The sequence below is a fragment of the Streptococcus sp. CL5.50 genome, from assembly GCF_049738015.1.
Lineage (GTDB): Bacteria > Bacillota > Bacilli > Lactobacillales > Streptococcaceae > Streptococcus > Streptococcus mitis_CA.
Map to the genome: position 1 here is coordinate 1 of NZ_JBKOTR010000005.1, position 56,995 is coordinate 56,995.

Here is a 56,995-nt window from a genome sequence, read left to right on the forward strand (position 1 = left end):
TGCTTCTCTCAAGTGACAACTATATCAGTATATCACAGTGGCTTTCGCTTGTCAACACTTTTTTGAAACTTTTTTAATCTTTTTTCATCAAGTGCCTCAACCACAACATACCATAGTCCGTACGGGATTCGAACCCGTGTTACCGCCGTGAAAAGGCGGTGTCTTAACCCCTTGACCAACGGACCAGAGCTGTTATTTTCAACTCTTACTATTATACAGGCTTTTCTAACTTTGTCAACTACTTTTTTAAACTTTTTTAATTAATTTTACAACTGCTTCCGTTCGAGCGGTGTGTGGGAACATATCGACCGACTGAATATAATGGATATCGTAGACTTCTACTAACCTTACCAAATCACGAGCCAAGGTCGAAACATTGCAAGAAATATAGACCATTTTTTCTGGTACATAGGTAAGAATTGTATCTAATAACTTGTCATCCAGACCTGTACGTGGTGGATCTACGATCAGAGCATCTGCTCGGTAGCCTTCCTTATACCAGCGAGGAATAATCTTTTCCGCTGTTCCTGCTTCGTAATGTGTGTTGTCAAATCCCATTCTTTTAGCATTTCGCTTAGCATCTTCAATGGCTTCTGGAATAATATCCATACCTCTGAGTGTTTTTACTTTCTTTGCAAAGGCAAATCCAATCGTTCCAACTCCACAATAAGCGTCAATCAAATGGTCTTCTTTAGTAACTTCCAAGGCTTTTATCGCTTCGTTATAAAGAACTTCTGTTTGTTCAGGATTTAGTTGATAGAAAGCTCGAGGAGATAGTGAAAATTCATAATCGAGAACACCTTCTTGAACACTCTCTTGTCCCCATATAATCTCTGTCTTTTCACCATATATCTCACTGGTTTTAGCTGTATTTGTATTCACAGCTACTGTCACAACTTCTGGAAAATCTTTAACTAAGTCTCTTACTAGTTGGGTTAAATTAAGCTGACGGTTTGTAACAATAATAATCTGAACCTGTCCAGTCTTTCTTGCTCGTCGGGCCATAATAGTCCTAACACCTAGAACTTTTCTCTCATCGGTGATTGGAATCTGGTGATAAGTAAGCAATTCTGCTAGACGATTAGCAATCACTTGGGTTTCCTTGTCTTGTACCAGGCAGTCTTTCAACTCTACTAAATAGTGAGAGTTTTGTGCATATAAGCCCGCCTTGACCTGATTCTTAAATTTTCGAGTCTGAAATTGTAACTTAGCACGGTAGTACTTTGGTTCCTGCATTCCAATAGTTGGACGGATTTCATAGTTTTCATATCCTGCAGGAGCAAATTTTTTCAGCGCTTGATGAAGTACGTCCGTCTTGAACTCTAGCTGTTTATCATAATGCAGGTGCATGATTTGGCAGCCTCCGCACTCATTGTAAATAGTACATGCTGGCACAACACGGAATTTAGATTTCTTGTTGACCTTCAGTAATTTTGCCTCAACAAAGTTACGTTTGATAGAAGTAATCTGACAATAGATATCTTCTCCTTTGAGAGCACCAGGCACAAAGACTAATGTTTTTTGATAAAAGCCGATTCCCTCACCATTAATTCCCATGCGCTTGATTCTTAATGGTATTTTTTGTTTCACTTTCAGATTCATACCCCTATCTTATCACATTTTGAGTTATAATAGAACTATGAAAATCACAAAACTTGAAAAGAAAAAAAGACTCTATCTGATGGAGCTTGATAATGACGACAAATGCTACATTACTGAAGATACAATTGTTCGTTTTATGTTATCAAGAGATAAGGTGATAAGCCAAGAAGAATTGAAAGAGATTCAGGACTTTGCCCAATTTTCTTACGGTAAGAATCTAGCTCTCTACCACCTATCCTATAAAGCGCGCACTGAAAAAGAAGTCAGAGAATATCTGAAAAAATACGATATTGATGAAAACATAGTTTCTCAAGTCATTATTAATCTTAAAAAAGACAAGTGGATTAATGATGCTCAGTACGCTTATGCTATCATCAATGCCAATCAACTTTCAGGAGACAAGGGGCCTTATGTACTGACTCAGAAACTAACACAAAAAGGGATTTCAAAATCTACTATAGAAGAGAACTTGAAAGAATTTGATTTTTCTGAAGTTGCTCAACGTGTAGCTAATAAACTATTGAAAAAATATGAGGGAAAACTTCCAGCTCGTGCCTTGCAAGATAAGATTATCCAGAACTTGACCAACAAGGGTTTCTCTTACTCTGATGCTAAAAGTGCCTTTGACCAGTTGGATAGTCAAGTTGACCAAGAAACGACTCAGGAACTCATCTTCAAGGAACTTGATAAGCAATATGCTAAGTATGCTCGAAAGTATGAAGGATACGAACTTAAACAGCGTTTAACTCAAGTTTTAGCTCGAAAAGGCTACGATTTTTCGGATATAGCAAGCGCTCTCAGAGAATATCTTTAATATTTTCATGTAAAATTCACAGATTTTAGGTAATTTTATGGTACAATAGTAAACGATAAACTTATAAATTGTAGAAAGTTGGTTAGTTATGAAGCTTCCAAAAGAAGGCGACTTTATTACAATTCAAAGTTATAAGCATGATGGGAGTCTCCACCGAACTTGGCGGGACACCATGGTACTAAAAACAACAGAAAACGCCATTATTGGTGTCAACGATCATACACTGGTTACCGAAAGTGATGGTCGTCGTTGGGTCACTCGAGAACCGGCTATTGTTTACTTTCACAAGAAATATTGGTTTAATATCATTGCCATGATTCGCGATAATGGAATTTCCTACTATTGCAATATGGCTAGCCCCTACTATCTGGATGAAGAAGCACTGAAGTATATTGATTACGATTTGGATGTTAAAATTTTTACAGATGGGGAAAAACGTCTCTTGGACGTTGAGGAGTATGAGCGTCACAAACGCAAAATGAATTATTCTGATGACTTGGACTATATTTTAAAAGAACATGTCAAAATTCTTGTTGATTGGATTAACAATGGACGAGGTCCTTTCTCAGAAGCCTATGTAAACATTTGGTACAAGCGCTATGTAGAACTAAAGAATCGGTAAAGTTGTCAAACTAGGGTGAAGGCCCTGGTTTTTTTATTTTAAAAACCCAGCTTTACAGCTGGGCTTATCCTTATATATCTAATTTCGTAACTGTAAATTTGATGTGAGAATAGTCTTTTTCAACATCCTTATCCAGCAAGAAAGCTGCAGCATCTTTCTTAACCTGAACCAGGTCAATATTCTGAGCTTGGGCTGCATAGACGCATCCACAATAACATTGACGATATATATCATACTCTTCACACATCTCCACTGAACGTTTGTAGCCTTGATTTTTCTTGAAATCACTTGGAAGATAGTGGGTGGTATAAATCTTTTGCACATCGATTCCGATGCTGTTGATGGTTTGAGAATTCTTATGAGGACTGATGGTTAAAGCCGAACCAAAGTAGTCAAAGCCCAAGTCCATAGCCACTTGCGCTGTTTTATCCAGGCGGTAGTCAAAGCAAACCTTACAACGGTCGCCACCTTCAGGCTCTTCTTCCAAACCTCGAACCAGTTTACGATATTCGTTAGGTTCATAAGGAGCTTCTAGGTATTGAACGTTATTGCCAGTTCGCTCATTGAAATCACTGACAAATTTCTTGGTGACGTAAGCTCGCTTGTGGTATTCTGCCTTGGGATGGATATTAGAATTGGCAAAATAGATAGTCACATCTGCATACTTGGTCAAATATTCTAGGGTATAGGTACTGCAAGGGGCACAGCAAACATGCATGAGAATGGTTGGCCGTTGCTCATTTTTCTCCCATACTTGTACCATCTTCTGCATGACACGGTCATAATTAATCTTCTGATTGGGGTTCATCTTGCTCAGAATTTCTTCTACATCAATCATGTTCTTCTCCTTTTTCTAGTCTTATTTTATCATATAAGTTAGGAGAGCTCAAATCAATTTAGAAGTGAATAGCATAAAAAGGAGGAATAGCCATTCCCTCCTTTTGTGTTTTTTATAAGTTGTTTTCTATAGAAAGCTTACATCATGCCACCCATCATGCTTGGATCCATGGCTGGAGCTGGGGCTACTGGTTCTGGTTTATTGGCTACGACTGCTTCTGTTGTCAAAATCAAGCTGGCTACAGATGCTGCATTTTGTAGGGCTGAACGGCTCACTTTAACTGGGTCGATAATCCCTTGATCAATCATGTTGACCCACTCGCCAGTTGCTGCGTTGAAACCTGTACCAAGCTCGGCATTTTTCAAACGATCGATAACGATTGAACCTTCGAATCCTGCATTGTGAGCGATCTGACGAACAGGTTCTTCCAATGCACGGAGAACAATATTGCGGCCTGTTGCTTCGTCTCCTGTTAATTCCAAATCAGCCACAGCTGGAATCACATTGACAAGGGCTGTTCCACCACCTGCAACGATTCCTTCTTCAACAGCTGCACGAGTAGCGTTGAGGGCATCTTCAATGCGGAGTTTCATTTCTTTCAACTCAGTTTCAGTTGCAGCTCCGACCTTGATGACTGCAACACCACCTGACAATTTTGCCAAGCGTTCTTGCAATTTTTCACGGTCAAATTCAGAAGTTGTAGTTTCGATTTGAGACTTGATAACCGCAACACGGTGAGAAATCGCTTCAGGATTTCCCGCACCTTCTACGATAACAGTGCTATCTTTGTCCACAGTCACTCTCGCTGCTTGACCAAGTGCTTCAATTGTAGCATCTTTCAACTCAAGACCTAGATCTTCTGTAATAACTGTTCCACCTGTTAAGATGGCGATATCTTCAAGCATGGCTTTGCGGCGGTCACCAAAACCAGGTGCCTTGACCGCTACCACGTTGAAGGTTCCACGAATCTTGTTCAAAACAAGAGTTGGAAGAGCTTCACCATCTACATCATCCGCAATAATCAAGAGTGGACGATTGCTTTGGAGAATGCTTTCTAGAAGTGGTAAGATTTCTTGGATATTTGAAATCTTCTTATCAGTAATCAAAATGTATGGATTTTCAAGGTCAGCTACCATTTTTTCGCTATCTGTCACCATGTACTGTGAAAGATAACCACGGTCGAACTGCATTCCTTCTACGACTTCAAGCTCTGTTTCCATACCACGTGACTCTTCGATAGTGATGACTCCGTCTTTGCCAACTTTTTCCATAGCTTCAGAAATGTATTCACCGACTTTTTCAGAACGAGAAGATACGGCAGCAACCTGAGCGATAGCTTCTTTGTTGGCAACAGGAATAGCATTGTTTTTCAAGGCTTCAACTGCTGCAGCAACTGCTGTTTCAATCCCACGACGGATACCGATTGGATTTGCACCTGCTGTGACGTTTTTGATTCCTTCACGGACGATTGCTTGGGTCAAAACAGTTGCAGTTGTAGTCCCATCACCTGCAATATCATTGGTTTTTGAAGCTACTTCTGATACCAATTTGGCACCCATATTTTCAAAATGGTCTTCCAATTCGATTTCTTTGGCAATAGTTACACCGTCATTGGTGATGAGTGGTGAACCGAATGATTTTTCAAGAACAACATTGCGGCCTTTTGGTCCCAAGGTTACTTTAACAGTGTCTGCAAGGATATCGACACCACGGACCATAGCTGAACGGGCATCTGATGAAAATTTAATTTCTTTTGACATACTTACTTTCTCCTTCTATTCTTCAATGATTGCCAAGATGTTAGCTTCGCCAACGATGATGTACTTTTCATCGCCATCTTTGACATCAAGACCTGCGTGAGCTTCAACTAAGACACGGTCTCCAGCTTTAACACTTGGAGCAACCAAGTCACCGTTCAAGGTACGAACACCTTGTCCAGTAGCCACTACTGTAGCTGTTTTCGTTTCTTCTTGGGCTGATTTTGCGAGGACAAAGCCTCCAACAGTTTGTTCTTTTTCTTCAATTTTCAAGACCACACGGTCTCCTAATGGTTTCAACATCTGATTTCCTCCATAATGAGATAGATATTATTAGCACTCTTTATACCTAAGTGCTAAATCATAGTTCTATTGTATCACTTGGTCAGAAATAGTCAAGAAAAAAGTCTGACTTTCTCAAGATAAAAAGCCTGAGACAAACTCAGACTTTTCGATGTTTAAAATGGCAATTCTTCCTCTTCCAAAACCAAATCTGCCAAATCCTTCCCTGCGTTATTTTCTCGCATAGCACGTTGGGCACGACTTTCCAAGAGTTGGAATCCTGTGACAAGGACTTCGGTCACGTAGTTCATCTGACCGTTTTTCTCAAAACGACGGGTACGTAATTCTCCATCCACAGAAATAAGACTACCTTTGGTTGCGTAGCTTGCCAAAGTTTCTGCTAGTCTACCCCATAAAACCATATTAACAAAATCAGCTTCGCGTTCACCGTTTTGGTCTTTGTAACGACGGTTCACAGCGATCGTTGCGCGCGCTACTGACTTGTCATTATTGGTTTTGTGCAATTCTGGTGTAGACGTTAAACGTCCAATCATGATAACTTTATTATACATATTTTCTTCCTCCTACTTATCTATTCGTAGGAAATCAAAAAAAGTTACAGAAATTTGTAACTTTTCGAGAAAATTTTTTAGTTTTTATGAACCATGAAACCTGTCGCCTGTTGATTGGCCATAATGGTCATATCTGTAATCTGAACACGACGAGGTTGACTGGTCACATAGACTACTGTGTCGGCGATGTCCGGTGCCTGCAAGGCTTCGATCCCCTGATAAACCGTCGCAGCCCGCTCTTTGTCACCATGAAAACGCACTGTAGAAAAATCTGTTTCGACAATTCCAGGCTGAATGGTCGTCACCTTGATATCCGTTGCAATGGTATCAATTCGCAGACCATCTGAAAAGGTCTTAACTGCTGCCTTGGTAGCTGAATAAACTGCTGCACCTGCATAGGCGTAGATTCCTGCGGTTGACCCCATGTTGATGATATGTCCTTGATTGGCTTTTACCATTGTTGGCAAGAAACAGCGAGTGACTGCCATCAAACCTTTGACATTGGTATCCAACATAGTTAACATATCCAACTCTTCATAGTCTTGATAAGGTGCTAAACCTAGAGCCAGTCCGGCATTGTTGACCAGAATTTCAATCTGACCTATCGTTTCTAGAATATCAGAGCATACAGTCTTTACCATGGTCATATCCGTGACATCTAGGGGAAAAGTCCAAACTGTTTGATTTGGAAAAGTTTCTGCAAACTCCGACTTGAGGGTTTCTAGTCTGTCTATCCGTCGTCCAGTTAGAACGACATTCTCACCCTGCTCTAGATAAGCACGCGCAATCGCTTCACCAATTCCTGATGTCGCTCCTGTAATCACTACATTTTTTGCCATCTTATTTCCTTCTAGCTGGTCTATCAGATACTGACAAGTTCCTAAGCAGTCCAGTGTTTAGCTGGATCAAATGGAGTTCCGACAACTTGGTCTTCTGATAATTCAATCACACCACGTTTTTGCGGAGCATTTGGCAAGGCAAGTTCACGAGGGCTGCACATCATTCCAAAACTCTTTTCACCACGAAGTTCGCCTGGGAAAATGAGATTGCCTTTTGGCATCATGGCACCAGGTAAAGCGACAATGGTTTTCAATCCGACACGCGCATTAGGAGCCCCTGCAACGATTTGTACAGTCTTATCACTTGCGACTGCAACTTGGCAGATGTTGAGGTGATCACTATCTGGATGAGCTACCATCTCGACAATTTCACCAACAACAAACTTAGGCTCTTTGTCATTGATAATTTCTTCTGTAAAACTTTCCGCCTGCAATTCTTGGTTCAAACGAACGACTTGCTCATCTGATAAAAAGACTTGACCGCGCTCTGTAATTTCAAACAAACTTGAAACTTCGAAAATATTCCAAGCCACTGTTTCCCCATTATCTTTGAGAAAAACACGAGCTACCTTTCCTTTGCGCTCCACATCCAGTTTGGCATCTCCGCTGTTTTTCACGATGACCATAAGGACATCGCCGACATGTTCTTTATTATATGTAAAAATCATTGTTTCCTTTTTCTCCTATTTCAGTCCTGCTAAAAAATCGTTAATTTGTTGCTTACTTTTACGGTCTCGATTGACAAAACGACCGATTTCCTTGTCCTTTTCTAGAACAACAAGGCTAGGAATTCCGTAAACATCCCAGAGTTTAGCTAGATCCATATACTGATCTCGATCCACTCGAATAAAGGTGAACTCTGGATTGGTCTCCTCAATTTCTGGCAAGGCAGGATAAATATAACGGCAATCGCCACACCAATCCGCCACAAAAAGAAAGACTTTCTTGCCATCTTTTTCTACTAAAGATGCTAATTCTTCTAAACTTGCTGGTTGTATCATAAGACTTCCTCCTCATAGACTAAATCTTCATTTTCATAGACAAAGGTATAATGACGGCCATCCTCAAAAATGACGCCACCAACCAAGCTCTCTAGACTGCTTTCATAGACTTGAACATAGAGGGTCGCAATTTCCCCCATGTCTGAAAAATGGTCTCGTACAATCGCTGTCAACTCTTCCTGAGTCTCCATGAGCTTATGGTCATCTGCAACTTTTTTCGTAGCAAGGACAAGGCTCCCAATACCAAGCAGGGTCAGACCCGCCATCCACATTTTTTTAGCTTTCATACCATTCATTTTAACACAAAAAAGGCTTTAGGACAAATGAGGAAGCAGCAGAAAAGCAAGTAAAAAGCCCCTTCCTTTAAGGAAAAGGACTTCTTATACTTATTGCCAGGCACCTGAGTTGCCAACGTAGTAACCATCAGGCGTGTAGGTATTGCGAAGCATCTTACCTGATGAAGCTAGATAATACCACTTACCATTGTCTTTGACCCAATCATTCGCAATCATGGCACCAGAAGAACTTACATAATACCATTCTCCCTTGTCATAAACCCAAGTGCTGGCTTTCATGGCTCCTGAAGTTGATAAATAGTACCACTTGCCTTGATCGTAAAGCCAATCACTCGCAATCATGGCTCCTGATGATTTAAAGGCATACCAGTTGCTACCTTGATAAAGCCAAGTTTGATTGAACATGACTCCTTTATCATTCATAAAGTACCAAGTTCCCTTGTCTTTAACCCAAGCATTCTGTACTAATTGACCTTGTTTTTGATAGTACCAGTTTTGGTTTGATTTTAGCCAGCTTTCTGCTTTTACAATCGGATAAAGTTCTTTGAAAGATTCTCCATCATATTTATGACTGATAGTTTTTAGTTTTTCAAGTTTCAACTCGCCATTGTCATAGTCCGCCCAAGCAAAGACTTTTTGACCATTGACAGTCTCTGGTAAGGTAGCTGTGTAAGTCTTGGTTTGATAATCCCATTTAGCATCGAGGTAAGTGTATTGATCATTTGATTCTTCAATACGGTAGTAGCCTCTCTTTCCACCTTCATGATGTACATCGTCAACCACTTTAGTGGACCAGGTCTTCACTTCGTTTCCGCTCTTGGCCTCGACCTTGATATCTCCTCTATAGCCATATGGAACATAGAAATTAAGGTAACGCCCTTCTTCCCCGATCATAGACTTGTGCTTTTCTTGACCTAGAAAATTGACTGTCTGATCTTGACCATCGAGACTAACCGTCCACTCGATTTTCTCATTTTTTGGCAAATCCAAGACTTTGATATCCACTTCATGACCATTGTTAAACCGAAGAATCTTGCCATCTTGGTACTGTACTCCACACTTAACAACCCATTCTTCTTTAAGCTCAAATGCCTGCCCTGAATGTGGAAAAGCCAGTAAAGCTAGACCAGCTAGAGACAAACCAAATAATGTGATTTTTTTCATTGTAGTTCCTCCTTAGTTGTTGTTATGTTAATTATATCACTATGTTTTTATTTTGCAACTCATATCCTAAATATGCAAGCAAAAAACCTCTGAGATTCTTCTCAAAGGTTCTGATTTTGCTAATTGCTGTTCTCAACTGCTGCAGTGACAAAGGCTGTGTAGAGTTCTTCTGGGCGGTTTGGACGACTTGACAGTTCAGGGTGATACTGACAAGCTACAAAGAATTTATTTTCAGGAATTTCCACGATTTCGACCAAACGATTATCTGGAGAAACTCCTGAGAAGACAAAACCTGCTGCCTCAAACTGCTCACGGAAGGCGTTGTTAAACTCATAACGGTGACGGTGACGGCGTTGCACCACTTCTTGATTGTGATAAGCAGCCGCAGCCTTAGAGCCACGTTTCAACTTAGATGGATAAAGTCCCAAACGAAGGGTTCCACCCATATCCTCAACATCAATCTGATCACGCATGATATCAATGATAGGGTATTTTGTTTCTGGTGCAAGCTCTGCAGAATTGGCACCTTCGAGTCCTAAAACGTGACGAGCAAACTCAATACAAGTCAGCTGCATTCCCAAGCAGACACCTAACATTGGAACATCATTTTCACGCGCATAGCGGATGGCTTGGATTTTCCCTTCAGTACCACGTTGACCAAAACCACCTGGCACGATGATTCCGTCCGCATCAGATAAGAGCTCTGCCACATTCTCTGCTGTCACATCATTAGCATTGACCCAATTAATTTTAACTTCTGCATCGTTGGCATAACCAGAGTGTTTCAAGGCTTCGACCACTGAGATGTAGGCATCTTGCAACTCCACATACTTACCGACAAGTGAAATCTTGACTTGTTTCCTGAGGTTCATGACCTTGTCCACCATGGCTGACCATTCTGTCATATCTGCTACTGGAGCGTCTAGTTTCAAATGGTCACAGACAATTTGGTCCATACCTTGTGCCTGCAAGTTCAATGGAATTTGGTAAAGGTGTTCAACATCCAACGATTCGATAACGGCTTCTGGTGCCACATCACAGAACTGGGCCAGTTTATTTTTAATTCCTTGACCAGCTGGCTCTTCTGTACGAATAACCAACATATTTGGCTGGATTCCCAATCCACGCAATTCTTTGACAGAGTGTTGTGTTGGTTTGGTTTTCATTTCACCAGCGGCCTTGAGGTATGGAAGCAGGGTTGTATGGATGTACATAACATTATCCGCACCCACATCTGCCTTCATCTGACGAAGAGCCTCTAGGAATGGCAAGGACTCGATATCTCCAACAGTTCCACCGACCTCTGTGATAATGACATCAGAGTCGGTCGTTACAGCGGCACGCTTGATTTTCTCTTTCAAAGCATCTGTGATATGAGGAATGACTTGAACAGTTGCCCCAAGGTATTCTCCACGGCGTTCCTTACGAAGAACTTCACTGTAAATTTTCCCAGTTGTCACGTTGGAATATTTATTGAGATTGATATCGATGAAACGTTCATAGTGACCCAAGTCCAAATCTGTCTCAGCCCCATCATCTGTCACAAAGACTTCTCCGTGCTGGTAAGGACTCATAGTTCCCGGATCGATATTGATATAAGGGTCAAACTTTTGAATGGTTACTTTGAGACCACGATTTTTCAAGAGACGACCCAGACTCGCTGCGACAATCCCTTTCCCAATAGACGATACCACACCACCAGTTACAAAAATATATTTCGTAGACATAGATTCCTCTTTCTAAAATGCTCAAGGCCTTGTTGACTACGAGGGGACATAGGAAACAAGACCCTACTAATAAGAATAATCTGGGACGACTGCACCAGATTCACAACTAAAATACAAGAAGATAACTTCTTAAAAAAACAAAAATAGCTCCCTAAGAACTAGGGAGCCCCGACCTCTAAAAGAGGTGCCCGAACAATATGATACCTAAAAATAGGACAATTGTCAATAGCTAACTTTTATTCCTCGATGTTTTCAGAATCATCGTCTGAAAACTCATCGTCTTCTTCGTTGAGATCCACGTCTTCTCCCAAGTCATCTGGGGCGATTTCGTTGATTTCTGCATCGTAAGCTTCCACTTCATTTTTCTCATCATCTGGATTTTCATCATCGTATGAAAGAGCTGGATCTGCTTCGTATGCATCTTCATCTTCTGGATCATCTGCATTGTAGTCAATGGCATCTGAATCACCATCCATGAAGGCATTGACACGTTTTTTCTTAGCTTTTGGTGCTACTTCATCGTCGTCATTTTCCTCAAGAGCAATGATTTCTTCGTCGATTTCGTCCACACCATACCATGAACGAAGACCCCATTTGTTGTCTCCAAGTGAGATGAAGCTACCGTCAAAGTTCAACTCTGTGTAGAACAAAGGCAAAGCTTCACGGATATCGCTGTTTGATGTTCCAAGGTAGTTTTGAATTTCGTTTACAAGATCGCTAAAATGCATCTCATGATCGCGACCACGAAGTTCCAAGATAGCACGCGCTACCTCAATCATAGATAGTTCACTTTTTTCTTGCCCAGCAAATACTTCTAATTCCAAAGCGTTTCTCCTCATTTATACTACTATCGCCAGAGCGAACAGACTCTGACCTCATTTTATCATTTACTCTTTATTTTACGATAATTTTGCAGAATAGTCAAAGGTTAAGAAAAAATAAAGGTGAAATATTTCAGCTAATTGAAAGACCTGTGTAACATGACCACAGGTATATTGATTTATTTATAACTCAAGGCTGCAACTCCAATACCAACCACAAACTGCAAGAGGATTCCTACAGAGATAAAGGATTATTTGTTGCGTCAAATCAAGTAAAAAGATCATTTCAGGTCCTGCCAGTAACTTCGTTTTCTTTCCTTTATTTCATTTTCCCTAGAATAGTGAAAAATCCTTCTCTTGTTAATGAGTTTCATAAGAAAAAGGCTGGAGAATCCAACCTTCTCTATTTATTCAGCTAAGAGTACTTCTTTGATGGTTTGTTTTTGGAGTTTTCTGTTGGATTGATAAAAGAGGCTTTCATAAACCACAGCAAAACCGATCAAAGTCCAGAAGCAAACATTCCCATCAAAGTGATGCTCAATCTTTTCAGGAACCGTATCTTTGATCACACCAATCAAGATTTCCATGATAGCGTACTGATAAGCCGTCCCAAGAACAAATCCTAGATAGGCCCAGAAACGATAGGGAGATAGGATATGGCCTTGGCATTCACGATCTGTGTAGCCAAAAGCCTTCATAAGAGCCAGGGTTTCGCGACTTTCTGAGACGACAATCCCCAATGACAAAAAGAGAATAGAGAAAGAAAGGATCAAGCCAATCATGATCATCATGGTTTGGATGATGTCATCTGTGTAGTCCCTTAGACCAAAGGACAGTTGAACCATGGCCGCAAAACACATAGAGCCAAAGACTACAAAAAATAGGATAGATTTTCTCCCCCAAATTAGTGACGAAGACAGCTCTTTTAGGAAGTCTTTCTCTTTCTTAGGAGCCCTCTTTCTCCTTTTGACCTTGATTGGTGTTGGGGACTTTTTCAATAAGCGAAGAGCCGGCGTTTGTAGTTGTCTTCTAGCATAACCAACCGCGATAAGCATAAAAAATACCGTTGGAAGGACCACAAAAGCAAGCAAGAGCTGCCAATGAAAATGAATGGTAATTTCTGGCAGGATCCCCTTTTCATTCCGGAAGTCATAAAAATGCCCCATCATAAGAAAAGAAGTGAAATAGCCAAGAAGCGCTCCGGCACCAAAACTGATCCCAAATGCCCAAAATCGTTTAGCCAGCTGGCCATTGCTATAGCCCAAAGCCTTTAAAATTCCTAATTGTTCCTTGTGATCATCGACAAATTGTTTGATATAAAAACACATGAGAAGGACCGACGTCAAGGACAAGACGACTCCACTGACCATGGCCACCATCCAAGAAAGCGAAATCTGGACATCATAGTAGGTCTGAATCATGGGATTGGTTTTAGAAATCTCCAACTGCTCGATGTCCAAGTAAAAATTCAAGAAGAGATTGGCCACAAAGACCGCACAAGCCCCAATTATACTGACGACAACTAATTTTCGAATATCTTTTACTGAAAACATGGCTTACCATCCAATCTCATAAGCAGTCTGAGGCTGATCATTGGTCACAACTTCGGTAATCTTGCCACTATTGACACGAATGATGGTTCTTGCCATATCCGCAATATTTTGGTTATGCGTCACCATGATGAGGGTCAAACCAAGCTTTTCCTTTAACTCCCAGATATAGTCGAGAATCTTGCGCCCCGTTTCTTCATCCAGGGCTCCCGTCGGCTCATCTAAGAAAAGAATCTCTGGCTTTTTGGCCAAGGCCCGAGCAATGGAGACTCTCTGCTGTTCCCCACCTGACAATTCACTCGGATACTTGTCCAGCTTATCGCCAAGTCCCAAATCCTCGATAATCTGCAAAAAATCATGATTGTTTGCCAGGTCTGCCCCCATCTTTACATTCTGTCTGACTGTTAGATTAGGCAATAAATAATACTGCTGAAAAATAAAGGCAATCTTCTCACGTCTAAAGGCTGTCAATTGAGTATCTGTGAGTTGAGCCAAATCCTGTCCTTGAATGAGTATATGTCCCTCGTCTACCTTTTCTAAACCTGACAGAACGTTTAAGAGAGTTGATTTGCCTGATCCAGAAGGACCGAGGATAACCACATCATACTGGTCTTGAAGCTGCAAATCAATCCCTTTTAAAACCTTGGTTTGGCCGTAACTTTTGTGCACATTTTCTAGTTGAATCATTTCTTTCCTACCATTTCTTTGATGAGAGATTGACAAACCTCTGTCAGTAATCCAATCACTTCTTCCATGCTGAATTGATAAATGTCAGAAGCAACCATTGAGGCCATCCCGTGCGAGTAGATAAATAGATGCTGGTACAAGCGACCAGCCTCCTCTACATTCAAAGGATAGTCTGCGACGATCGAATCCAGAACCAATTGGTAACTATAATCCTTCATGGGAAGAAAATCTTGAAAGCGACGAATCGGATCTTTGCTGGGATTTTGGAAAAGCAATTGAAAGAGTTGGGGGTCTTTTGAGGCGAAAAGGATATAAGCAACCCCGACGGATCGAAAAGGCTTCTCATCTTCTAAGGCCTTACGAATATACTCCACCACTACCATTTCCGCAGCACCAATAACCTCTGCTTGTAACTCGGCCATATTGGCAAATTGCCCAAAAATGACTCTTGGTGTGGCTCCCAGTTGCTCCGCTAATGCTCGAGCCGTCAAACTAGCCATGCCCTCTTCTCTCACCAATTGTAAAGCTGTTCCAATGATAGTCTCTTTACTAAATTTAACCTTTGGTGGCATAAGACTCCTTTCGCGCAACATTAGTTGCGCAACACTTGTTACTTAAAAGAATACCATAAAAAAGAAAGACTTGTAAAGAAAAAACTGTAAAATACAAAACAAAAAGACAGCGAACTTTTTATTTCTTTGCTACTCAGCCGATGGCATCACTTGGCGGGGGTTCGGTATCGATCCAGATAAATTCAATACCGATGATATATGAAATTAAGCTACAACATCGTACTTCCCAAAGCGGTTCGAACTTGTAGAATTAGTGGCTCTCTAAAAATAAGTAATTTTAAATCTTACTTCTGTTTCCAGAGTTTCTCTAATTCTTCAAAATTAATATCTTTCCAATTATCTTTCCATAATTGGAAGTATGGAATATCTTTAGACGAAGGTTTATCTTCACAAACATCAATTTTCACAATCGATGGTAAAATAGTTGCTTCTCCCATAAGCAATGCCTCTCCTGTTGCTAAGCTAGGTAACTTATCAACAATTCCTCCCATAGAATCCGGTAATAGCTGTCTTACATAAGATTGATCTATAGGATTTGTTAATCGCATTGTTATAAAATTACTACACTGTGAGAAGATTGTTTCAGAAATTTCAGAAGGTCTTTGACTAGCTAAAAGCAATGTAACCCCATATTTTCTTCCTTCTTTTGCAATTCGCTCTATCGACTGCCGAGAAGCTCTGTACTTAGTTAGAGAACTCTTAGGTACATACTTATGAGCCTCTTCATATACTAATAAAATAGGTACATCACAAACTAGATTCTTACTATCGTTAAATTGCTTATAGTAGTATCCATACTCAAACATAATTCTTGAAATCAAAGAAACAGTTATACTCAATACATCAAACGGCACTCCACTCAAATCAAGAATAGTAACATTAGTCAGAAAATCTTCACTATATCCAATAAGCTGTTTTAAAACTGATTGTAATGTTGCGCCCTCTATTCTATCACCTAATAAGAACTCCAACCTTTTATCATATATCTTTGACTCTAACCGACTAATATAATTTGATAATTTACCATTCAATGGACCAGCTTTTGTCTGTCCTTGCCTTGCTCCTGCAATTTGTTCTTCATTTTTTTCATGAGCATATTGCAAGACCTCTTGAATATCAAAATAAATAGGGGAATCAAAATGTAATTTCTCTTTTTCTTCCTCTAGTCCATTAAATTTTCTTTTTTTACTCTGAATAACAGACTTTTTAAAAATATTTCTCTGATTATGATCACTTCCCTCAGTATCTAGGAATAATTCTTGTAATTCATCACTATTTAATAACCAATATGGTAAAACTAGATCATTAACATTGATAAGCCTAGCATTTGGGAAAGCACTTTGATATTCATTATGAATATCAAAGATAAGTATATGTGAATTATTTAGCCCTTCATAACCACTATTTTTAGAATTTATAGCATTTTGAACAACTTTTGCAACCGTGTGAGACTTGCCCGAACCAGTTGAACCAACAATAGCAATATGTTTATTGAAAAATTTATTTCCTTCAACAGGAATCTCAATATCATTGTTAGATGATAACGAAGAGAATTTAAATTTAAGTTCATCTTTTATAGAATTTTCAAAAATTAACTTTATTTCTTCAATTTTAGCTGGTTCAACCGATTTAGGAGGAATAGTTATTGTATCACTTCCCCTCACAAATTTATTTTCTTCATCAATCATCCCTAAAGGTACAGCTTCAATAATATATTTAATATCAATTCTCTCATCAATTTCAATGGGCTCAATACAAAAATTCTCTATTGTAGCTATTAATGCCAAATCATTTTCATCAGCAATTCTAAGATATGAACCAATTTTTAATTTTTCTTCTGCAATTTGAAAGTCTGTGATTGACTTCACTTCAATTTTAATTTTATTAGGTTGTACTGAAATAACTTGAGCGTTTAGATTATCCATTTCTATCTCCTAAATAATATCTAATATATCTAAAATTTGTCGAATTTTAATTTCTGAATGTTCTCTCTTATCGAGAGTATCAATCTCTAAATTAAATTGATTACTTTTATTAAATATATATAAATTAATTGGTAATTGGTTATCCCTTTCTACTTCTACCAACCTCAGTAAAACAATTGATAAATCTATAGAATCTTCTAATATACGCAATGAAATTTTATTATATTTATCGGGTTTAATTAGCATTTCTTGAAATCTAAATTCTGAATTTTTAAACGGGAAACCATCTTTAAAGTAGCATCCTTCTTCATATAATTTCGCTTTTAATTCTGTCATAAAATCAGCATTGGAAGTATTATATAAATAGACAAAAGGACTAAATTGATGGACAAAACGAGAATACCTAGTTGATATTTTTGAAATCACATTTTTAACATCATTCATATTCTCTCCCTGACAATCAAGTAAGAAAAATCTATGTGCCGGTGATAAATTTGATACTCTTGGAAAATATTTTTTATGTATGATTTTTTTATAATCTTCCCACTCTAGCAATTCACTCATCCATCTTTCAAAATAGTAGTTTTTAGTTTTTATTCTATCCCAAAATTCTTTTTTTGAAATTTGACGCTTTTCAATATTATGTTCACATGCTAAGTCTTTAATTATTTTAAGAGCATTAAAATAAATCAATTCAATATCTTCTTCACTATAATCACTTAAATCATTTTGAATTTTAGATTTTATTTTTTCTATTTGATTTTCATAACTATCGGCTTTGATATTTACAAAAAGACGTTTATTAAAATCTTCAATATCATCTGTTTGTAAGGCTTCCTCAAATTTAATTTCTCCCTCTTTATTTTTTATTTGATAGTTTAAATTTCCTAATTCATCTGTAACTTCATATTTGCTAAAATCTAAAAAATATGTTCTTAGATTTTCCGTTGTTAATTCCCGTAGCTTCTCATGTCCTTTGTTATAAAAGCCATATAATTTATAAGTAAAATTCTTAGATTGAGCCTCCGTTCTGTTCTTTAAATAGTGTCTAAACATTAACTGTATTGGCTCTTTTATAATACTGTTATTAAACTCAGTTTCTTCATAATATTTACATTGAACAAATTGTATTTCATCACTATTTTCAATATCAATATCTTCAACTCCCTCAATGGTAACTATATTTGTTTCATTTGATTGTTCCAGGATCTCTAAAATTGATTTGTCAAACTGATAAAAATAACCCTTTATAGTATTCGTTGCTGATCTTGGTTTACTCATTATTTACCTCACTATGTGATTACTTTCGCTCCATTATACCAAAAACCCCAGCAAATTGCCGAGGTTTATAACTTATCTCACCAACTTCTTCATCTCATCAATACGTGCAACGGTCGCATCGTACTTGGCTTGGTAGTCGGCTTGTTTGTCGCGTTCTTTTTGGACGACTTCTGGTTTGGCATTGGCTACGAAGCGTTCGTTAGAGAGCTTCTTACCTACCATGTCCAGTTCTTTTTGCCATTTAGCCAGTTCCTTGTCGAGGCGAGCTAGTTCTTCTTCGACATTGAGGAGGTCTGCCAGTGGCAGGTAGATTTCTGCTCCTGTGATGACGCTTGACATAGCAAGTTCAGGCGCAGGGATGGTTGATGCGATTTCCAAGTGTTCTGGATTTGTGAAGCGTTTGATGTAATTGACATTGCTGTTAAAGAAGGCTTCCAAGTCACTATCGCTAGTCTTAACAAGGATGGTGATAGGCTTGCTTGGTGCTACGTTCACTTCTGCACGCGCATTACGAACGGCACGGATCAAGTCTTTGAGGCTTTCGACACCTGTGTGGGCAACAAGGTCTTCAAAGGCTGGATTGACAGTTGGGTATTCTGCTGTCACGATAGAGCCTTCTGAGATTTGTCCAAAGATTTCCTCTGTCACGAATGGCATAATTGGGTGAAGGAGACGAAGGATCTTGTCCAGAGTGTAAAGGAGAACAGAGCGTGTGATGACTTTCTCTTCTTCATTTTCGCTATAAAGGACCTCCTTGGTCAACTCAACGTACCAGTCCGCAAACTCATCCCAGATGAAGTTGTAGAGGATGTGCCCAGCCACACCAAACTCAAACTTATCAAAGTTAGCCGTCGCTTTTCCGATAGTTTCATTGAGGTTGTGGAGAATCCAGCGATCTGTGACATTTCCAGCTTCCTTGTTAACAACTTTTTCCACATTGGCAGTTGCTTGCTCAAGGGTCAAACCTTCATTGTTCATGAGGATGTAGCGAGAGATGTTCCAGATCTTGTTAATGAAGTTCCATGAAGCATCCATTTTCTCGTAAGAGAAGCGCACGTCTTGCCCTGGTGCAGAACCGTTTGAAAGGAACCAACGAAGAGCATCGGCACCGTATTTCTCGATGACATCCATCGGATCAATCCCGTTGCCGAGAGATTTAGACATCTTGCGTCCTTGCTCATCACGAATAAGACCGTGTATAAGCACGTTTTGGAATGGCTGACGGCCAGTGAATTCCAAGGATTGGAAGATCATACGAGACACCCAGAAGAAGATGATGTCGTAACCTGTAACCAAGGTTGAAGTTGGGAAGTAGCGTTTGAAGTCTGCTGAGTCGACATCAGGCCAGCCCATGGTTGAGAATGGCCAAAGGGCAGAACTGAACCAAGTATCCAAGACATCTTCATCTTGTGTCCATCCGTCACCTTCTGGAGCTTCTTCACCGACGTACATTTCACCCTCAGCATTGTACCAAGCAGGGATTTGATGACCCCACCAGAGCTGACGAGAGATTACCCAGTCGTGTACATTTTCCATCCATTGAAGGAAGGTATCGTTGAAACGAGGTGGGTAGAATTCTACCTTGTCCTCTGTATCTTGGTTGGCAATAGCATTCTTAGCCAATTGGTCCATCTTGACGAACCACTGAGTAGACAAGCGTGGTTCAACCACAACACCTGTACGCTCTGAGTGACCAACACTGTGAACACGTTTTTCGATTTTAACAAGGACACCGATTTCTTCCAACTTGGCAACGACTGCCTTACGAGCTTCAAAACGGTCCATGCCTGCAAATTCAAAGGCCAAGTCATTCATGGTTCCGTCATCATTCATGACGTTGACTTGTGGCAAGTTATGGCGTTGACCAACTAAGAAGTCGTTTGGATCGTGAGCAGGTGTGATTTTTACGACACCAGTACCAAACTCAGGATCTGCATGCTCATCCCCAACAATTGGGATTAGTTTATTAGCGATTGGAAGGATGACGTTTTTTCCAATCAAGTCCTTGTAGCGCGGGTCTTCTGGATTGACCGCAACGGCAACGTCCCCAAACATAGTCTCAGGACGAGTTGTTGCCACTTCAAGGGCGCGTGAACCGTCTTCTAGCATGTAGTTCATGTGGTAGAAGGCACCTTCCACATCCTTATGGATAACTTCGATATCAGAAAGGGCAGTGCGAGCTGCTGGGTCCCAGTTGATGATGAATTCACCACGATAGATCCAACCTTTCTTGTAAAGGTCCACAAAGACCTTGCGAACAGCTTTTGACAAACCTTCGTCAAGAGTGAAACGCTCGCGAGAATAGTCCACAGAGAGCCCCATCTTGCCCCATTGTTCCTTGATAGTAGTGGCATACTCGTCTTTCCATTCCCAAACTTTGTCAAGGAATTTTTCACGACCCAGGTCATAGCGCGTAATGCCTTCACCACGCAAGCGTTCCTCAACCTTAGCTTGAGTCGCAATCCCAGCATGGTCCATTCCCGGAAGCCAAAGTGTGTCAAAACCTTGCATCCGTTTTTGACGGATAATAATATCCTGCAAAGTCGTATCCCAAGCGTGACCAAGGTGAAGCTTCCCAGTTACGTTTGGTGGTGGAATCACGATTGAATAAGGCTTAGCCTTTTGATCGCCTGAAGGCTTGAAAACATCAGCATCAAGCCATTTTTGGTAACGACCAGCCTCAACCTCGGCTGGATTGTATTTAGGTGAAAGTTCTTTAGACATGTGTTTGTCCTTTCTCTATTGTATTCATTTTATCTTGAATTTGCTTAGCAGCTTCTTCTGCAGACAAATTCGTATTATTTATTTTAAAGTAGTGGTGCAGCTCATTCGGTTGATGTTGGGAATTTAATTGAAGTGTTTCAGCGGTCTCTAAAATTTCTCTTTCAGATACCTCAATATGTCGTTTTAAGGGTTTGTGCTTTAATCGATTCTCCGTTCGATTTCGACGTAAGCGCTCCTCAAGACTTGTTTCCAACTCCACAAAAAGAATCTCTTGATGAAAGTTATCCAATAAATCCTGAATTTGCTTTAAATACATCAGTTGGTACTGATTTGAAAAATCAATTACGTCAGTTAAAATTACTGATCGCTGATTTCTTGCACTTGCTCCAAGGAAAGAAAAGGTGATTCCACGAACAAATTCCCACATTTCCTCTGTAAAGTCCTGATAGATTTCTAATGCAAAATCGATGGCTTGATGGTTATAAAAGAGGGTAGCATCTGTCAGTCGAGATAACTCTTGACCAATCGTCATTTTCCCAGAAGCCGGAGCACCAATGATGAAAACATGCATCAAATTACCTCCCACTCACTCCTCAGCAAACCATATATCAGACTGTCACAGCGGTTTCCTTGAACATCTTTACGATCTCGGATACGAGCTTCGAGGGTAAATCCAAGTTTTTCTGCGACTCGTTTACTTTGGAGATTGTAACCAAAGCAAGTCAGCTCAATCTTATGAAGACCTAGTTCTCGAAAAGCTAGATCAATCAATGAACGAGCTGCTTCTGGCACATAACCACGACCCCAATAGTCTGGATGCAAGGTATAGCCAAGCTCTAGCACATCATCCGTATGACGATGGTTGAAGTCAACAGAACCAATGACTTTATCGGTTCCTTTGACGACAATCCCGTAACCTGCTGGTAAATTGTCCTTTTGATTGCGCTCAGGAAGGATATGCTCTAGATAATAAACCTCATCTTCCAAGGTCTTGACGGGTAGAAAACCAGCTGGGTAAGAGACTTCTGGGAGACTGGCGTATGCATGGATATCTTCTGCATCCGCCACTGTACGGACTCGTAAGACGAGCCGATCAGTTTCTAATCGGTCTGGTAATTGTGCTTGCACCATCTTCCTACCTCACTTCCCATAAAAAATGCCCCTGCCATCTACATGACAGGGACGAATGTATTTATCCGCGGTACCACCCAATTTCGGGCAGTTGCCCGCAACTCTCGTCTTTAAAACAAAAAGACACTTTTATTTCAATTTTTCATCCATTAGCAACTAGTTTTGACACATTTGTGGACTTCTCAGCACCGCCACTTTCTGTACAATGTGGGATTCAAAACACCTCTAATGGCTCTATTGTAGCAAGATTTTTTCGGAAATGCAAGGCACAAGAAAAATTACTTGAACTTGATACCATTTTCCTTCAATTTCTTGATGGTAGCTGGGCCGATTCCTTTCAAGGCAAGGAGTTCTTTTTCAGTCCAGTTTTTGAAATCTGAAGCAGACTTGATTCCTTCATCATAGAAGGTTTTAGCACGGTCAAGTGGAAGTCCACCCAAGTTTGCTGCAAAATCTTCTACAGAATTGGCTACTTTTTGAGTTTGCTCTTTGGTAGCTTCTACTGCTTGCTCAACTTTTTTAGAAACAGCCTTACCAGCTTGGCTTGCTGACTGCTCTGCACGTTTCACGACTTTTTTTGTCTCTTCTACAACCTTAGTCACAGTACTTGAAAAAGCACCTGCACGACGGAGGCTATTTCGTAATTGTTTTTTACGATTGAGTTTCTTTGACATGATAAAATCCTTTCAATAAAAAATCCCTGTTCTGACAAGGATTTAATATAAATATTCTATCAAGATTTTAGTGAAAAATCAAGAACCTTTCTCGTTTAATAATTTCGCTCACCAAACAAGCCATCTGGTAAATCATGGAATTCCTTTCCTGCTTTGAAGTTTTCAAACTTACCAAGCAAGAACTGATAAGCATCCAAGCGACTTTCGTAGCGAATCATGGCATCTTTGGCACGCTCGTCTTGGTCTTCTTCGTAGACTTTTTGGCTTTCCTTGTGCGCCATGTCGTTAATCATAATCTGGGTATTGACCCAAGCCTCAAATTCCTTCATAAACTCTTGTTCGTAACTCATTTTTTCTCCTTATTCTAATCCACGGAAATAGTCCGTATCAATCTCACGGTAGGGTTGAATATCCTGAACATACTCCAGCACCCCTTGAAATTCTCCCTCTTCATCGTGCACTGCTGCGTAGGTGATGTGGACAAACTTACCTCGCGACTCAGACTTGAACCACATTTCATACTTGTCCTTAGTACCCTCACGAAGCCCCTTCATAATGGTCTTAACCTTGTCCAAATACTTAGGTGGATGACAGAGTTCAACATTGCGCCCAACTTGTGACGGCGTCCGTTTGAAAATCATCTCGTCAGTCGGCGTATTGTCATTATAATACTGGAAAATATCGTCTTTATTGACAAAAGTAATCTCCATAGGGAGGTGATTGAGAATGAGATTGGCCTGCTCGACTGAAAGATAGCCATTGCCAAAAGCCTGCTGACTATGACGGTCCAGCACTGTTTCCTTTTCCTTAGGGGTAAAGGTAATAGTAAACTGTCCTTCTGGCGTATCGATAACTTGCTGAACTTGACCCTCTGCCGTATCTAGCTGTACAGGCTCCCCTGCACTCTTTTCCTCAACAAAACTCTGACGTTCTGGCACCCATTTCTCAGACGGACGGATGATGGCATAACCATAGGCATCGCTCTCCTCCGCAATCTGAAGCCAGTCATCCTGAGTAAAGGATTCAAGGAGAATCATAAGAAGGATGGACTCTTCCTTGAAAATCATACTTTCAAACTCTGTCGCAAAGGCTTCAAAATCTTCCTTTACAGTGCTAATCGGCACTTCTGGTAGTGACTTGGCTGTCGCTAAAGCTGTTTGAAAGAGTTCCCTAATCTGGTCATCCACTCCCCACATAACTTTAGGAGGTGAATCGTGACCATAGCGCTCCATGATGGGGAAAAAGAGCTCTTCCTTGCGCTGGTAGTGGATGTCAAATTGACCTACAAGTCCCATCTGACGCACCAAGCCCTTGCGCATCTCCGCCAGCATTTCCTCGTCTTCCATAGATTCATAAGTATCTAACAATCTCCGAATGCGAATCAAGGCCGCACGGAGGGCCAGATTTTCTTCTTTGAAGACCCGAACTGGGTGACCTGGATGCTCGGTATCCTCTACTTCGACACCTTTAATAGCATTTTTAAAAAGATTGGCATGGACATCACAGAGTTCCATGACATCTTCAAAGGTGACACCTGAGTCTGAGTTCATCAGCTCGTGCTCCATGAGGGAAATCTCTATGGCTGAGACACCTGCAAAAGTCGCATCAAAACGCTCCTGAACCGACTCAGGAGAGGCACCATTGTGCAATTCTAACAAAATATCCCGCAGGACATGAATCCGTTCATCTGCCATTAGTCTAATCCAATCACATCGTAGCCGTTTGCTTCCAGCGTGCGGACAATCTTGTCCATAGGAGTTCCTTCAAGCTTAGAACCCTGTTTGAGTGATACTTTACGACCAACTGTATTACGCATTAAGGGATTAGCAAGGGGTTTAAAACCCAACTCCACTAGAATCTCTAAGACTTCTGGATGCTTGTCCACCACTTCTGCAACAGGAATTGACACATCGATGATATTGTCCATGACGACCTCCATTGAATGTTCTAAAATGATTTTACTGCTTTTATTATACCACAAGGAAAGAGATTAAAAAACTAGCAGTGGAGTTCCTGCTAGTTATCTGCGACTTGAATTACGACCTAAATAAGTTTAAAGAGCCAATCCAATATTTTAAATAATAGCTTGTAAAACAGCAATTGGACCGCAAAAGAGATGATCATCCAAAAGAATTTCAAAATCCCAATAATCGGTTTGATAAAAATAATGGCAAGAAGTGCCCAAAAAAATTTCATTTTCTATCCTCTGGCTTAATTAACCATTGATCCGTATCCATTAGCTTATCTGCAACAAATAATTTACCAAAGCCAACAACGGCATTATCATCTTTCTTTATCGTTTTCATTACTTTTATACCTTGCATGATCAAAAAGTAATTCCCGTAAGTTTTAGCTAGAGTTTTTATAAGGCCCATATTATCTTCCCTCGTTTAACTACACTTTAAAATATTGACGATACCAGTCTTACTGACCATTTCTGTGAAATTTACTCTTTCTAATCCCTATAACATCATATAAGTTGAATTTTATAAAGCTTTTTAATAATGTTTAACTCTGGAAAGATTCTGCCAGCATGTTTTATTGACTTTTCCTCCACCAAAAAAGAGGGTTCCCCCTCTTCTTAGTTCTTATCCAGATTGCGTAGCATCTCGTCAATCTTGTTTCCATACTCGATGGACTCGTCTTTGACGAAGGTCAAATCTGGGATTTTGTACAATTTCAAATTGCGACCAAGTTCACGTTTGATGGTCCCAGTTGCTTTTTCAAGCCCGATTTGAGCTTTTTGATTATCTGAAGCAAGGTTACTCAAAATGGTGTAGTAAACCTTGGCAACAGACAAGTCACCTAGCATCTGAACATCTGTGATGGTCACACCTTGGACACGCGGATCACGGACTTTCTTTTGCAAAATCTCATTGACTTCACGCTTGATTTCCATGCCCACACGGTCCGTACGGAAATGATTTGCCATGATATTCCTTTCTCTACTTTGAACCAAAAGCTAGGCCAGCAGACCTAGCTATTTTTAAACTTCTTGATTTTCATTTCAAATTGAAACGAAGTTCAATTTGAAATCATCTGCTTCTTTCGCCGTGGTGAAAGTGATGGAACTGATTTATCAGTCTCATCACAGGGGATTTTTGAGACCCTAGGCTCAAAAATAAGCAATGAAACCATCGGTTTGCTTGCGTCCCTCCCCACCTAAGAAAGGAGCAAAAATCTTATCTCTTGATTTCTTCCATGACATAAGCCTCAATCACATCATCCATCTTGATATCATTGTAGCCATCAATCATCAATCCACCTTCACGGCCGTTTGTAACTTCTTTGACGTCGTCTTTGTAGTGTTTCAAGCTTGCGAGTTCGCCGTCATAGATAACGACACCGTCACGGATAACACGAACTTTAGAGTCACGGGTAACCTTACCGTTGATAACCATGAATCCACCGATAGTTCCCACTTTAGACACCTTGAAGGTTTCACGAATAACTGCTTCACCGATAACTTTTTCTTCGAATTCTGGATCAAGCATCCCTTTCATAGCTTCTTCCATCTCTTCGATAACCTTGTAGATAATGCTGTGGAGACGGATTTCCACATCGTCAGCTTCTGCTTGTTGACGAGCTTGTGGTGTAGGACGTACGTTGAAACCAACGATAAAGGCATTTGAAGCTTCGGCAAGGGTCACGTCTGATTCGTTGATGGCACCGACCGCTGAGTGGACGATGGTCACTTTGACACCTTCCACGTCAATCTTTTGAAGTGAGGCAGAAAGGGCTTCAACAGAACCTTGTACATCGGCCTTGATGATAACGTTAACAGACTTGAGTTCACCAGCTTTAAGGGTATCAAAGAGGTTTTCAAGGCTGACACGTTGGGTAGCTTGACGTTGTTTCATGAGGGCACGTTTGGCACGCTCTTCACCAGCTGCACGCGCAGATTTTTCATCTTCGTAGACAGCAAAGTGGTCACCTGCCATTGGCGCTTCGTTCAAACCTGTGATTGAAACTGGTGTTGATGGACCTGCTACCTTAACACGACGACCAAGGTCGTTGGTCATAGCACGGACACGACCGAAGGTATTTCCGACAACGATTGGGTCTTGAACATTCAAGGTACCTTGTTGAACAAGAAGGGTTGCTACCGCACCTTTTCCTTTATCCAAGCGAGCTTCGATAACTGTACCAATCGCACGAACTGTTGGGTCTGCCTTAAGTTCTTGGATTTCAGCCACAAGAAGGACTGTTTCCAACAATTCTTCGATGTTTTGGTTGAATTTAGCCGAAATTTCAACAAATTCAGAATCTCCACCCCAAGCAGTTGACATAACTCCATGCTCTGCCAATTCACCAATAACGCGTTCTGGGTTGGCACCTGGTTTATCAATCTTGTTAATGGCTACGATGATTGGAACGTTGGCCGCTTTTGAGTGGTTAATGGCTTCGATAGTCTGAGGCATAACCCCGTCATCTGCTGCTACGACCAAGATAGTAATATCGGTAACAGAAGCACCACGTGCACGCATAGATGTAAAGGCCGCGTGTCCTGGTGTATCAAGGAAGGTAATCTTCTTGCCATTTTCCACGATTTGGTAGGCACCAATATGCTGAGTGATACCACCTGCTTCACCTGTCGCAACACGAGAGTTACGAAGGGTATCTAGGAGTGTTGTTTTACCGTGGTCAACGTGTCCCATGATAGTTACAACTGGTGGACGCTCAACTAATTCATCTTCATTGAGATAACCATCTTCGACAAAGAAACGTTCGATGTCGGCATTATCCACTTCAACTTTTTGTTTGGCTTCAATACCATAATCCACCATGAGGAGTTCAATTGTTTCCCCATCCAAGGATTGGTTTTGTGTGGCCATGACACCCATCATAAAGAGTTTCTTAACGATTTCAGCTGGTTCACGTTTGATACGTTTTGCGATTTCCGCAACAGTCATACCATCTGTATATTCAAATTCTGTTGGCAATTCATGGAATTTACGTTCTGTAACAGGTTTTGGAGCCTGATTGCGGTTGTTCTTGTTATTGCCTTTTTTGTTCTTTTTGTTGTTATTCCAATTACTATTTCTTTGATTTCTCACTTGATTTTGACTACTTCGATTCTTTTGTTGTTTTCTAGGACCATCTTCTTCGTGATCATAATCATCACGTTCTTTGTCTGGTCGAGCTTGTTTTTTACGACGTGTATCCACTGGTGCTTCTTTAGCTACAGGAGCTGGTTCAACCACTGCTTGAACTTGTTGCGCTTGTTCAGCTAACTTAGCAACTTCTTCAAAGATTTCCTCTGGCTCCTTGCGTTTATTAGCTTGGGCCAAGGCTTCTTTGGCAGCCTGAGTCTGCTTGAAACGTTCCTCACTTGAACGGGCATATTCTGCATTTTGTTCTGCTTTTAGGGCTGCTGCACGGGCCTTAAAGTCAACACGTGGTCCAGCTTGTTTTGGCTGGAAGTCTTGTTGCTGACGGCGCTCATTGCCACGATTTTGCTGACCTTGCTGTTTCTTAGCTTGGTCGTTAAAACGACGATTATCGCGCTTGCCTTGACCTTGTTTTCCACCATTACGGCCGTCGTTTTTCTGACGGTTTCCGTTTTGTTGTTGGTCACGGTTATTGCCCTTGTTTTGCTTGCGTCGTTCTGCCTGCTCTTTGGCACGGGCTTCACGCTCAGCCTTAAAATTACGGCTTTGCGGTTTAGCTGCTACTTTTTCGGCCTTCGGAGCGACTGGCTCAGCAGGTTTTGCCTCTTCCTTAGCTACAGCTGGTTTAGCTGGCTCAGATTTTCCGGCTTTCTTTTCTACACTTGCTTTTGGTGTTGCAGGTTTTGCTTCTGCTTTCGGAGCAGCTGCAGGCTTAAAGCTGGCAGCGATTTTTGCAGCGACAGCTTCTTCCACACTTGATGAGTGGCTTTTCACATCCAAGCCCAACTCTTTTGCACGCGCTACAACTTCTTTACTTTCTTTTCCAAGTTCTTTTGCGATTTCGTACAATCTTTTCTTAGACAAATCATGTCCTCCTCTTCTATTCCATAAGAGACCTCATTTTCTTTGTAAATCCAGCATCTGTTACAGCCAAAACCTTTCTCGATTTTCCGACTGCTATGCTTAATTCCAGTGTTGAAAACACGGTTACAATTTCTACTTGATAATAATGACTTTTATCTTGAATCTTCTTGGTCAGATTGGGTCCAGCATCATGGGCTAGAAAGACCAACTTGGCCTTGCCATCTTGAATGGCCTTGACCACCAATTCTTCACCCGATATAATCCGCCCTGCTCTCTGAGCAAGTCCCAAGAGATTGCTTATCTTTTGCTTATTCAAGTCCTAACTCTCTTCTTTTCACTTTGTGATCCACATAAGCGATCAACTCGTCATAAAAGCTTTCTTCTACTTCCATGTCAAAGCTACGGTTAAAGACCTTCTTCTTTTTAGCCTCTATGGCTTCTTTATTGTCTAGCTTGATATAAGCGCCGCGGCCATTGGCCTTGCCTGTCGGATCGATAAAGACTTGTCCTTCTTTGTTCTTGACAATGCGGAGCAAATCACGCTTATCAATCACTTCATTGGACACAACAGACTTGCGCAAAGGGATTTTTCTCGTTTTCATCTTTCCCTCCTCTAGCAGCTTTTATTCTTCTACAGTATCGTTTTCTGCTTCCAAATCTACCGAAGCAGCTTCTTCCATGGCTTCAAATTCGCTAGCAGACTTGATATCGATACGGTAACCAGTCAAGTGAGCTGCCAAGCGAACGTTTTGCCCACGACGACCGATTGCAAGAGAAAGCTTGTTATCAGGAACAACCACCAAGGCACGTTTGCTGTCGTTTTCATCAAAGATAACTTGGTCAACTTCAGCAGGAGCAATGGCATTGTAGATAAATTCAGCTGGATCTGCTACCCACTCGATAACATCGATATTTTCTTCGATTGGTACCATACGGTCGCTCTTGGCATCGTAACGAGCTGGGTGGAATTTGCTGGTAATCTTCTTAATATTCGCTCCACCACGTCCAACGATTGTTCCGATAGCATCCACGTTTGGATTATGACTACGAACTGCAACCTTCGTACGGTCACCTGCTTCACGGGCCACGCTCATGATTTCAACAGTTCCATCATAAACTTCTGGAATTTCTTGCTCCATCAAGCGTTTGATCATTTCTGGATGGCTACGGCTAACAAAGACGTTGACACCACGAGGGTTGTCTTCAACCTTGTAGACGTAAACTTCAATACGATCATGAGAAGCAAAAACTTCACCAGGAATTTGGTCTTGTTTTGACAATTGGGCTTCAATGCTACCAAGGTTGACATAGATGAAGCGGTTGTCAAAGCGTTCTACAGTACCAGACATAATTTCTTGTTCATGTTCTTTATAAGTATTGTAAGTGATGGCACGTGTTTGCTTGCGCATTTTTTCCATGATGGTTTGTTTGGCAGATTGGGCTGCTACACGACCAAACTCAGCAGGTGCTTCTTCAAACTTGATTTTGTCACCAAGTTCATAGGCTGAATTAATGGCAAGAGCATCTTTCAAGCTGATTTCCAAACGGCTATCAAATACTTCATCAACCACTTCACGGACAGTATAAACTGTAAAGTCACCTGTTTTTTCGTTAAAGTCAATAGCTACGCTATCAGATTGACCATAGCGTCTGCGATAAGCGGAACGAAGCGACTCTACTACTGCGTCGATGATGTCTTCTTTTTTGATTCCCTTGTCTTCTTCCAAAATGCGGAAGGCCTCTAGCATTTCTTTACTCATGTTTTCTTCACTTTTGAATCCTCAAAAGCTATCCTTTCTTTTTCTATAATTTAACCGCTAAACGTGCTTTTGATACCAAACTGTATGGAATTTGGACAGTTTTCTTACGCGTCTTGTCCATATATTCCATGGTCAACTCATCCTCTTCAAAGGCCAACAAGGTTCCTTCAAAGACCTTTTGCTTATCGATGGCTTGGTAGAGCCCGACATGGATGTATTTCCCAACCGCTCCAGCGACGGCATCCTTGGTTTTCAAAGGACGTTCCAAGCCTGGACTGGTGATTTCTAGGAAATATTGTTCTGGGAAGGGATCTGGCTTGATAGTGTCTAGGACAGGACTGATTATTTCTGTCAAGTCCGCCGTGTCGTTCAAGGTAATTCCTTCAGGTTTATCTACAAAAATACTGAGAATCATGTCACTGCCAATCTTTCCATACTCGATATCCACGAGTTCGAAAGGAGCTTCTATGACAGGTTCTACAACTTCTCTGACTAATTCTACGATTGTTGCGATTGCGTCCACCTCCTCATAAGCAAGAGGCGAAGATATTTCCCCGCCTCACTTTTCATATTCTTGCTCTTAGTATAGCACGTTTGCCAACTTATGTAAAGCAAAAGCACTTATACAGCCTGATTTTAGGCTATTTCTTAAAATTCTGCCTCAACTCGGTAGATAACTTGCCCCTTGTTGGAGAATTTTTGCTCGTATTCTGTCATGACATTGCCTTCAAAATCACTGGCATGTAAATCTAGCCAGACACCATTGAGCTTCATGCCATATTGAGAAAAGCTCACTAGGCTGTACTCAAACAAGCCACGGTTATCCGTCTTAAAATGAATTTCTCCATTTTCAGGCAAGATACGTTTGAAGGTATCCAAGAAGGTCTTGTAGGTCAAACGACGCTTTTCATGGCGTTTTTTAGGCCATGGATCTGAAAAATTCAGATACAAGCGATCAATCTCACCGTCTTCAAAGTAGTCAGTCAAGTCAGAACCATCTACCCACAAGAGCTTAATGTTCGGTACTCCAACTTCAAGCACCTTGTCCAAAGCGTAGCTCAAAACAGACTTTTGAATATCAATCCCGATATAGTTGATGTCAGGGTTTTGCTTAGCCATACCTGAAACAAAGGCTCCCTTTCCACTTCCAACTTCCACATGAATGGGGTTGTCATTGCCAAACAAGTCCCGCCATTTTCCCTTGGCTTCCAAGGGATTGAGGACCACATACTGGGGATTTGCCTCTAGTAATTCTGTCGCCCCTTTACGATTTCTAACTCTCATCTTCTCTTTCCATACTTGTCTCGGAAGTGACGCAAGCCATGGATCTCCCGATTGACATTTTCTAAATCTTGGTTCATATAATACTTGGAAATCTGGCTCAAATAAGACAATTGACCGTACCAATACAATTTATTTAATACCGTTTGATTGTACTTGTAACCGTAGTAGGTCAACCATTCCTTCCACTGATGTTCTGGAATATAATGGCAGAGCATGTGGGCCACATCAAACATGCGGTCGGTCAAGCGAACCGAATCCCAATCCACCAAATAAATCAAGCCACTGTCTGTCTCAATCCAATTACTATGTCGTACATCTCCATGGACAATGGTCGCATGGTCCTCTCTAAATCCTGGAATAGTCTGACGTAAATCAGCCATCACTTCACTGATAAAATGATTTTTACGCAAAGCATCTGGAGCCGTTTCCTGCCAAGACTGCAGTAAATCTACAGGTGTTTCCATGGCATACCCCAAACGACTCAACTGTGTCATCAACGGACGTGAGCGATGAAGACGGGTTAAAATATTGACGATTTGTTTACGATTCATATCATAAGGGGTCAATATTTTGCCTGTCAACCATTCTTGAGCACACATATCACGCCCATCTGCCAAACGGCGACTCCATAATAATTGTGGAGCAATTTGTTCTCTAGCTAGACCAGGTAGGATTGGAGAGGTGTTCATTTTTACAAAGATACGCTTCCCATCAGGATAGCTACCCATATAAGCCTTGCCACTTTTCCCAGGTATGGGAGTCAGTGTTAGCTCATTATCACCCAAATCCATTTCTTTCCTCCGTATAAAGTTTCCTTACTATTCTACTAGTTTTTGGCCTATTCGTCAACCGCTCCACGCCCGATTCTCAAAGAAAAGCCTCTGGGGTGGCTTGGGTATCATTATAGAAAGAAAAAGGTAAGCACCGTCTTCTACTTACCTTTCATAATTTTTATAAATAATATAAGAGTGGCCAAGCATTGTAAAACATGTGAACTAGAGTAGAAACCCATAGGTTTTGGCTCTTTTTATAAGCAAAGCCCAGTAACAAGCCCCCAAGTAGATAAAAAATAAACGAAGGGACATTAGAAGGTCCATGCATAAAAGAAAAGAGAGAGGAAGTCAGTACAATCCCTAACCAAGAATTGTCAAAAACCGCACCTTGAAGAAGTCCTCTGAAAATGAGTTCCTCCTGGATGGGTCCAAAAACTGAGGAAGTCAAAATCAAAGACAGGGAAATTCCTCTGCTGACTTCCGCCAAGTGTTGAACTCCTGCGCCAGAAGAAACAGCGAAGAAATGAATATAAACTAGCGTCTCAAGAACGCTTAGAAAAAAGATTGCAATGAAAAGCAAAAGTTGTTTCTTGCTTAACATCCCAAAAGAAACCATTTCAAACTTTCTAGCATAAGTAACACTCAGCGATGTTACAAGAAGACTTACAATAATCAATTCAGATTCATTTTGAAAAAAGTCCCCATGGTTAATCGTATAAGGAACTGTAATGACGATTAGTAGTACTAAAAATCCAAAACAAAAGGCATGAAATTTATCAAAAAACTTCATAAAATTATCCTCCTCACCAAACAGACTTCCTACACGTCATTCTTTAGTTCTAGCCTTTCCAAAACAAACCATTTTAGTAACCAAAATCCGATCACATAACCCCACCCTAAGAAGATAACCATTAAAGCCAGCATGGAATTTAGGGAATTAAAGACCACCACAGATACAAAGGTTAGCACAAAAACATTAAAAGCAATGGTGTCAGAAGCCAAGACCAGAATATAAGGTGTCAACCAGTCTAAGGTTTTTGAATCTAGGAAAAATAAGTGTTTATACATGATAACCTCCTCCTGCCAGTCTTTAGACTAGTCCCAGACTAAGAAGAAAACCCTTCCTCTACTTTTTATAATACTTCAAACCCCAAATGAGTAGAAGCATGATAAGCAAGCAGAGAACAGCACCAATATATGCGATTAGTTGTTGATAGAATTCTCCTGCTGTGACACCTCTATACAAACAAATAATAGACATAAAACCTGTCAAGCCGATATACATGAGTTGATTGGTTCTAGGACTAACCAAATCATCATCTTCAAACTTTCTTATCCTCATTTCTCTAGTGAGGTAAACAGTGACCAAAATAGAAGCCAAGTTAATAACCACTAAAAGAAATTGGAGAACTACGGAAAAATTTAAAAACTGACGAGATAGAAACAGATAAGTAGAGACAAGTAAGGGCAACTGACCTAAGAACAATCTCGCAAGGAAGATGTTCCGTTTTTTAAAAAATATTTTTTTCATTGCTTTCTCCATTACAATTAAATGATATCTAATCATTTTCTAAAATTTGATAACTTTTGTGAAATGTTTTAGCAGAAACAACTCTATGATTGGTGATATCTATATAATCACCTGGATAACCAAGAACATACATTCCATAACCAGCAAATCCTCCTCCAACTGTTCCAACTAGACCAAACTTGATATTCGTTTCGAGAGAAGTGTTAAGACCTGCCATTAGAATGCGCACATGATTATCCAACCAAACCATATAATTTTTTTGAAAAGCTTCCTCTACCCAACTTGGTTTAGGAGTTGCTTGACCAATTTCCCAAACATCAACAATTTGATTCCCATATTTTGCCTTCATAGCTTCAATCCTTTTTAAATACCATTACATGAGTTTGGAGTTCCCCCTATACCATAAGGACCACATGGTTTTGAAAAATGTATAATAGGCCACTTACCATTTAATTGATCCAAAGTTGGAGAAGGTGCTAGCCCACCCAATAAACCAGCAACCATATCTCCCCAACCTCCGAAACCTCCTTCAACTTTCGCAAGCATCTCAGTATCCATCATTTCAAATTGTGACATCGTTTTTGTATTCATAACAAAAACTTCATTAGCCCCTACTTTTTATAATACTTCAAGCCCCAAATGAGTAGAAGCATAATAATCAAGCAGAGAATAGCGCCAATATAGGCAATTAGTTGTTGGTAAGATTCTCCTGCTGTGACACCTCTATACAAACAAATAATAGACATAAAACCTGTCAAGCCGATGAACATGAGTTGATTGGTTCTAGGACTAACCAAATCATCATCTTCAAACTCTCTTATCCTCATTTCTCTAGTGAGGTAAACAGTAACCAAAATCGAAGCCAAGTTAATAACCACTAAAAGAAATTGGAAAACCAAGGAAAAATTTAAAAACTGACGAGATAGAAATAGATAAGTGGAGACAAGCAAGGGCAATTGACCTAGGAACAATCTCATAAGGAAGATGTTCCGTTTTTTAGCAAGAAAAGTTTTCATTTCTTTTCTCCTTTCTTTTTAGTTAAAGCAAAATAGATCGCAACCGCAATCATATAGGCTATGGTATAAAATAGATGATACCAAATACTCTCCCTAAGCGGATAAAGAAAGGTGGACATAATCAGATACAGAACGAAAATGATCAGTATTTTTTTCTTCATACAATTTCCTCCTAAATGTGTACTTTATCTTAGTTGAGCTACAATCTTTACACTGCTAGTATAGCACTCGTTTTATCCTTGGAACACTCAAATCACAAATGGTCATCAAAACATCTTGAATTGTAAAAAATTAAAAAAGCAAGCATGAAAAACATACTTGCCCTTTACACCGTATTGATACCAACTTAATTTGTAGATTTTTTATCCTGCTATCACATATCATTTTGACAGGCGAAACAATATTAAAGAAACTCCCCTGTAGATTAAACTAGCGATAAAAAATCTCTTTATCTAATTAGATCTATCTTTATTCTTCTTTGGAGATTTTAAAAATTTTTCCCTAATTAAAGAAGTAATAAAAGAAACAAACATACCAACAACAAAAACAATAAGAAAACTTTTGAAATCCATAATTACCTCCAAGTACAGCTCTTCTACATACAAGCTCAAGCCTTTAAGCAACCGTAATATCCAATTGTAACATTGTTTTTACATTCACGAGGAATACCTCTTTTTACTTTCGTCCTGTTACAACTTTAATAAGGTTAGTATACTACTATTTTTTAAAATTTTCCATCCAAATCATAAATGGTCATCAAAACATCTTGAATTGTTAAAAATAAAAAAAGCAAGCATGAAAAACATACTTGCCCTATGGAAACTTAACAATGTGAAAATACAAAATCGAAAACTATTCACCCTTACTTCCGTCTGTTCTCATAGATTCTCATGATTGCAACAAGGATAGCAGCTGTCCCACTTGCCAAAGCGATAAGGGTAATGATAATGTTGAGGATTTCAGGCGTCCTCCCTATTCTGTTGATAAGACGGAGTAGGGATATAACTGTCAGCTGAATCAGGAGTATTGATTCTACTCTTACCAATGAAGTCAGTTGATTTTCAACTGCATATAAAAATGATGGTAACATAACACAGACTATAGCAATCACAAACAGATTGCTCCCCGTTTCTTCTCCCTTGTTTACCACAGAAATCATGAGAAGGTTCGATGCTATAATCAACGTAGAACAGATGATAAAAAAGGATTTCTTATTCATATAGGATACCTCATATACTATGGCATTTTAATTGATGACTACAGGCAATACTTCTTTACACAAGTCTTCTAATCATCAACTGACATCGAGTGAACCGTTAAAACTTGACGAAAGATTTGATTTTGGCAGGTGGTATTTAGACTGGTATTGGGATGGCTTTCCACAATTTTCATGACGGTATAGAGACCAACTCCTCTCTCCTCCCCTTTAGAACTGGCTCCAAAGGAGAAAATCTCAGAAATATCTATGCCCTCTTCTTTAATGGAATTTTCAATGATAAAGGTCTCCTGTGCTCCATTTTTTAAAAAGGCGATTGAAACATGAGGTTGACTAGCCTCTGCACTGGCTTCAATAGCGTTGTCACAAAGGATAGACACAATGGTTAGAAAATCAAGTAGGCTCATCCCCTCAACCTGAATCTCCTCAGGAACTTCGACATTAAATACAATCTTCTTATCTCTAGCTTTTAGAAATTTCCCTGCTAGAAGACTTTTGAGGGCTTTATCACGAATATTCACCAATCGTCCAAGGTCATATTTATTGTCCTGCAATTTCTCACTGGAATCCTTTAAGACCGAGTCGTAGACCTCTTTTATCTGCTCCATATCCTCCTCTTCAATGCCCAGACGTAAGCTGGTCAAGAGGTTGCTATAATCATGCCGAAAACTCCGGACTTCCTTATAAAGCTCCTCTATATGCCGACTATAGCGTTCCATATCTCTGTAGCGCAAGGCCTGCTCTTGGTCCAATCTCTCATGGAGTTTTTCCTTCAAATAGGTATCCAATTTCTTGATAATCCCCATAAAAAAGACCAAGTAAAACACTAGGATCAGATGGCGCACAGTCTTTGATTGAATACCTTGTTCATATTCAAAGTAAGACAGAGTTTGTATCACCAAATAGTAGGCTCCCATTATCCAGTTAATCTTAGTCAGAGACTTTTGAAAAGCTTTATCTAGAATCTCCCTTCTCAAGTTAGTGAAATCATAGTTCAACCATTTCAAAAAGGCTAGGGAAATGAAGAAATTGAAAATTATTATACATAACCAAGCAAATGAGTAGTCATCATATACTTGCCCTTGTCCCAAAAATGGAAGCACAAAATAGGAGACCCCTCTATAAAAGAGATTCACCAATATCATTGGAAAGAGACCATAAAAGAAGAGGAGTTTTTTAGGAAGCCCTCTTAACAGTAAGAAAGACAAACCTATACCGTACAAGGGTTCCATAAAATAAAATAGGAAACTATCTCCTACCATATAGCCAATCATTAAAAAAACAAAGGCCAACAGTATCTTAAAAAGAAAGGCTTTAAAAATCCTCTCAAAAGTGAGACCAATTCCATCCACCTTAAAGAAAATGACAATTTCTAGTCCATGAGTAACAAGTGTATACAATAATATCCAAGCAATATTCATAAACTCTCCTAGCTCAATGCAAGTTATTGATAGCCTCAGACACTTCCCTGACCTTATAACGCGCGATTAGACAACTTCCACCATTGGGAAAGAAAAGGAGTTTTTCTTTCTTATCCAAACGAACCACATTTGCAGGATTGATGAGAAAAGAGCGGTGGCACTGCAAGAGACGAGGCTCCTGCTTGAAAACCTCCTCTAAACTCGCTGTAAATTCCAGCCTGTCCGTCTTGGTATAGAGAATAACACGATGGGCTCTGGGCGACGTTTCGAGATAGTAAACCTCTTTAAAAGGATACTGGAATTGGGCAAATTTTGATTTAAAATAAAAGCAATCTTCCGCCAGACTTTTACTGTCTTGACTATTGGCATAGAGAAGGGCTGTTTCGATACGAGATTCAAACTCCTCTGCCGACAAGGCCTTATCAATGTAGTCCAAAGCAGACACTTGGTAGCGAAAGGACAGGGGCATAAACTCCGAGTGAGTCGTCACAAAGACAATCAGGGCATAAGGATCCCGATCCCGAATCTTTCTAGCCACTTCTAGCCCCTTCATCTCCTCATTTCGAATCTCAATATCCAAAAAGAATAGCTGATGCGCCCCCTTCTCATGCACCTCTGCCAGCAGTTGGTCTGGCTTGCCAAAGACCTCAAAAGAGCTGGGAGTGATATGATGTTCTTTCAAAAGTTTCTCAATTGTCGTTTCAATTCTAGCTTGTTGGGAAAAATCATCTTCTAAAACAAATATTCTCATCTTCTTACTCTCCTTGTTTCAACCATTTTTGACGAATTTCTCTATAGCGACGTCTAGCATACTTGACAGCGTATTGACCTTCTTCTCCAAGAAAAAGGATTCTTTCTTGAAAATCAATCGATTTTACTTTATCAAGATTGACCAAACAATTTCGATGACACCTCATCAAGGTTTCTCCATATTGGTTCTCAAGATTACTTAAATTTTGAACCATATTAAAACTAGCCTCTTCTGTAACAATCTGTACGGTATGGGCTTTAGTTGGATGTGCTTGGATATAGTAGATATCGTCGACGTTTACTTTATAGACTGTTTTCTGTGTCTGAATAATCATATGTTTCATTGGATTCTCCTCCTAAGAAAAGAATAACAGAAAAGGTCTAACACAAGCCCACCCAATCCTAAACAGTCTTTGAAAACTCCTAAAAGGACTATTTTTCTACAACATCATGATGAGCTTACAACTATTTTATCATAAAATCTTAACAGTACCATTCAGGAAATTTCAAGGACAATTAAAGATTTGAAGGTGAAAAAGGAGATAAAAGTGATAAACTGACAGTATCAAAATACAATTGCTAGAAGTAAGACTGGCACCCAGATTAAAGGAGGAATTCTCATGACAGATGCAGACCCTATCAAAAGAGCTCAGACTTTGATTACTGACTTAAACAAAGCCTATCAAGCATGCAAACAGGCAACCGCTGACGACGTCCGCTTTCAGGAGCAATTAAACTCTATTCTTGGCTTTCTAGCCAAGGCTGAAACAGTGGATAATCGAGTCTTGATTGAACTGGAAAAATTTTACCAGACTTCCAGTCTTCTCATGGGACTCAGCGCTCTTGATCCAGATGCTCCAACTCGCGCCGCTTGGCGGGCCTATGACCGCTTCCACTTTGACCAAGTCAAGACCAAGTTGAGTCTCTACGGTCCAACCATTCTCTTGTAGAAAATAAAAGAAGCTGAGACAAACTGAACTCAACTTCTTTTTTAGTGTCATATAGACAATGTTAGTCCTGCATCTGACGTTTGACCTGATAAGGTAGGTACAAGACTAGTAAAACCAAACCAGCTCCCAGTAAGGCTAGAAGGGCTAGTTTTTCTTGGAAGGTAATCAACCCAACAACTAATTCCACTACTAAGACCAAACTGGTCAATCCTCTGACCACTGCCTGCAAGCCTTTTTCCTTTTGCCCCTTGTCAAGTGGAAAGAGTTGGGTCAAATACTGGTAGTCAAAGGCATGATAGAGGGCCAGTAACTGGAAGAGCAGGAGGTAGTTAAAGAGAACCACAACTGCTGTCGCAATCCAAGCTTGCTCGATAAAAACCTGCGCCAGCAAGGAAAGCAAGAGCAGACGGAGACTGAGGGCAAAGAGATCTCCATTTCGCAAATAAGAACGCAGATAGAGATTTTGCCAAATCTTCCCAGGCATCTTCTGAACAGTCTTTAGGATAAAGTCCAGATAGGCACGACGCTTGACGCTGTTTGAAATTCCCTTGACCTGCGTAAAGAGGGCAAAGAAACGAAGCAAGACTTGCTTACGCTTACTTTCTTGGGAAATAATATAGTCCCAGTCCAGTCCAGTTTCAGTAAAAAACTTGCTGGCCTTTTGACGAAAGAGGAAATATTTTCCTACCCCCAATAAAAGCACATAGACCAGAAAAACAGGTAAGCCATAACCCATGGCTAAAAATAAGGGCGCAAATAACAGCAAGAAAAGGGTCTGGACAAAGAGCCAAAAGGCTAGAGAAATGCCAGTTTGACGATTGAGGTGGAGCTTGATATCCTCTTCTCCAACCAAGAGAAAGAGCTTGTCAGGTGCCTCCATATAAGTGGCAATCCCACCCCAAAGCAAAAGCAAAACAGAGGTAATACCTACAAACAAAAGGATAGGCCAATGATTTTCAGGAAAATGTTGCAAGACTTGACTGTACTGGAAGGCTAGAAAGCCCAGCAGGACAAGCAGGAACAAGACAAAGTGGTCATTGAGAACATAGCGCAGATAACCGACACACTCCTTACGAAAAGCCTGCTTTCTCTTTAAAAACAAGTCTTTCATAGCTCCTCCTCTTTGGTCAGAGCCAAGTAAATATCATTCAAACTAGCCTCAGGCATATCAAAGGCTTCGCGCAGTTGCAGGAGATTTCCCTTGGCACGCACCTCTCCCTTGTGGAGAATGACAAAGGCATCACACATCTTCTCCGCCGAATCCAGCACGTGGGTACTCATGAGAATGGACTTACCCTTTTGCTTTTCCACTTCCAAAAGCTGAATCAAGTCCGCAATAGCCAGCGGATCAAGACCAAGGAAAGGCTCATCCACGATGAAAAGACTCGGATCCACCACAAAAGCACAGATAATCATGACTTTCTGCTTCATCCCTTTTGAAAAATGAACAGGGAACCAGTCTAATTTCTGGTCCAGACGGAACATTTTTAGCAAAGGCTCCACTCTCCCAAAAGCCACTTTCTGCTCAATACCATAAGCCATAGCAACCGTTTCGATATGCTCTCTGAGGGTCAATTCCTCATACAAACTAGGCGTCTCAGGAATGTAGCCAATTTGCTTGCGGTAGTTAGTCGCATCTTTTTGCAAAGTCAAACCATTGATATTGATCGAACCGCTATAAGGTGTCAATAGACCAATAATCTCATTAATAGTCGTCGATTTTCCAGCACCATTGAGACCAATCAGACCGACCAACTGCCCACTTTCAACAGTAAAAGACACATCTTTCAAGACAGGGACATGAACATAGCCACCTGTCAGGTTTTTTATTTCTAACATATTTTCTCCAAATCTGGTATAATGTAGCTATATTATATCAAAATTCAATACAGTAGAGGTAGATTTTATGTCAGATTGCATTTTTTGTAAAATCATCGCAGGGGAAATTCCTGCTTCAAAAGTATATGAAGATGAGCAGGTTCTTGCCTTTCTTGATATCTCTCAAGTGACACCTGGACACACCTTGGTCGTACCAAAAGAACACTATCGCAATCTTTTGGAAATGGATGCTACTAGCGCCAGCCAACTCTTTGCCCAAGTACCAAAAGTAGCTCAAAAAGTCATGAAAGCTACCAAGGCTGCTGGCATGAATATCATTGCCAACTGTGAAGAAATCGCAGGGCAAACCGTTTTTCATACCCACGTTCACCTCGTGCCTCGCTACAGTGCGGACGATGACCTCAAGATTGATTTTATCGCCCACGAACCAGACTTTGACAAACTTGCTCAAGTCGCTGAAACCATCAAAAATGCCTAAGGAGTTGCCATGAAATTATCCAACCTACTGCTATTTGCAGGAGCTGCAGCCGGAAGTTATCTAGTCACAAAAAATCGCCAAACCATCACCGATGAAGTCTTGAATACCACTGACCGCGTTCAAGCTATCAAGGACGATGTAGATATTATCCAAAACAGCCTACAAATCATTGACCAGCAAAAAGAACTCATCAAAGAATACCAAGAAGACCTGACTTACAAGTTTAAGGTCTTGGAAAAGGATATCCAGACTAGACTAGCTGTGATCAAAGAAACACAGGAAATCGAAGATAAGTAAAAAGAGCTATCAACTTTCCTTTAATCCATTTTAGGTTGTCATATCCAAACAAAAAGAGGAATGAATTGGAAGGATCAGGAAAGTCTAAAAAAGGGAATTGCTTTCTATGAAAAAGCCTTGACTTTAGTGGATATTCAGGATAACTCTGCAATCAACCATATTGATACCGTTACTATTAAGCCTGGTAAAGAAGCGGAAATCAAGCAACTCATCCAAGATATGGATGCAGCTGGCTTGCTCAAGCAAAAGTATAAATAATAGGCTAACTGGAAAATGATTTTTCGACGCTAAATCTTCAAAGACAAGACAAAAAGAGCTCGACGGCTCTTTTTGTTTATTCTCCTTCAAAGGCATCTTTAATATGGTCAAAGAAGCCTTTTTTCTTTGGATTGACTTTTAAATCACCAGCAGCTGCGAATTCTTTAAGCGCTGCTTTTTGGCGTTCGTTCAAGCCTGTCGGTGTTACGACATTAACGGTAACGTATTGGTCACCAACTGCACCGCCACGGAGGCTCGGTGCTCCCTTGCCACGTAGGCGGAATTTCTTACCAGTCTGAGTTCCCTCTGGGATAACCAATTCAACATCACCGTGAACAGTTGGGATATCTACTGTGTCACCAAGAGCTGCTTGGACAAAGTTGAGGTTGAGACTGTAGAAGATAGTCGTTCCTTCACGTTCAAACTTATCGCTGGCTTCCACAGAAACTACTACATACAAGTCACCGTATGGTCCACCGTTAAAGCCTGCTTCACCCTGACCAGCTAGGCGAATTTGTTGACCAGTTTCCACACCAGCAGGGATTTTCACATGTACGCTATGAGCTTGTTTTTCATGACCTGTTCCGTGACAAGTTGTACATGGATCTTTGATTTCTTTTCCGCGACCATGACAGACATCACAGGTTACTTGGCGACGCATCATACCAAGCGGAGTCTGCGTATCGACGTTAATAACACCAGCGCCATGACAGCGTCCACAAGTGACTGGACTTGTTCCTGGCTTAGCACCTGAGCCATTACATGTACTACAGCTTGCTTCACGATTGTACTTAACCTCTTTTTCAGCTCCAAAAATAGCTTCTTCAAAGGTCAAATTCACACGGTATTGGAGGTCATCCCCCTGACGAGGAGCATTTGGATTGCGTGAAGCACCGCCTCCGCCGAAGAAACTTGAGAAGATATCTTCAAAACCACCGAAGCCTCCTGCCCCATCGAAACCGCCGAAACCACCAGCTCCACCAAAACCACCGTTGGCTCCAGCAGCACCGTATTGGTCATAGGCAGCCCGTTTTTGGTCGTCACTCAAAGTCTCATAGGCTTCCTGAACTTCCTTGTATTTTTCCTCAGCACCAGGCTCCTTGTTGATATCTGGGTGGTATTTCTTTGAAAGCTTACGATAAGCCTTTTTGATCTCGTCTGCCGAAGCGTTTTTTGACACCCCCAGACGATCATAAAATTCAGTATTGTTCATACAAGATACCAAGACCGTAAAATTCGACTGAAAAATAGGAAATCTGACGCTGGAGCGATGCTCCTAGACAGATTTATCTTTTTTCCGAGAATTTAGGTCGGGTTCAATTCCTTTCTTTTATATTGAGTAAGAAATTTGGGAACCCGTGTTCAGTTACGAACACTCTTTGTTCCTTTCTATAATTTTCATGTAAATCTTTAGAGGCTGTTTTCTATACTCTGCTTCACTTGATTAAACTCTTCATCTGATAGAGTAAATATCAAATCCTCTTCAGCATACTCGTTCTGTTCTTTAAAATAATTGTCCGTATTCTCTGCCAACCCTAAACCGAAAATCACTTTTCTTGCAAACTCTTGATGTGCAAAACCGATAGCCGTAATGATTTGTTTATCTTGGACAAGAACTTTCGGTTGGAAATTCTCACGTGGAAGAAATTCAAAATAGTCAAAGAAGTTTTGCCAAATTCCACCTGTAAATTTCGTGTCGTTCAACAAGCCTGCTTTCGCCAATAAAAGGGGCGCTGAAGAAATGGCTGCAATTAGGATATCTTGCTCATTAAGACTTCTCAAAAACGAGATCAATTTCTCATCTTGTAGAGTAGGACCTATATTTACCATTCCTGGCAAAATCACACAAGAATAATCTTCTATACGGATCTGATCCAATGTTTTCGTCGGTTGACAGGACAAACCATCCTCAGAGACCACCATCGAATTCTCAGAAGCTACATAATCAATCGTGATATAAAAAGACAGAGCTAAAGTACTTGTTAAAGTGGTTATCTCATAAAGAGAAAAATTAGGATAAATGACACAAAGTACTTTTTTCATACGCAACATCCTCTATTTTATCGAAAAACAGAGGCTGGGTTGCAACCTCTGGATTTCTTCCTATCATTAAGACGTTCAAGTTTTAAAAATCAAACTAGTAATGCTAAATCGAGCACGCCCTAACCTCTTGGTGAAAAAGACAAATCTTCCTAGAAACTAAAGTTTCTGCGTCAGATTTCCTATTTTCACTGTGAGGTTTTAACGGGCTTTGCATCTTACTTTTCAGTAAACTCTCCGTCTACGACGTCATCGCCTGCGTTTCCTGTTGCTTGTGCGCCTTCTGCTCCTGCTTGAGCTTGTTGGGCTGCTGCGGCTTGTTCATAGAGTTTAACAGCAAGTCCTTGAGCTTTTTCGTTCAATGCTTCAAGTTTTGCTTTCATTTCGTCCAAGTTGTTGTCTTCTTGCGCTTTCTTAAGGTCATCAAGGGCAGCTTGGGCAGCGTCACGTTCTGCGTCGAAACCTTTTCCTTCAGTTTCCTTGATAGTCTTTTCAGTCGCAAAGATTGCTTGGTCTACTTCGTTACGAAGGTCAACTTCTTCTTTACGTTTCTTATCTGCTTCAGCGTTTGCTTCTGCATCTTTCATCATGCGGTCGATTTCTTCGTCAGTCAAACCTGAGTTTGATTGGATCACAATAGTTTGTTCTTTTTGAGTTCCAAGATCTTTAGCCTTAACAGACACGATACCGTTCTTGTCGATATCAAATGTTACTTCGATTTGAGGAATTCCACGAGGTGCAGCTGGGATATCAGTCAATTGGAAACGTCCAAGAGTCTTGTTATCTGCTGCCATTGGGCGTTCACCTTGAAGAACATGGATATCAACGGCTGGTTGGTTGTCTGCTGCAGTTGAGAAGACTTGTGATTTAGATGTTGGAATTGTTGTGTTACGGTCGATGAGTTTTGTGAAGACACCACCCATTGTTTCGATACCAAGTGACAATGGTGTTACATCAAGAAGGACAACGTCTTTGACATCACCAGTAATCACACCACCTTGGATAGCCGCACCCATAGCAACTACTTCATCAGGGTTTACTGATTTGTTTGGTTCTTTACCAGTTTCAGCTTTAACAGCTTCAACAACGGCAGGGATACGAGTTGAACCACCAACAAGGATAACTTCGTCGATTTCTGACAAGCTCAAACCTGCATCTGAAAGGGCTTGACGAACTGGAACTTTTGTACGTTCTACAAGGTCACGAGTCAAATCGTCAAATTTAGCACGAGTCAAAGTCATTTCCAAGTGAAGAGGTCCAGCCTCACCTGCAGTGATAAATGGCAAGCTGATTTGAGTTGAAGTTACACCAGAAAGGTCTTTCTTCGCTTTTTCAGCTGCATCTTTCAAACGTTGCATTGCCATCTTGTCAGTAGACAAGTCAATACCGTTTTCTTTTTTGAATTCTGCTACCAAGTGGTCAATGATTTTTTGGTCAAAGTCGTCACCACCAAGTTTGTTGTCCCCTGCAGTTGACAATACGTCGAAGACACCGTCACCCAATTCAAGGATAGAAACGTCGAATGTACCACCACCAAGGTCAAATACCAAGATTTTTTCTTCTTTATCAGTCTTGTCCAAACCGTAAGCAAGAGCTGCTGCTGTTGGTTCGTTGACGATACGTTCTACTTCAAGACCAGCGATTTTACCAGCGTCTTTAGTTGCTTGACGTTGAGCATCGTTGAAGTAAGCTGGAACTGTGATAACTGCTTTCGTTACTTTTTCGCCAAGGTAGTCTTCAGCATAACCTTTCAAGTATTGAAGAATCATAGCTGAGATTTCTTGTGGAGTGTATTCTTTTCCGTTAGCAGAAACTTTTTCAGAAGTTCCCATTTTAGATTTGATAGAGATGACTGTATCTGGGTTTGTAACTGCTTGACGTTTCGCAGCATCACCAACGATGATTTCTCCGTTTTTGAATGAAACTACAGATGGAGTTGTACGGTTTCCTTCTGGGTTTGCGATGATTTTGCTTTCAGTTCCTTCAAGAACTGCTACTGCTGAGTTTGTTGTACCTAAGTCAATACCGATAATTTTAGACATGTGTTTTTCTCCTTGTTAGTTAATTTTCTATTTTTGATATTTCCCTTAAGTGGTGGGGACGTGAGCAACTCCCTTCGGGATTTCATCACTTATTTTTGAGCCTATTGTCTCAAAAATCCCCCTGTTTCAGTAGCTTTTGCTACTGAAACTTTCACCACGGTGGGAAATATCTTCCTTGCAAGCCTCCGGCTTGCCTCTTAATCTTTCTTCATAGTTTATTGTCGTTTCGGACAAGTTTTCTATTATATATGTTGCAACCGTCAGAATTGCCTAGTTGTAGACAACCACCATTGCTGGGCGTAGGATGCGGTCATGGAGTTTGTAGCCTTTTTGGAAAACTTGGGCGATGGTATCTGCTGGGTGTTCATCGTCTGCTGGGAGAGTTTGGATGGCCATATGGTAGTTATGGTCAAATTCACCGTCAGCTGTGATTTCTTCGATTCCTTCTTCTTTCAAAGCGTGAATCAAGCTTTCTTGCACCATTTCCAATCCTTTTTTGACATCATCTGTCAAACCTTCAACTGCGAGTGCACGCTCAAGGTTGTCCAAAGAAGGGAGAATCGCTTTTGCCAAATCCTGGCTACGATAGCGTTGCAAGTTTTGACGCTCTTCATTGGCACGACGTTGGATATTTTGCATTTCTGCATGAGCGCGAAGGTATTTATTTTCGAACTCATCCGCACGTTCATTTGCCAAGTCCAATTCAGACTTCTCAGGAGTTGTTTCTTCAGCTGTTTCTACAACTTCCTCTTCTTGGACTTCTTCTACTTCTTCATTTTTTATATCTTGGGCCATTTTCGCCTCCTTTAATGATTTCAATCTTAATGTACTTCGTAATGATTACTGCTGAGGTAGCGGTAAAAATCAGTCAACTTCATGGTCAAAACACGATTGACTACATTGACTTGGTTGATTAGTTGCTGATAATCCAGATTAACCGGACCGATAATGGCTAGAATTCCAACTCCCCGATAAGGAATGAGGAACTTGCTACTAATCACCGCTAGATCTGCTAAACAGGATTCCTGACTGTCCGCAACACGGACATTTTGCATCTGATCTTCATGCAGACCCTCACGAATCTCCAGAGCCACCTTTTGCGGCTGATCAAAGAACTGATAAGCTGCTAGATTGGCAAAATTCAAGAGATTAACCTTGCCCGCCACCACAATGTTTTCGTTGAACATTTCCTTAAAGATATGTTCAAAGAGATCAATCACATTATCCGTCGTTGTAAAGTAACGCTGGATAATCTGCGGAATCTCCGTCCGAATCTTGTAGTGAATATCTAGAACGGTGTGGCCGAGGAAACGTTCCTGAATGATGTTCTTCAGTTTCAGCAAATCCTCCTGCAAGAAATTCCTTGGAATCAGAAACTGACTGGTAACCGTTCGCGACTCGTCTAGGGTAAATACTGCCAAGGCTGTATGTTGCCCCAAAACAACGATATCAAAGGCTGTCAAACGTTGCCTGCTGGGCTCAACATCCAGTGCTACTACCGTACAGCCACTCAAGTCTGTCAGTAGGTTAGCAGCTTCTTGCAGAATATCCTCCAATTTGAAGAATTCCTGATCAAAGGCTTTGACAATCTCATAAACCTCATTTTCAGCTAGTCGGTCAAAATCCAGTGAGTGTTTTACATAGTACTGAAAACCAGCAACACTTGGCATCCGACCACTTGAAGTATGAGCCTTCTCAAGCAACCCTTGCTTTTCTAAAGCCGCCATATCATTACGAATGGTTGCACTGCTAGAGTTAATAGACTCTTGCAAGGCTTTGGATCCGACAGGTTCGTGCGTTTTGGTAAAGATGTCAATAATCAGATTTAGAATATCCTGCTGACGTTCTGTAACCATCTCATCACTCCTCTCTGTCTGATTGATTAGCACTCGACACACTCAAGTGCTAACTTATGATTCTATTATACACCCTTAGAAGAGAATGTCAAGACAAAAACTCAAAAAATTAGCACTCTTTTACCAAGAGTGCTAAAAATCAGTCTGAAGACCTAGAGCTTTACCTTCCATCTACTCGGTATTTCTTTTTAAGTCTGAAAAAACCATGGATTAGATAAGAAATCATTAAAGCATATAAAAGAAAAATAACGAAGAAAGACATAGAAAGTTCTTCTTTAAATAAACTTATACAAACAACCAAACCACCTAAGAAAGTAGCTGCACATGAACGAAGTCTATATCGCATGACTTCCCATCTGCTCTCCTTAGCCATATAGACTTGATCCTCTGGAAGTAAATCAGAAGACGATTTACGAAGAATTGAACAAAAACCTGCTTCTATTAATTCCCAACCTCTATCTCTAAAATCTTGTAGTTCATGCTTATATTTTTTAAGAAATCTAGAATCATAGATACAATAGATGACATCATCTGGTTGACATTGGTCAAAATAGAAAAAACCAAAACGACTAGTTCTATACTTCCAACCTTTCAAATGCATCTCATGTAAATATTCTTCTTCCTTGTCCAAATCAACAATGGTGAAAATCCGAAATTGCTTTTTATTTATCATGACTTCCCCTCCAATTTTGAGCATACCTACCCTATCATAAATCTGATAATTCCTTCTTTTTATGCCATAACTTCCAGCTAATATAGGCAACTATTAACAAAAGGATTAAAGACAAGAAAATATCTAGCCCGACCGCAAGTAAACTCCATAGACCATACGCATTACTTTTATTGAGCAACTTAAGTAAGAATGGTATATGTATGGCTAGCAAAAGTAAAACAGGTACTAATCGCAGTCTTAAAATGCGATTAACCATAGCTAACTTCCCGGCCGCGTCATTATAAATTTCAAACTCTGCATCCGATTCAATTTCAGAATGTACTTTTCTAAAATAGGAAAAACTATTAAAGTCTGTAATATGCTCCCAGCCACAGTCTTTAAACAGTTGTAAATAGGAAGCTCTCTCTGATTTTTCCATTGGGTAAAAGTCCAACTGATAAGACACTTGCTCAGGGTGACACTTTTCAAAGGTATACTTAACTGCAAACAATAAGATAGAATAGCTTACTTTCCTAAGTTTCCAGCCCTTAGCATGCATTTCTCTAAAGTATAGAGCCTCCCTCTCATAATCCGCAATTGTAAAAATTCGATAAACAATTTTCTTTTCCATCATCCTTCCTCCCGACTGTTTCTATAGAGCCGTTCAATACGCTTCAATTCAATATCTAAGACTTTGCGTCCCAAGTCTGTAATCTGATAGATTTTCCGTTTTTCCTCTTCGCGGACAAAGGAAATCAAACCATCCTTTTCCATCTTTGACAAGGTTCCATACATAGTTCCAGGACTAATCGAAACTTGCAAATCTGTCATCTCCTTGACCTTTTGCGTAATACTGTACCCATGACCTTCCTTTTGCAGACAGAACAAGATATAAAAACCCGTTTCCGTCATCGGAAGATAAACTCGACGAATCTTATCCGTTAATTCCATTTATAACCACCTCCTATTCAGTTCGATATATCGCACCTCGTTATATAAAATATATCACATCTCGATATAAAACACAAGAAAAAAGACCACCCTCAGGCAATCTTTCTTCTATATTAGTAAAGATCTAAATAGTTATCAATTTCCCATTGTGAAACGAAGGTTGCATAACTTGCCCATTCGATTCGTTTGGCTTCAAGGAAACTAGTATAGATATGTTCTCCAAGAGCTGCTCTGACAACTTCATCTTCAGTCAGAGCTTTCAAAGCGTTGTGAAGAGTTGATGGAAGGTCTGTAATACCAGCTTCCTTGCGCTCTTCTGCTGTCATGATGTAGATATTTTCTTCGATAGGAGCTGGTGCTTCGATTTTATTTTCAATACCATGCAAACCAACTTCCAAAAGAACTGCCATAGCGATGTACGGATTAGCCATTGGATCCACTGAACGCAACTCAAGACGAGTCCCCATACCACGTGAAGCAGGCACGCGCACAAGTGGCGAACGGTTACGACCAGCCCAAGCAATGTAAACCGGCGCTTCATAACCTGGAACCAAACGTTTGTATGAGTTAACTGTTGGGTTCATAATGGCAGTATAGTTGTAGGCATGCTTAATCAAACCGCCAAGGAAATGGTAGGCAGTTTCTGACAACTGCATTCCTTTTGGATCATTTGGATCAAAGAAGGCATTGTTTCCTTCTGCATCAAACAAGGACATATTACAGTGCATACCTGATCCAGCAATACCAAATTTTGGTTTGGCCATAAAGGTTGCGTAAAGACCATGTTTGCGAGCAATGGTTTTAACAACAAGTTTAAAGATTTGAATCTTATCACAAGCACGGAGAACTTCATCGTACTTAAAGTCAATCTCGTGTTGTCCAACAGCAACTTCGTGGTGACTGGCTTCTACTTCAAATCCCATTTTGGTTAAGACATTGACAATCTCACGACGTGTGTTGTCCGCAAGGTCAGTAGGCGCCAAATCAAAGTAGCCACCCTTGTCATTCACTTCAAGTGTTGGATCTCCATTTTCATCCAGCTTAAATAGGAAGAATTCTGGCTCTGGTCCAAGGTTGAAGGATTTGAATCCCACTTCTTCCATGTGACGAAGAGCACGTTTCAAATTGCCACGAGGGTCTCCTGCAAATGGTTCACCTTCTGTTGTATAGACATCACAGATCAAACCTGCAACACTTCCATTTTCATCTCCCCAAGGGAAGACTGTCCATGTATCCAAGTCTGGGTACAAGTACATATCCGACTCATTGATACGTACAAAACCTTCAATAGAAGATCCATCAAACATAGCCTTATTTGACAAGACTTTATCTAACTGTTCATCTGTAGCAGGAATTTCGACGTTTTTCATGGTTCCCAAAATATCTGAGAACATGAGACGGATAAAGGTAACATTTTTTTCCTTGACTTCACGACGAATATCTGCAGCTGTGATTGGCATGAGTTTTCTCCTTAATGTATGACTACTTGCGGTTGCCTAACCGCGACCAAAAGGTGACCGTACTGAAGCAAAGCGACCCTGTTGGAGGAGTTCATTGTGAAGTGCACGACGCACTTCAGTCTGACTAACCGCTTTCTTGGATTTCGCTTCACGTTCAGCATATTTTTTCTTAATGGCAGCTATATTATAACCTTCAGAGATATAATCTTTGATTTCAAGCAGACGATCCATGTCATTCAAGGAATACATGCGACGGTTCCCTTCGTTTCGATCAGGTTTAATCAACTCTTGATCTTCATAATAACGAATCTGACGCGCCGATAGATCGGTCAACTTCATAACACTGCCGATAGGAAAAACAGCCATATTTCGGCGAAATTCTTTTTCCTTCATTTACAATTTCCTTCTTTCTGTCTATTATAGTCTAAAAAAAGATAAACGTCAATTGATAATGTTATAAAATGTAACATTATTTTTCTTTTTTCTCTAAAAAGAGCCGAATACGATCAATATCGTAATTTACGAGAATTGCGACAAAAACTCCCATGAAAGTTTCTGATACACGCGCAAATACGTACAAAATCGTTTCACCACTCGGAATCGATAGGGTAATGATTAACATAGCTGCTACACCACCAATAACCCCTGCTTTGTTATTCATGGCTACATTTGTCATAATGGTTAACATGGTACAGATTGGAACAACTACCAAGGTCACCCAAAAGGCTTCGTGGAAAAAGGTATTTAATAAGAAGAAGACCAAGGCATAGAGGCCACCGATACTATTTCCAAGAATACGCGAAGTCCCAAAATGAACACTCTTATCAAAACTCTCCCTCAGGCTAAAAACAGCTGTCAAAGCACCGATTTGAAGACCTTTCCAACCAAAAAAGCCAAAAATCAAGAGAACTAGAAAAACAGCAATACCTGTTTTAAAGGTTCGCATACCAAGTTTGAACTGGGATTTATCGAATTTATATTTTTTAAAATAACTCATAATCTCAACTTTCTATTTCCATTTTATCATAAATTAGGTGATTTTATGAGCAATAGTTGAGAGGAAGCGTTTTTATTTCGAGTAAAAGAAAAGAGGAATTTTCATCCCTCTCTTCTTTGATTTATTTATGAAATCTTATTTTTCTGTCAAGGCTGCAAGTCCTGGAAGAACTTTACCTTCAAGAAGTTCCATTGATGCTCCACCACCAGTAGAGATCCATGAGAACTTGTCTGCACGTCCAAGGTTGATTGCTGCGGCAGCTGAGTCACCACCACCGATGATTGATTTAACGCCTGGTTGTTTCACGATAGCGTCCATCACACCAATTGTACCAGCTTGGAAGTCTGGGTTTTCAAATACACCCATAGGTCCGTTCCATACAACTGTTTTGGCACCAGTCAAAGCTTCATCAAATTTAGCGATAGATTTTGGACCGATGTCAAGACCAAGGAAGCCTTCAGAAACTGCTTCACCTTCAGTGTCACGCACTTCAGTATAGCCAGCAAATGCGTTAGCTTCTTTTGAGTCAACTGGCAAGATCAATTTACCGTTTGCTTTTTCAAGAAGAGCTTTGGCAACATCCAATTTGTCTTCTTCTACAAGTGAGTTACCGATTTCGATACCTTGTGCTTTGTAGAATGTGTAAGTCATACCACCACCGATAAGAACTTTATCAGCTTTTTCAAGCAAGTTTTCGATAACACCGATCTTATCTGAAACTTTTGAACCACCAAGAATCGCTACGAATGGACGTTCTGGAGTTTCAACTGCTTCTTGGATGTAGGCAATTTCGTTTTCAAGAAGGAAACCAGCAACTGCTTTTTCAACGTTTGCTGAGATACCAACGTTAGATGCGTGTGCACGGTGAGCTGTACCGAATGCATCGTTTACGAAGATACCATCTCCAAGTGATGCCCAGTATTTACCAAGTTCAGGATCGTTTTTAGATTCTTTTTTGCCGTCAACATCTTCGTAACGAGTGTTTTCAACCAAAAGAACTTGTCCATCTTCAAGAGCGTTGATAGCTGCTTCCAATTCAGCACCACGAGTTACACCTGGGAAAACAACATCTTGACCAAGTTTTGCTGCCAAGTCTGCTGCTACAGGAGCAAGTGATTTACCAGCTTTATCAGCTTCTTCTTTCACACGTCCAAGGTGAGAGAAAAGAATTGCACGTCCACCTTGTTCGATGATGTACTTAATAGTTGGAAGAGCTGCTGTGATACGGTTGTCGTTAGTGATTACGCCATCTTTCAATGGTACATTGAAATCAACACGAACGAGGACTTTTTTACCTTTCAAGTCAACGTCTTTAACAGTAAGTTTTGCCATGTTACAAAAACCCCTTTATTTATTTTATTCGAAACTATTATATCACACTTTGGAAATATAAGGAAAGATTTCACAAGATTTTTCGATATTTAATCTTCATCTTCTTTTTTCTGTTTCAAGGTCAAGGCTAAACTAGCAAGACCAAGGCTGGCCAATCCTGCTATTAGGGCTTCATTGGCATCAGCAGTTCCTGTATTTGGCAATTGGGTTCCTGCTTCTTCTGATTTAACTGCTGTATTTTGGACTGGTTTTTCTTGTGTAGGCGCTACTGCTGGTTCAGTTTTTACTTTTGTTCCAATTTCAACAATTTCTGGAATCGCTTCTTGAATGACTTCTGTTGAACGAAGGCGACGCTGACCGTTCTCATCAACTTCAAAGACATGTCTTAATAGACCATCTCGTCCCTGTATGATGACTCGTTGTTCCCCAACTAGCATATCAGCATTTTCATGCTCTTGACGATCAAAGGCAACCTTTTCCTCTTGAACTTCCAATTTAGGAGCCTTTTGTTGATCAGAAGCCGGTTGATTAGTAGGTTTTGGAAGATCTGTGTTTTGTGGTGCTGGATTGGCAGGAATGAGACCAGTACCTACTTCTACGATTTCAGGGCTTGCTTCTTTCAAAACTTCTGTAGCGCGAAGCGTACGATTGCCTTGGCTATCTACTTCAATCAAGCGGCGAATTTGTCCCTCAACCCCTGCTTGGACAAGTTGACGTTGACCGACTGTAAGATTTGGATTTGGACGTTCTTGGTGTTCGAAGGCGATACTTGTCTCTTCGACTTCTAATTTCGGAGTATCCACAACCAAATTCTTGACACCTTCAGCTGGTTCCTTGCTTGAAATAACTTTTTCTACTGGTTTAGCAGGTTGTGGTTTTTCAGCAGATTCATAAACAAAGGCATAATGAGTAAAGTGTGGTGCTGTAAAGATGACATGACTATCCGTTTGTTCAAAAGCCAATTCTACTGCTGCTTTTCCTTCAGGTAAGAAGAAGACTTTCTTCACTTTCTTATCTTTTTCAATTGGAATTTTCACAATAGAAGCGTAAGAGAGATCAACGTCTTGACCTTTTTCATCTAGACCTTCTATTTCAAAGACATGAGCATCTTCTCCAGCAAAGTATTTCTTCTCTTCAGCACTTGCTTGAACACGCTCTACTTTCAAGCCCTTGATGATAGTCTTCTCTTTATTTGAGAAGTGTACTTCAACACCTGTTTTACTATCAGAAAAGACTGCTGGTTTGTCTTCTTTCAATAGGGCAACCAGATCTTTTAGACTCTGTTTCGCTGTTGCAAGCTCTTCTGGACTCAAATCTACTTTTTCAACCAAGGCCTTGTTCTTTTCAAGAAGTGGAGCTAGGGCAGAACCTGAAGGATGGTTTGGTTTGGCAGCTAAGAGTTCTTGAGCCTCACCTGTTAAGCGATCAAGTTCTGTCTTATCTTCCGTAAATTTCTCTTGACCATTCAGAGCTTTATGAGCTTCTGTCAATTTATTAAGTCGGTCATTGACTTGATCTTGGGTGCTAGTTTCATGGTCTTTCAACACTTGTTCCGCCGCTTCAATTGCTTTCAAGAAGGCTTCTTTTACTTCTGGTGAAGCAAAGTTATAGACCACCTTGTTCTTAGCCGCTTCAACTTCTGCTAATTTTTGTTTAAGGTACTCATCGTTCAATGCTGCTTTTGGAGATACCAAAACATCAAAGTTGACTTTATGACCTTGGTAACGAAGAGTCAAGGTTTGACGGCCAGTCTTTTGAGCATCGTAACCAGAAATTTCAACTCCCTCATCAGTAAAGGAATGTTCTTCCATGGTGTCATTGCTATAAGCCACTGCAAAGCGTCCTTCAGACAAGTCTAAGCTATCACCAACTAGGTAATCTTTTTTGGGTTCCTGACTTACTTCAATTCCCAAAATAGTTTTCGGACTTGCTTCATCTTGACTAGTAACAGTCACTGATAAATTAGCATGTACCGGTTGCCCCAAATATTGTAAAGTAAGATTTTGTTCTCCCTTATGATGCGTATCAAAACCTGATACTGATACACCCGCGTGAGTTAGGCGAATAAGTTCGTCCTCAGCTCCACCTTCATACTGAACTCGAAGAACACCACCTCTAAGGTCTAAATCCTCCCCTTCGGCGTAGCTTGTTTTCTTAGGTCCTGTTTCTAGGCTGACTGACTTGATTCTTCTGTCATCTTTTGGAACGGAAACTGCTAGGACATTACTAATTTCCTTACCTGGCAACTGGGTACGATAGTAAAGTAGGCCAGATTGATTTGTCAAATCCAATGGTGCACTTGCTAGGTCTCCTCCAACTTCACTCTTCAAGGTTGCAAGCGGAGTTTGAGAATTTGGATTGTCATAAACGGTAATGGTAGCTCCAGCTGGAACATCTGCAAAGCCAACTTGTACCTTGTTATTACCTAAAGTACGAGCTGCAGCCTTGGCCATCGGAATATTGACGCTTTCTGTATCAAGCTTTTCATACATTTTCCAGTTATAGATACGAATAGCCTTCCATGGAGTTCCATTGTCAGAAGTAACGACATTCAAACGCCAATCTTGAGCTGTGATAGGTTTGTCAAGGGTAATATCTGTAACATGGGCTTTATTGCCACGAACTTCCTTAGCCAACTTCCATTGACCATCCGCATCTTTATAATAGAGGTCAAAGTCTTTGGTGTTCATCAAACCGTCGTTTACAGATTCTCCACCAGCTCCAGCATGGTCCATCACCCATCTAACAACTGTACGTGGCTGGGTCAAACGAATATCCACACTACCACTTAACTGTCCAGAAGACCACTTGTCTGAAAGACTGGTAATGGTACCATTCAACATACCTTCAATACCTTCTCCACCTTCAGTCTTAGGGAAAGTACTATCAATAACTGTTGCACCTGGAACGATATTTTCAGCTAGTGGTTTTGGTAGGCTGGTATCTTTTACAGTCATGCCCCAATCAAAGGTTGTGGTTGCAGCTTCTGAACGAACCCCATTTTTACCGACTGCTACAACCTTCAGTTCTTGAGTTGTACCCTGAGCACTTGCTGAACGGCTAACTTTTGGTAGATAAATCGTTGTAGAAGATGAACCAGTTAGTAATTTCCAGCTGTCTCCATCTTTTTCGTAAACTTCATAGAAATCTGCATCCTTGTTGCCTTTAAATTGCACAACTGCTTCCGCTTCTTGGGCATTTTTAAGGACTTGTTTGGCTACAGCTACTGTGGTTGGTG

The 56,995-nt window shown here is 40.5% G+C and carries 63 protein-coding genes, 1 tRNA gene and 1 pseudogene (1 of these 65 cut by a window edge); 6 read left to right on the forward strand and 59 right to left on the reverse strand.

Annotated features, from left to right (window positions below):
• Positions 1-113: 113 nt before the first annotated feature.
• Together ACLNCV_RS04060 and rlmD are read right to left on the reverse strand one after the other, a co-directional pair.
• Positions 114-185: transfer RNA gene (locus ACLNCV_RS04060), tRNA-Glu, on the reverse strand.
• 61 nt (positions 186-246) lie between these two features.
• The gene (rlmD, locus tag ACLNCV_RS04065) at positions 247-1,602 is read right to left on the reverse strand and encodes a 23S rRNA (uracil(1939)-C(5))-methyltransferase RlmD (RefSeq protein ID WP_424844887.1); all 1,356 of its coding nucleotides are present in this window, start codon (positions 1,600-1,602) and stop codon (positions 247-249) included.
• Between the two features lie 37 nt (positions 1,603-1,639).
• On the opposite strand from rlmD, the gene recX reads away from it, so the two are divergent.
• Both recX and ntdP read left to right on the forward strand, forming a co-directional pair.
• Positions 1,640-2,416, forward strand: a complete 777-nt coding sequence (gene recX / locus ACLNCV_RS04070; protein ID WP_424844888.1) for a recombination regulator RecX — start codon at positions 1,640-1,642, stop codon at positions 2,414-2,416.
• A gap of 88 nt (positions 2,417-2,504) precedes the next feature.
• Positions 2,505-3,038, forward strand: a complete 534-nt coding sequence (gene ntdP, locus ACLNCV_RS04075) for a nucleoside tri-diphosphate phosphatase (protein ID WP_000775316.1) — start codon at positions 2,505-2,507, stop codon at positions 3,036-3,038.
• A 70-nt stretch (positions 3,039-3,108) separates the two neighbouring features.
• On the opposite strand, the gene ACLNCV_RS04080 is transcribed toward ntdP, so the two are convergent.
• The 42 genes from ACLNCV_RS04080 to ACLNCV_RS04285 form a co-directional block, all read right to left on the reverse strand.
• Entirely contained in the window at positions 3,109-3,876 is a 768-nt protein-coding gene (locus ACLNCV_RS04080; protein WP_424844889.1) for an epoxyqueuosine reductase QueH, read from the reverse strand.
• A 137-nt stretch (positions 3,877-4,013) separates the two neighbouring features.
• Complete coding sequence (gene groL / locus ACLNCV_RS04085; protein WP_173875849.1) at positions 4,014-5,636, reverse strand: chaperonin GroEL; 1,623 nt, start codon at positions 5,634-5,636, stop codon at positions 4,014-4,016.
• A gap of 15 nt (positions 5,637-5,651) precedes the next feature.
• Positions 5,652-5,936 (reverse strand): co-chaperone GroES, encoded by a 285-nt coding sequence (gene groES / locus ACLNCV_RS04090; protein ID WP_000917335.1) that lies wholly within the window; start codon positions 5,934-5,936, stop codon positions 5,652-5,654.
• Positions 5,937-6,091: 155 nt separating this feature from the next.
• Entirely contained in the window at positions 6,092-6,487 is a 396-nt protein-coding gene (locus ACLNCV_RS04095; RefSeq protein ID WP_173875848.1) for a single-stranded DNA-binding protein, read from the reverse strand.
• 77 nt (positions 6,488-6,564) lie between these two features.
• Positions 6,565-7,326 (reverse strand): SDR family NAD(P)-dependent oxidoreductase, encoded by a 762-nt coding sequence (locus ACLNCV_RS04100; protein ID WP_173875847.1) that lies wholly within the window; start codon positions 7,324-7,326, stop codon positions 6,565-6,567.
• Between the two features lie 41 nt (positions 7,327-7,367).
• Positions 7,368-7,994, reverse strand: coding sequence for a YtpR family tRNA-binding protein (gene ytpR / locus ACLNCV_RS04105; RefSeq protein WP_173875846.1), 627 nt, complete (start codon positions 7,992-7,994; stop codon positions 7,368-7,370).
• Positions 7,995-8,009: 15 nt separating this feature from the next.
• Positions 8,010-8,327, reverse strand: coding sequence for a thioredoxin family protein (locus tag ACLNCV_RS04110; RefSeq protein ID WP_000615777.1), 318 nt, complete (start codon positions 8,325-8,327; stop codon positions 8,010-8,012).
• Entirely contained in the window at positions 8,324-8,623 is a 300-nt protein-coding gene (locus tag ACLNCV_RS04115; RefSeq protein ID WP_424844890.1) for a DUF4651 domain-containing protein, read from the reverse strand. Before ACLNCV_RS04115 ends, ACLNCV_RS04110 begins: the two co-directional genes overlap by 4 nt.
• Before the next feature lie 90 nt (positions 8,624-8,713).
• On the reverse strand, positions 8,714-9,787 hold the full coding sequence (locus tag ACLNCV_RS04120) for an N-acetylmuramoyl-L-alanine amidase family protein (protein ID WP_424844891.1): 1,074 nt from the start codon (positions 9,785-9,787) through the stop codon (positions 8,714-8,716).
• A gap of 119 nt (positions 9,788-9,906) precedes the next feature.
• Entirely contained in the window at positions 9,907-11,514 is a 1,608-nt protein-coding gene (locus tag ACLNCV_RS04125; protein WP_261015983.1) for a CTP synthase, read from the reverse strand.
• 236 nt (positions 11,515-11,750) lie between these two features.
• Positions 11,751-12,338, reverse strand: a complete 588-nt coding sequence (gene rpoE / locus ACLNCV_RS04130; RefSeq protein WP_031227756.1) for a DNA-directed RNA polymerase subunit delta — start codon at positions 12,336-12,338, stop codon at positions 11,751-11,753.
• Between the two features lie 404 nt (positions 12,339-12,742).
• Positions 12,743-13,888, reverse strand: a complete 1,146-nt coding sequence (locus ACLNCV_RS04135; protein WP_049543832.1) for an FtsX-like permease family protein — start codon at positions 13,886-13,888, stop codon at positions 12,743-12,745.
• 3 nt (positions 13,889-13,891) lie between these two features.
• Complete coding sequence (locus tag ACLNCV_RS04140; protein WP_261015984.1) at positions 13,892-14,572, reverse strand: ABC transporter ATP-binding protein; 681 nt, start codon at positions 14,570-14,572, stop codon at positions 13,892-13,894.
• Entirely contained in the window at positions 14,569-15,144 is a 576-nt protein-coding gene (locus ACLNCV_RS04145; protein ID WP_261015985.1) for a TetR/AcrR family transcriptional regulator, read from the reverse strand. Before ACLNCV_RS04145 ends, ACLNCV_RS04140 begins: the two co-directional genes overlap by 4 nt.
• Before the next feature lie 284 nt (positions 15,145-15,428).
• On the reverse strand, positions 15,429-17,069 hold the full coding sequence (locus tag ACLNCV_RS04150; RefSeq protein ID WP_261082010.1) for an ATP-binding protein: 1,641 nt from the start codon (positions 17,067-17,069) through the stop codon (positions 15,429-15,431).
• 9 nt (positions 17,070-17,078) lie between these two features.
• Positions 17,079-18,350: a DUF4297 family anti-phage-associated protein gene (locus tag ACLNCV_RS04155; protein WP_049543825.1), complete on the reverse strand. Its 1,272-nt coding sequence runs from the start codon at positions 18,348-18,350 to the stop codon at positions 17,079-17,081.
• 72 nt (positions 18,351-18,422) lie between these two features.
• Entirely contained in the window at positions 18,423-21,074 is a 2,652-nt protein-coding gene (locus ACLNCV_RS04160; RefSeq protein ID WP_424844892.1) for a valine--tRNA ligase, read from the reverse strand.
• On the reverse strand, positions 21,067-21,645 hold the full coding sequence (locus ACLNCV_RS04165) for an AAA family ATPase (RefSeq protein ID WP_424844893.1): 579 nt from the start codon (positions 21,643-21,645) through the stop codon (positions 21,067-21,069). The genes ACLNCV_RS04160 and ACLNCV_RS04165 overlap by 8 nt, the downstream gene beginning before the upstream one ends.
• Complete coding sequence (locus ACLNCV_RS04170) at positions 21,645-22,205, reverse strand: GNAT family N-acetyltransferase (RefSeq protein WP_424844894.1); 561 nt, start codon at positions 22,203-22,205, stop codon at positions 21,645-21,647. Before ACLNCV_RS04170 ends, ACLNCV_RS04165 begins: the two co-directional genes overlap by 1 nt.
• A gap of 278 nt (positions 22,206-22,483) precedes the next feature.
• Positions 22,484-22,879: a helicase gene (locus tag ACLNCV_RS04175; RefSeq protein ID WP_424844895.1), complete on the reverse strand. Its 396-nt coding sequence runs from the start codon at positions 22,877-22,879 to the stop codon at positions 22,484-22,486.
• Positions 22,880-22,974: 95 nt separating this feature from the next.
• On the reverse strand, positions 22,975-23,229 hold the full coding sequence (locus ACLNCV_RS04180; RefSeq protein WP_078228342.1) for a DUF1912 family protein: 255 nt from the start codon (positions 23,227-23,229) through the stop codon (positions 22,975-22,977).
• Between the two features lie 9 nt (positions 23,230-23,238).
• Positions 23,239-24,573, reverse strand: coding sequence for a DUF438 domain-containing protein (locus ACLNCV_RS04185; RefSeq protein WP_424844896.1), 1,335 nt, complete (start codon positions 24,571-24,573; stop codon positions 23,239-23,241).
• On the reverse strand, positions 24,573-24,806 hold the full coding sequence (locus tag ACLNCV_RS04190; protein WP_049499782.1) for a DUF1858 domain-containing protein: 234 nt from the start codon (positions 24,804-24,806) through the stop codon (positions 24,573-24,575). The genes ACLNCV_RS04185 and ACLNCV_RS04190 overlap by 1 nt, the downstream gene beginning before the upstream one ends.
• 265 nt (positions 24,807-25,071) lie before the next feature.
• Positions 25,072-25,254 (reverse strand): hypothetical protein, encoded by a 183-nt coding sequence (locus tag ACLNCV_RS04195; protein WP_424844897.1) that lies wholly within the window; start codon positions 25,252-25,254, stop codon positions 25,072-25,074.
• A 206-nt stretch (positions 25,255-25,460) separates the two neighbouring features.
• Entirely contained in the window at positions 25,461-25,811 is a 351-nt protein-coding gene (gene rbfA, locus ACLNCV_RS04200; RefSeq protein WP_001273601.1) for a 30S ribosome-binding factor RbfA, read from the reverse strand.
• 250 nt (positions 25,812-26,061) lie between these two features.
• Positions 26,062-28,854, reverse strand: coding sequence for a translation initiation factor IF-2 (gene infB / locus ACLNCV_RS04205; RefSeq protein ID WP_261096725.1), 2,793 nt, complete (start codon positions 28,852-28,854; stop codon positions 26,062-26,064).
• A gap of 16 nt (positions 28,855-28,870) precedes the next feature.
• Positions 28,871-29,170, reverse strand: a complete 300-nt coding sequence (locus ACLNCV_RS04210; protein ID WP_001041390.1) for a YlxQ-related RNA-binding protein — start codon at positions 29,168-29,170, stop codon at positions 28,871-28,873.
• Positions 29,163-29,456, reverse strand: coding sequence for an RNase P modulator RnpM (gene rnpM, locus ACLNCV_RS04215; RefSeq protein ID WP_023947158.1), 294 nt, complete (start codon positions 29,454-29,456; stop codon positions 29,163-29,165). Before rnpM ends, ACLNCV_RS04210 begins: the two co-directional genes overlap by 8 nt.
• 21 nt (positions 29,457-29,477) lie before the next feature.
• Positions 29,478-30,614, reverse strand: a complete 1,137-nt coding sequence (gene nusA, locus ACLNCV_RS04220; RefSeq protein ID WP_000032283.1) for a transcription termination factor NusA — start codon at positions 30,612-30,614, stop codon at positions 29,478-29,480.
• Between the two features lie 43 nt (positions 30,615-30,657).
• On the reverse strand, positions 30,658-31,137 hold the full coding sequence (gene rimP, locus ACLNCV_RS04225; protein WP_001808691.1) for a ribosome maturation factor RimP: 480 nt from the start codon (positions 31,135-31,137) through the stop codon (positions 30,658-30,660).
• Positions 31,138-31,262: 125 nt separating this feature from the next.
• Positions 31,263-31,898: a tRNA (guanosine(46)-N7)-methyltransferase TrmB gene (gene trmB, locus ACLNCV_RS04230; protein ID WP_001266094.1), complete on the reverse strand. Its 636-nt coding sequence runs from the start codon at positions 31,896-31,898 to the stop codon at positions 31,263-31,265.
• Positions 31,895-32,689 (reverse strand): cell cycle regulator CcrZ, encoded by a 795-nt coding sequence (gene ccrZ, locus ACLNCV_RS04235; protein ID WP_000362999.1) that lies wholly within the window; start codon positions 32,687-32,689, stop codon positions 31,895-31,897. The genes trmB and ccrZ overlap by 4 nt, the downstream gene beginning before the upstream one ends.
• Before the next feature lie 160 nt (positions 32,690-32,849).
• On the reverse strand, positions 32,850-33,461 hold the full coding sequence (locus ACLNCV_RS04240) for a CPBP family intramembrane glutamic endopeptidase (RefSeq protein WP_084949965.1): 612 nt from the start codon (positions 33,459-33,461) through the stop codon (positions 32,850-32,852).
• 29 nt (positions 33,462-33,490) lie between these two features.
• Complete coding sequence (blpZ, locus tag ACLNCV_RS04245; protein ID WP_024057408.1) at positions 33,491-33,739, reverse strand: immunity protein BlpZ; 249 nt, start codon at positions 33,737-33,739, stop codon at positions 33,491-33,493.
• A gap of 58 nt (positions 33,740-33,797) precedes the next feature.
• Positions 33,798-34,202 (reverse strand): hypothetical protein, encoded by a 405-nt coding sequence (locus ACLNCV_RS04250; protein ID WP_000717993.1) that lies wholly within the window; start codon positions 34,200-34,202, stop codon positions 33,798-33,800.
• Between the two features lie 28 nt (positions 34,203-34,230).
• Positions 34,231-34,551, reverse strand: a complete 321-nt coding sequence (locus ACLNCV_RS04255) for a hypothetical protein (RefSeq protein WP_000645120.1) — start codon at positions 34,549-34,551, stop codon at positions 34,231-34,233.
• A 14-nt stretch (positions 34,552-34,565) separates the two neighbouring features.
• Positions 34,566-34,793 carry a Blp family class II bacteriocin gene (locus tag ACLNCV_RS04260; RefSeq protein ID WP_001093489.1) on the reverse strand — a complete coding sequence of 76 codons (228 nt, stop codon included), beginning with the start codon at positions 34,791-34,793 and terminating at the stop codon, positions 34,566-34,568.
• Between the two features lie 20 nt (positions 34,794-34,813).
• Positions 34,814-35,218: an immunity protein gene (locus tag ACLNCV_RS04265; protein WP_424844898.1), complete on the reverse strand. Its 405-nt coding sequence runs from the start codon at positions 35,216-35,218 to the stop codon at positions 34,814-34,816.
• An 862-nt stretch (positions 35,219-36,080) separates the two neighbouring features.
• Positions 36,081-36,437 (reverse strand): hypothetical protein, encoded by a 357-nt coding sequence (locus tag ACLNCV_RS04270; protein WP_424844899.1) that lies wholly within the window; start codon positions 36,435-36,437, stop codon positions 36,081-36,083.
• 68 nt (positions 36,438-36,505) lie between these two features.
• The gene (locus ACLNCV_RS04275; RefSeq protein WP_424844900.1) at positions 36,506-37,855 is read right to left on the reverse strand and encodes a sensor histidine kinase; all 1,350 of its coding nucleotides are present in this window, start codon (positions 37,853-37,855) and stop codon (positions 36,506-36,508) included.
• 13 nt (positions 37,856-37,868) lie between these two features.
• Positions 37,869-38,606 carry a response regulator transcription factor gene (locus ACLNCV_RS04280; protein WP_424844901.1) on the reverse strand — a complete coding sequence of 246 codons (738 nt, stop codon included), beginning with the start codon at positions 38,604-38,606 and terminating at the stop codon, positions 37,869-37,871.
• Between the two features lie 4 nt (positions 38,607-38,610).
• Positions 38,611-38,949, reverse strand: a complete 339-nt coding sequence (locus tag ACLNCV_RS04285; RefSeq protein WP_084861871.1) for a LytTR family DNA-binding domain-containing protein — start codon at positions 38,947-38,949, stop codon at positions 38,611-38,613.
• A gap of 276 nt (positions 38,950-39,225) precedes the next feature.
• On the opposite strand from ACLNCV_RS04285, the gene ACLNCV_RS04290 reads away from it, so the two are divergent.
• Positions 39,226-39,555 (forward strand): helicase BlpT, encoded by a 330-nt coding sequence (locus ACLNCV_RS04290; protein ID WP_265465348.1) that lies wholly within the window; start codon positions 39,226-39,228, stop codon positions 39,553-39,555.
• Positions 39,556-39,616: 61 nt separating this feature from the next.
• Here the strand turns inward: ACLNCV_RS04290 and ACLNCV_RS04295 are convergent, their stop codons facing one another.
• Positions 39,617-40,666 (reverse strand): ABC transporter permease, encoded by a 1,050-nt coding sequence (locus ACLNCV_RS04295; protein WP_424844902.1) that lies wholly within the window; start codon positions 40,664-40,666, stop codon positions 39,617-39,619.
• The gene (locus ACLNCV_RS04300) at positions 40,663-41,394 is read right to left on the reverse strand and encodes an ABC transporter ATP-binding protein (RefSeq protein WP_261016007.1); all 732 of its coding nucleotides are present in this window, start codon (positions 41,392-41,394) and stop codon (positions 40,663-40,665) included. Before ACLNCV_RS04300 ends, ACLNCV_RS04295 begins: the two co-directional genes overlap by 4 nt.
• 67 nt (positions 41,395-41,461) lie before the next feature.
• Here ACLNCV_RS04300 and ACLNCV_RS04305 point away from each other — a divergent pair, with 67 nt between their 5' ends.
• From ACLNCV_RS04305 to ACLNCV_RS04315, 3 genes and pseudogenes are all read left to right on the forward strand, one after another.
• Positions 41,462-41,872 carry an HIT family protein gene (locus ACLNCV_RS04305; RefSeq protein WP_001278317.1) on the forward strand — a complete coding sequence of 137 codons (411 nt, stop codon included), beginning with the start codon at positions 41,462-41,464 and terminating at the stop codon, positions 41,870-41,872.
• 9 nt (positions 41,873-41,881) lie between these two features.
• Positions 41,882-42,169 carry a hypothetical protein gene (locus ACLNCV_RS04310; protein WP_000777754.1) on the forward strand — a complete coding sequence of 96 codons (288 nt, stop codon included), beginning with the start codon at positions 41,882-41,884 and terminating at the stop codon, positions 42,167-42,169.
• Between the two features lie 60 nt (positions 42,170-42,229).
• A pseudogene (locus tag ACLNCV_RS04315) lies at positions 42,230-42,427 on the forward strand (hypothetical protein); the annotation flags it as partial.
• A 76-nt stretch (positions 42,428-42,503) separates the two neighbouring features.
• On the opposite strand, the gene dnaJ reads toward ACLNCV_RS04315, so the two are convergent.
• The 13 genes from dnaJ to ACLNCV_RS04380 all read right to left on the reverse strand — a co-directional run.
• The gene (gene dnaJ, locus ACLNCV_RS04320; protein WP_060627133.1) at positions 42,504-43,640 is read right to left on the reverse strand and encodes a molecular chaperone DnaJ; all 1,137 of its coding nucleotides are present in this window, start codon (positions 43,638-43,640) and stop codon (positions 42,504-42,506) included.
• 197 nt (positions 43,641-43,837) lie between these two features.
• Positions 43,838-44,470, reverse strand: a complete 633-nt coding sequence (locus ACLNCV_RS04325; RefSeq protein ID WP_261077223.1) for a DJ-1/PfpI family protein — start codon at positions 44,468-44,470, stop codon at positions 43,838-43,840.
• A 215-nt stretch (positions 44,471-44,685) separates the two neighbouring features.
• The gene (gene dnaK / locus ACLNCV_RS04330; RefSeq protein WP_000034667.1) at positions 44,686-46,509 is read right to left on the reverse strand and encodes a molecular chaperone DnaK; all 1,824 of its coding nucleotides are present in this window, start codon (positions 46,507-46,509) and stop codon (positions 44,686-44,688) included.
• 270 nt (positions 46,510-46,779) lie between these two features.
• Positions 46,780-47,304, reverse strand: coding sequence for a nucleotide exchange factor GrpE (gene grpE, locus ACLNCV_RS04335; protein ID WP_024057255.1), 525 nt, complete (start codon positions 47,302-47,304; stop codon positions 46,780-46,782).
• A gap of 26 nt (positions 47,305-47,330) precedes the next feature.
• Complete coding sequence (gene hrcA / locus ACLNCV_RS04340) at positions 47,331-48,365, reverse strand: heat-inducible transcriptional repressor HrcA (RefSeq protein WP_000255756.1); 1,035 nt, start codon at positions 48,363-48,365, stop codon at positions 47,331-47,333.
• Between the two features lie 160 nt (positions 48,366-48,525).
• Positions 48,526-49,038 carry a DUF2812 domain-containing protein gene (locus ACLNCV_RS04345; RefSeq protein ID WP_261126057.1) on the reverse strand — a complete coding sequence of 171 codons (513 nt, stop codon included), beginning with the start codon at positions 49,036-49,038 and terminating at the stop codon, positions 48,526-48,528.
• Between the two features lie 34 nt (positions 49,039-49,072).
• Complete coding sequence (locus ACLNCV_RS04350; protein ID WP_060806109.1) at positions 49,073-49,648, reverse strand: DUF2812 domain-containing protein; 576 nt, start codon at positions 49,646-49,648, stop codon at positions 49,073-49,075.
• The gene (locus ACLNCV_RS04355) at positions 49,648-49,968 is read right to left on the reverse strand and encodes a PadR family transcriptional regulator (RefSeq protein WP_031233152.1); all 321 of its coding nucleotides are present in this window, start codon (positions 49,966-49,968) and stop codon (positions 49,648-49,650) included. The genes ACLNCV_RS04350 and ACLNCV_RS04355 overlap by 1 nt, the downstream gene beginning before the upstream one ends.
• Positions 49,969-50,081: 113 nt before the next feature.
• A complete protein-coding gene (gene glnA / locus ACLNCV_RS04360) occupies positions 50,082-51,428 on the reverse strand; it encodes a type I glutamate--ammonia ligase (RefSeq protein WP_001122886.1) in 1,347 nt (448 codons plus the stop codon).
• Between the two features lie 36 nt (positions 51,429-51,464).
• Positions 51,465-51,821 (reverse strand): transcriptional repressor GlnR, encoded by a 357-nt coding sequence (gene glnR, locus ACLNCV_RS04365; protein WP_000659548.1) that lies wholly within the window; start codon positions 51,819-51,821, stop codon positions 51,465-51,467.
• A 76-nt stretch (positions 51,822-51,897) separates the two neighbouring features.
• Positions 51,898-52,425 carry an FUSC family protein gene (locus tag ACLNCV_RS04370; RefSeq protein WP_000119915.1) on the reverse strand — a complete coding sequence of 176 codons (528 nt, stop codon included), beginning with the start codon at positions 52,423-52,425 and terminating at the stop codon, positions 51,898-51,900.
• A 135-nt stretch (positions 52,426-52,560) separates the two neighbouring features.
• Complete coding sequence (locus ACLNCV_RS04375; RefSeq protein WP_001096743.1) at positions 52,561-53,757, reverse strand: phosphoglycerate kinase; 1,197 nt, start codon at positions 53,755-53,757, stop codon at positions 52,561-52,563.
• Positions 53,758-53,846: 89 nt separating this feature from the next.
• Positions 53,847-56,995, reverse strand: partial view of an endo-beta-N-acetylglucosaminidase gene (locus ACLNCV_RS04380; protein WP_424844924.1) — the 3' portion only. The gene runs 1,771 nt beyond the window's last position; 3,149 of the gene's 4,920 nt are visible here — the last part of the coding sequence; its start codon lies beyond the right edge, outside the window — the gene reads right to left on this strand; the stop codon is at positions 53,847-53,849.

Bases quoted from the DNA above. Each gene is read 5' to 3' on its own strand.
- ACLNCV_RS04135 (WP_049543832.1), bottom strand. From the start codon at position 13,888: ATGTTTTCAGTAAAAGATATTCGAAAATTAGTTGTCGTCAGTATAATT.
- groL (WP_173875849.1), bottom strand. From the start codon at position 5,636: ATGTCAAAAGAAATTAAATTTTCATCAGATGCCCGTTCAGCTATGGTC.
- ACLNCV_RS04345 (WP_261126057.1), bottom strand. From the start codon at position 49,038: ATGATAAATAAAAAGCAATTTCGGATTTTCACCATTGTTGATTTGGAC.
- ACLNCV_RS04310 (WP_000777754.1), top strand. From the start codon at position 41,882: ATGAAATTATCCAACCTACTGCTATTTGCAGGAGCTGCAGCCGGAAGT.
- ytpR (WP_173875846.1), bottom strand. From the start codon at position 7,994: ATGATTTTTACATATAATAAAGAACATGTCGGCGATGTCCTTATGGTC.
- ACLNCV_RS04190 (WP_049499782.1), bottom strand. From the start codon at position 24,806: ATGGACAATATCATCGATGTGTCAATTCCTGTTGCAGAAGTGGTGGAC.
- ACLNCV_RS04165 (WP_424844893.1), bottom strand. From the start codon at position 21,645: ATGCATGTTTTCATCATTGGTGCTCCGGCTTCTGGGAAAATGACGATT.
- ACLNCV_RS04305 (WP_001278317.1), top strand. From the start codon at position 41,462: ATGTCAGATTGCATTTTTTGTAAAATCATCGCAGGGGAAATTCCTGCT.
- ACLNCV_RS04240 (WP_084949965.1), bottom strand. From the start codon at position 33,461: ATGAAGTTTTTTGATAAATTTCATGCCTTTTGTTTTGGATTTTTAGTA.
- ACLNCV_RS04265 (WP_424844898.1), bottom strand. From the start codon at position 35,218: ATGAAAACTTTTCTTGCTAAAAAACGGAACATCTTCCTTATGAGATTG.
- ACLNCV_RS04185 (WP_424844896.1), bottom strand. From the start codon at position 24,573: ATGGCAGATGAACGGATTCATGTCCTGCGGGATATTTTGTTAGAATTG.
- ACLNCV_RS04195 (WP_424844897.1), bottom strand. From the start codon at position 25,254: ATGGGCCTTATAAAAACTCTAGCTAAAACTTACGGGAATTACTTTTTG.
- ACLNCV_RS04120 (WP_424844891.1), bottom strand. From the start codon at position 9,787: ATGAAAAAAATCACATTATTTGGTTTGTCTCTAGCTGGTCTAGCTTTA.
- trmB (WP_001266094.1), bottom strand. From the start codon at position 31,898: ATGAGAGTTAGAAATCGTAAAGGGGCGACAGAATTACTAGAGGCAAAT.
- glnR (WP_000659548.1), bottom strand. From the start codon at position 51,821: ATGAAGGAAAAAGAATTTCGCCGAAATATGGCTGTTTTTCCTATCGGC.
- rbfA (WP_001273601.1), bottom strand. From the start codon at position 25,811: ATGGCAAATCATTTCCGTACGGACCGTGTGGGCATGGAAATCAAGCGT.
- ACLNCV_RS04100 (WP_173875847.1), bottom strand. From the start codon at position 7,326: ATGGCAAAAAATGTAGTGATTACAGGAGCGACATCAGGAATTGGTGAA.
- ACLNCV_RS04300 (WP_261016007.1), bottom strand. From the start codon at position 41,394: ATGTTAGAAATAAAAAACCTGACAGGTGGCTATGTTCATGTCCCTGTC.
- rlmD (WP_424844887.1), bottom strand. From the start codon at position 1,602: ATGAATCTGAAAGTGAAACAAAAAATACCATTAAGAATCAAGCGCATG.
- ccrZ (WP_000362999.1), bottom strand. From the start codon at position 32,689: ATGGATTTGGGTGATAATGAGCTAACACTGACTCCCATACCTGGGAAA.
- glnA (WP_001122886.1), bottom strand. From the start codon at position 51,428: ATGCCAATCACAGCTGCAGATATTCGTCGTGAAGTCAAGGAAAAAAAT.
- ACLNCV_RS04125 (WP_261015983.1), bottom strand. From the start codon at position 11,514: ATGTCTACGAAATATATTTTTGTAACTGGTGGTGTGGTATCGTCTATT.
- blpZ (WP_024057408.1), bottom strand. From the start codon at position 33,739: ATGTATAAACACTTATTTTTCCTAGATTCAAAAACCTTAGACTGGTTG.
- recX (WP_424844888.1), top strand. From the start codon at position 1,640: ATGAAAATCACAAAACTTGAAAAGAAAAAAAGACTCTATCTGATGGAG.
- ACLNCV_RS04270 (WP_424844899.1), bottom strand. From the start codon at position 36,437: ATGAATAAGAAATCCTTTTTTATCATCTGTTCTACGTTGATTATAGCA.
- nusA (WP_000032283.1), bottom strand. From the start codon at position 30,614: ATGAGTAAAGAAATGCTAGAGGCCTTCCGCATTTTGGAAGAAGACAAG.
- ACLNCV_RS04175 (WP_424844895.1), bottom strand. From the start codon at position 22,879: ATGTCAAAGAAACTCAATCGTAAAAAACAATTACGAAATAGCCTCCGT.
- ACLNCV_RS04375 (WP_001096743.1), bottom strand. From the start codon at position 53,757: ATGGCAAAACTTACTGTTAAAGACGTTGACTTGAAAGGTAAAAAAGTC.
- ACLNCV_RS04180 (WP_078228342.1), bottom strand. From the start codon at position 23,229: ATGAGTTACGAACAAGAGTTTATGAAGGAATTTGAGGCTTGGGTCAAT.
- ACLNCV_RS04290 (WP_265465348.1), top strand. From the start codon at position 39,226: ATGACAGATGCAGACCCTATCAAAAGAGCTCAGACTTTGATTACTGAC.
- ACLNCV_RS04370 (WP_000119915.1), bottom strand. From the start codon at position 52,425: ATGAGTTATTTTAAAAAATATAAATTCGATAAATCCCAGTTCAAACTT.
- ACLNCV_RS04285 (WP_084861871.1), bottom strand. From the start codon at position 38,949: ATGAAACATATGATTATTCAGACACAGAAAACAGTCTATAAAGTAAAC.
- ACLNCV_RS04155 (WP_049543825.1), bottom strand. From the start codon at position 18,350: ATGAGTAAACCAAGATCAGCAACGAATACTATAAAGGGTTATTTTTAT.
- ACLNCV_RS04080 (WP_424844889.1), bottom strand. From the start codon at position 3,876: ATGATTGATGTAGAAGAAATTCTGAGCAAGATGAACCCCAATCAGAAG.
- ACLNCV_RS04160 (WP_424844892.1), bottom strand. From the start codon at position 21,074: ATGTCTAAAGAACTTTCACCTAAATACAATCCAGCCGAGGTTGAGGCT.
- ACLNCV_RS04260 (WP_001093489.1), bottom strand. From the start codon at position 34,793: ATGAATACAAAAACGATGTCACAATTTGAAATGATGGATACTGAGATG.
- grpE (WP_024057255.1), bottom strand. From the start codon at position 47,304: ATGGCCCAAGATATAAAAAATGAAGAAGTAGAAGAAGTCCAAGAAGAG.
- ntdP (WP_000775316.1), top strand. From the start codon at position 2,505: ATGAAGCTTCCAAAAGAAGGCGACTTTATTACAATTCAAAGTTATAAG.
- ACLNCV_RS04255 (WP_000645120.1), bottom strand. From the start codon at position 34,551: ATGAAGGCAAAATATGGGAATCAAATTGTTGATGTTTGGGAAATTGGT.
- ACLNCV_RS04115 (WP_424844890.1), bottom strand. From the start codon at position 8,623: ATGAATGGTATGAAAGCTAAAAAAATGTGGATGGCGGGTCTGACCCTG.
- groES (WP_000917335.1), bottom strand. From the start codon at position 5,936: ATGTTGAAACCATTAGGAGACCGTGTGGTCTTGAAAATTGAAGAAAAA.
- ACLNCV_RS04280 (WP_424844901.1), bottom strand. From the start codon at position 38,606: ATGAGAATATTTGTTTTAGAAGATGATTTTTCCCAACAAGCTAGAATT.
- dnaJ (WP_060627133.1), bottom strand. From the start codon at position 43,640: ATGAACAATACTGAATTTTATGATCGTCTGGGGGTGTCAAAAAACGCT.
- ACLNCV_RS04350 (WP_060806109.1), bottom strand. From the start codon at position 49,648: ATGGAAAAGAAAATTGTTTATCGAATTTTTACAATTGCGGATTATGAG.
- ACLNCV_RS04140 (WP_261015984.1), bottom strand. From the start codon at position 14,572: ATGATTCAACTAGAAAATGTGCACAAAAGTTACGGCCAAACCAAGGTT.
- rnpM (WP_023947158.1), bottom strand. From the start codon at position 29,456: ATGAAAACGAGAAAAATCCCTTTGCGCAAGTCTGTTGTGTCCAATGAA.
- ACLNCV_RS04150 (WP_261082010.1), bottom strand. From the start codon at position 17,069: ATGGATAATCTAAACGCTCAAGTTATTTCAGTACAACCTAATAAAATT.
- ACLNCV_RS04275 (WP_424844900.1), bottom strand. From the start codon at position 37,855: ATGAATATTGCTTGGATATTATTGTATACACTTGTTACTCATGGACTA.
- ACLNCV_RS04325 (WP_261077223.1), bottom strand. From the start codon at position 44,470: ATGAAAAAAGTACTTTGTGTCATTTATCCTAATTTTTCTCTTTATGAG.
- ACLNCV_RS04145 (WP_261015985.1), bottom strand. From the start codon at position 15,144: ATGCCACCAAAGGTTAAATTTAGTAAAGAGACTATCATTGGAACAGCT.
- ACLNCV_RS04355 (WP_031233152.1), bottom strand. From the start codon at position 49,968: ATGGAATTAACGGATAAGATTCGTCGAGTTTATCTTCCGATGACGGAA.
- ACLNCV_RS04110 (WP_000615777.1), bottom strand. From the start codon at position 8,327: ATGATACAACCAGCAAGTTTAGAAGAATTAGCATCTTTAGTAGAAAAA.
- ACLNCV_RS04295 (WP_424844902.1), bottom strand. From the start codon at position 40,666: ATGAAAGACTTGTTTTTAAAGAGAAAGCAGGCTTTTCGTAAGGAGTGT.
- ACLNCV_RS04095 (WP_173875848.1), bottom strand. From the start codon at position 6,487: ATGTATAATAAAGTTATCATGATTGGACGTTTAACGTCTACACCAGAA.
- hrcA (WP_000255756.1), bottom strand. From the start codon at position 48,365: ATGGTTACAGAACGTCAGCAGGATATTCTAAATCTGATTATTGACATC.
- ACLNCV_RS04250 (WP_000717993.1), bottom strand. From the start codon at position 34,202: ATGAAAAAAATATTTTTTAAAAAACGGAACATCTTCCTTGCGAGATTG.
- dnaK (WP_000034667.1), bottom strand. From the start codon at position 46,509: ATGTCTAAAATTATCGGTATTGACTTAGGTACAACAAACTCAGCAGTA.
- ACLNCV_RS04170 (WP_424844894.1), bottom strand. From the start codon at position 22,205: ATGGTGCAAGCACAATTACCAGACCGATTAGAAACTGATCGGCTCGTC.